Annotated in this window: 36 protein-coding genes (1 of these 36 running past the window's edge); 17 read left to right on the top strand and 19 right to left on the bottom strand. The window is 57.2% G+C overall.

The window, feature by feature from the left end; all coding sequences use genetic code 11:
- Positions 1-2,084 carry the 5' portion of a glycoside hydrolase 43 family protein gene (locus tag M3090_RS06355; RefSeq protein WP_249054639.1) on the bottom strand. The gene continues 16 nt to the left of window position 1, outside the view, so only the first 2,084 of its 2,100 coding nucleotides appear in the window; its start codon is at positions 2,082-2,084; its stop codon lies beyond the left edge, outside the window.
- A gap of 1,066 nt (positions 2,085-3,150) precedes the next feature.
- Entirely contained in the window at positions 3,151-3,318 is a 168-nt protein-coding gene (locus M3090_RS06350; protein ID WP_249054637.1) for a hypothetical protein, read from the bottom strand.
- Positions 3,319-3,718: 400 nt separating this feature from the next.
- Here M3090_RS06350 and M3090_RS06345 point away from each other — a divergent pair, with 400 nt between their 5' ends.
- The 4 genes from M3090_RS06345 (at position 3,719) to M3090_RS06330 (ending at position 7,339) form a co-directional block, all read left to right on the top strand.
- On the top strand, positions 3,719-4,474 hold the full coding sequence (locus M3090_RS06345; RefSeq protein ID WP_249054636.1) for an MBL fold metallo-hydrolase: 756 nt from the start codon (positions 3,719-3,721) through the stop codon (positions 4,472-4,474).
- A 96-nt stretch (positions 4,475-4,570) separates the two neighbouring features.
- Positions 4,571-5,482 (top strand): DMT family transporter, encoded by a 912-nt coding sequence (locus tag M3090_RS06340; protein WP_410553179.1) that lies wholly within the window; start codon positions 4,571-4,573, stop codon positions 5,480-5,482.
- A gap of 24 nt (positions 5,483-5,506) precedes the next feature.
- Positions 5,507-6,538: an alcohol dehydrogenase gene (locus M3090_RS06335; protein WP_249054633.1), complete on the top strand. Its 1,032-nt coding sequence runs from the start codon at positions 5,507-5,509 to the stop codon at positions 6,536-6,538.
- 45 nt (positions 6,539-6,583) lie between these two features.
- Positions 6,584-7,339: an exodeoxyribonuclease III gene (locus M3090_RS06330; RefSeq protein WP_249054632.1), complete on the top strand. Its 756-nt coding sequence runs from the start codon at positions 6,584-6,586 to the stop codon at positions 7,337-7,339.
- A gap of 365 nt (positions 7,340-7,704) precedes the next feature.
- On the opposite strand, the gene M3090_RS06325 is transcribed toward M3090_RS06330, so the two are convergent.
- Positions 7,705-8,367, bottom strand: a complete 663-nt coding sequence (locus M3090_RS06325; RefSeq protein WP_249054630.1) for a polysaccharide deacetylase family protein — start codon at positions 8,365-8,367, stop codon at positions 7,705-7,707.
- Between the two features lie 5 nt (positions 8,368-8,372).
- The gene (locus tag M3090_RS06320; protein ID WP_249054628.1) at positions 8,373-11,798 is read right to left on the bottom strand and encodes a protein O-mannosyl-transferase family; all 3,426 of its coding nucleotides are present in this window, start codon (positions 11,796-11,798) and stop codon (positions 8,373-8,375) included.
- A 414-nt stretch (positions 11,799-12,212) separates the two neighbouring features.
- Here M3090_RS06320 and M3090_RS06315 point away from each other — a divergent pair, with 414 nt between their 5' ends.
- On the top strand, positions 12,213-13,643 hold the full coding sequence (locus M3090_RS06315) for a sialate O-acetylesterase (protein WP_249054627.1): 1,431 nt from the start codon (positions 12,213-12,215) through the stop codon (positions 13,641-13,643).
- 158 nt (positions 13,644-13,801) lie between these two features.
- Entirely contained in the window at positions 13,802-15,559 is a 1,758-nt protein-coding gene (locus M3090_RS06310) for a glycoside hydrolase family 9 protein (protein WP_249054626.1), read from the top strand.
- A gap of 77 nt (positions 15,560-15,636) precedes the next feature.
- Here the strand turns inward: M3090_RS06310 and M3090_RS06305 are convergent, their stop codons facing one another.
- The 3 genes from M3090_RS06305 to M3090_RS06295 all read right to left on the bottom strand — a co-directional run bounded on the left by M3090_RS06305 (position 15,637) and on the right by M3090_RS06295 (position 18,482).
- Positions 15,637-16,791: an acyltransferase family protein gene (locus tag M3090_RS06305; protein ID WP_249054625.1), complete on the bottom strand. Its 1,155-nt coding sequence runs from the start codon at positions 16,789-16,791 to the stop codon at positions 15,637-15,639.
- A gap of 82 nt (positions 16,792-16,873) precedes the next feature.
- On the bottom strand, positions 16,874-17,437 hold the full coding sequence (locus M3090_RS06300; protein ID WP_249054623.1) for a Crp/Fnr family transcriptional regulator: 564 nt from the start codon (positions 17,435-17,437) through the stop codon (positions 16,874-16,876).
- A 19-nt stretch (positions 17,438-17,456) separates the two neighbouring features.
- Positions 17,457-18,482: a TlpA disulfide reductase family protein gene (locus M3090_RS06295; protein ID WP_249054622.1), complete on the bottom strand. Its 1,026-nt coding sequence runs from the start codon at positions 18,480-18,482 to the stop codon at positions 17,457-17,459.
- 466 nt (positions 18,483-18,948) lie between these two features.
- Here M3090_RS06295 and M3090_RS06290 point away from each other — a divergent pair, with 466 nt between their 5' ends.
- From M3090_RS06290 to M3090_RS06245, 10 genes are all read left to right on the top strand, one after another.
- Positions 18,949-19,425 carry a pyridoxamine 5'-phosphate oxidase family protein gene (locus M3090_RS06290; protein WP_249054621.1) on the top strand — a complete coding sequence of 159 codons (477 nt, stop codon included), beginning with the start codon at positions 18,949-18,951 and terminating at the stop codon, positions 19,423-19,425.
- Positions 19,426-19,499: 74 nt separating this feature from the next.
- Positions 19,500-20,393: a serine O-acetyltransferase gene (locus M3090_RS06285; protein ID WP_249054620.1), complete on the top strand. Its 894-nt coding sequence runs from the start codon at positions 19,500-19,502 to the stop codon at positions 20,391-20,393.
- Between the two features lie 99 nt (positions 20,394-20,492).
- Entirely contained in the window at positions 20,493-21,923 is a 1,431-nt protein-coding gene (locus M3090_RS06280; RefSeq protein WP_249054619.1) for a class I SAM-dependent RNA methyltransferase, read from the top strand.
- Positions 21,907-24,126, top strand: coding sequence for a DPP IV N-terminal domain-containing protein (locus tag M3090_RS06275; protein ID WP_410553177.1), 2,220 nt, complete (start codon positions 21,907-21,909; stop codon positions 24,124-24,126). The genes M3090_RS06280 and M3090_RS06275 overlap by 17 nt, the downstream gene beginning before the upstream one ends.
- Positions 24,127-24,445: 319 nt before the next feature.
- Entirely contained in the window at positions 24,446-25,720 is a 1,275-nt protein-coding gene (gene purD / locus M3090_RS06270) for a phosphoribosylamine--glycine ligase (RefSeq protein ID WP_249054618.1), read from the top strand.
- A gap of 30 nt (positions 25,721-25,750) precedes the next feature.
- A complete protein-coding gene (locus M3090_RS06265; RefSeq protein WP_249054617.1) occupies positions 25,751-26,749 on the top strand; it encodes a hypothetical protein in 999 nt (332 codons plus the stop codon).
- Positions 26,731-27,198: a YqaA family protein gene (locus M3090_RS06260; RefSeq protein WP_249054615.1), complete on the top strand. Its 468-nt coding sequence runs from the start codon at positions 26,731-26,733 to the stop codon at positions 27,196-27,198. Before M3090_RS06265 ends, M3090_RS06260 begins: the two co-directional genes overlap by 19 nt.
- Before the next feature lie 16 nt (positions 27,199-27,214).
- The gene (gene mnmD / locus M3090_RS06255; RefSeq protein ID WP_249054614.1) at positions 27,215-27,868 is read left to right on the top strand and encodes a tRNA (5-methylaminomethyl-2-thiouridine)(34)-methyltransferase MnmD; all 654 of its coding nucleotides are present in this window, start codon (positions 27,215-27,217) and stop codon (positions 27,866-27,868) included.
- Positions 27,869-28,061: 193 nt separating this feature from the next.
- Positions 28,062-28,955: a metal ABC transporter solute-binding protein, Zn/Mn family gene (locus tag M3090_RS06250; RefSeq protein WP_249054613.1), complete on the top strand. Its 894-nt coding sequence runs from the start codon at positions 28,062-28,064 to the stop codon at positions 28,953-28,955.
- Position 28,956: 1 nt separating this feature from the next.
- Complete coding sequence (locus tag M3090_RS06245; protein ID WP_249054612.1) at positions 28,957-29,727, top strand: metal ABC transporter ATP-binding protein; 771 nt, start codon at positions 28,957-28,959, stop codon at positions 29,725-29,727.
- Here the strand turns inward: M3090_RS06245 and M3090_RS06240 are convergent.
- From M3090_RS06240 to M3090_RS06205, 8 genes are all read right to left on the bottom strand, one after another.
- Positions 29,724-31,223, bottom strand: a complete 1,500-nt coding sequence (locus M3090_RS06240) for a glycoside hydrolase family 43 protein (RefSeq protein ID WP_249054611.1) — start codon at positions 31,221-31,223, stop codon at positions 29,724-29,726. The genes M3090_RS06245 and M3090_RS06240 overlap by 4 nt on opposite strands.
- 155 nt (positions 31,224-31,378) lie before the next feature.
- Positions 31,379-31,540: a hypothetical protein gene (locus tag M3090_RS06235; protein ID WP_249054610.1), complete on the bottom strand. Its 162-nt coding sequence runs from the start codon at positions 31,538-31,540 to the stop codon at positions 31,379-31,381.
- 104 nt (positions 31,541-31,644) lie between these two features.
- A complete protein-coding gene (locus M3090_RS06230; protein ID WP_249054609.1) occupies positions 31,645-33,543 on the bottom strand; it encodes a hypothetical protein in 1,899 nt (632 codons plus the stop codon).
- Complete coding sequence (locus M3090_RS06225; protein ID WP_249054607.1) at positions 33,536-36,064, bottom strand: glycoside hydrolase family 9 protein; 2,529 nt, start codon at positions 36,062-36,064, stop codon at positions 33,536-33,538. The genes M3090_RS06230 and M3090_RS06225 overlap by 8 nt, the downstream gene beginning before the upstream one ends.
- Positions 36,065-36,075: 11 nt before the next feature.
- Positions 36,076-37,338 (bottom strand): AGE family epimerase/isomerase, encoded by a 1,263-nt coding sequence (locus M3090_RS06220; RefSeq protein WP_249054606.1) that lies wholly within the window; start codon positions 37,336-37,338, stop codon positions 36,076-36,078.
- Between the two features lie 236 nt (positions 37,339-37,574).
- The gene (locus M3090_RS06215; RefSeq protein WP_249054605.1) at positions 37,575-39,269 is read right to left on the bottom strand and encodes a RagB/SusD family nutrient uptake outer membrane protein; all 1,695 of its coding nucleotides are present in this window, start codon (positions 39,267-39,269) and stop codon (positions 37,575-37,577) included.
- Between the two features lie 41 nt (positions 39,270-39,310).
- Positions 39,311-42,475, bottom strand: coding sequence for a SusC/RagA family TonB-linked outer membrane protein (locus M3090_RS06210; protein WP_249054604.1), 3,165 nt, complete (start codon positions 42,473-42,475; stop codon positions 39,311-39,313).
- A gap of 207 nt (positions 42,476-42,682) precedes the next feature.
- Positions 42,683-45,064, bottom strand: coding sequence for a TIM-barrel domain-containing protein (locus M3090_RS06205; protein ID WP_249054603.1), 2,382 nt, complete (start codon positions 45,062-45,064; stop codon positions 42,683-42,685).
- A gap of 338 nt (positions 45,065-45,402) precedes the next feature.
- Here M3090_RS06205 and M3090_RS06200 point away from each other — a divergent pair, with 338 nt between their 5' ends.
- Positions 45,403-49,371: a two-component regulator propeller domain-containing protein gene (locus M3090_RS06200; RefSeq protein WP_249054602.1), complete on the top strand. Its 3,969-nt coding sequence runs from the start codon at positions 45,403-45,405 to the stop codon at positions 49,369-49,371.
- Positions 49,372-49,434: 63 nt separating this feature from the next.
- On the opposite strand, the gene rnr is transcribed toward M3090_RS06200, so the two are convergent.
- From rnr to M3090_RS06180, 4 genes are all read right to left on the bottom strand, one after another.
- Complete coding sequence (rnr, locus tag M3090_RS06195) at positions 49,435-51,591, bottom strand: ribonuclease R (RefSeq protein ID WP_249054601.1); 2,157 nt, start codon at positions 51,589-51,591, stop codon at positions 49,435-49,437.
- 174 nt (positions 51,592-51,765) lie between these two features.
- Entirely contained in the window at positions 51,766-52,698 is a 933-nt protein-coding gene (locus M3090_RS06190) for a PorV/PorQ family protein (protein WP_249054600.1), read from the bottom strand.
- A 12-nt stretch (positions 52,699-52,710) separates the two neighbouring features.
- On the bottom strand, positions 52,711-55,422 hold the full coding sequence (locus M3090_RS06185) for a S8 family serine peptidase (protein ID WP_249054598.1): 2,712 nt from the start codon (positions 55,420-55,422) through the stop codon (positions 52,711-52,713).
- 118 nt (positions 55,423-55,540) lie between these two features.
- Entirely contained in the window at positions 55,541-57,223 is a 1,683-nt protein-coding gene (locus M3090_RS06180) for a BACON domain-containing protein (protein WP_249054596.1), read from the bottom strand.
- Between the last annotated feature and the right edge of the window lie 448 nt (positions 57,224-57,671).

The following is a 57,671-nucleotide window of genomic DNA, read 5'->3' as shown; positions in this document are numbered from 1 at the left end:
TCCCATTGGAAAACGGTCCCGTTCAGCCGGCTGGCCGAGGTGCCCGCCCAATCGGCCGCATACGCTTCTCCCGAAGCGGGGTCAAGGCCTAAGTACCGGTTTGTTTTCAACGACAGCAACATACATTGCCCGTGCAGCATGTCTTGCCACATGAACAGGCAATCTTCGGTCTCTTCGGCAGACAACCGCACGTCTCCGGACAGGCCCAAGCCGGCCACCGTCACATACCCCGTGCCGTTCATGGCTTGCAAGACCACTTTCCCATTTCCTCTGTCCAAGATTTTGAAGAAGCAGTCGGGCGTGTTGTATTCTTTCGCCCAATCAGGTACCGAATAAATCATTTTTCTGGGATTGGCCTGCATACGTTGTTGATTTCCTATGTTCGTAAGGCTGACCGTTTTTCCGAAGGGGATGTTCTTGCTGCGGTCGGCCAAAGGCTCTTCCACCGTGAAGTCGTCGAATTCCGCATAGCCCCCCTCCCGGTGTTGTTGGTTGAAGGCGAACAAGGCATACCGTGCGCCTTGGAAAATCTTGGTTTGGTAGGGCACGACCAATTTTTCCCCTATGTCCTGATAGTTTACCCCATCTTTGCTGAAGCTGAATTGCGCCCATTCGTGTTCAAAGTCACCCGTGACGCGCAGGTAGATGGGCGATTTGTCCCACGGCTGTTCAAGGGTCGTGTCTGTCCCCAAGTCATAATAACTCAGCAGGATCTGCTTGTTTCTGACGGTAATGCCTACCCATTCGTAAGGAATGTTCAGCAATCCCAATCCGGCAATGTCCCCTTCCTTCAGGTGCGAGGGGTCGAGCACCACCGTGGCTATCGACACCGGTCCTATTCCCCTTTGGGTCAACGTGTTTCTGGCCCAGTACAAATCTTTGGCAGGCAGGGTGTGCAGGCGGAGTTTACCGTTCTTCAATGCCCATTGGCGGTCGTCAGGTAGGTGGTTCCATTGCCAGACAGGCAACAGGCTTTTGTTGTCGAAATCATCGCTGCGCACGTAAGGAGCATGAGAAACGACCTTGGCGTCCACTTGCGGTTTCGTCCAGGTCCTTGGCGAACGCCCCAAGTTGTTTTCCAATCCGAAGTAAGGCCATCCGTCTTTCCAGGTGACGGGCGAGAGGCAGGTGGTGCGTCCCACGGCTAAGAAGTCCAGCATGGAGAATCCCCACCAGTCTCCGTTTTCCAACTGTACGATGCCTCCTTGGTGCAGGGTGGCACAACCCATATTGTCGGCCTGCGGTTTGTAGGTTTTCAGCCTCCATTGGCCTTTTTCCGGCATTTTCCCATCCATCGGGATGTCGCTTGCCCAAGTGGCATGTGCTGTGCCCAAGGTCTCCCGGCAACTGATGACCCGTGTCTCGTAAGGTCCCTCCAATTTATCGGCCCGGGCGCACATCATGCGTCCCATAGGCGCGTAGTCGGCGCTGATGAGGTAATATCTCCCGTCTATTTTGTAGATGTGGTGTCCTTCACCCATGGCGTTTCCCCGTGGGATGATGCACCGGTCGCTGCCCTCGACATATCCGCTGAAGTCTGGTTTGATTTCAATGCAATGCACCTCGTCGTAACCGTAGACGGCATAGATTTTCCCGTTGTCGAACAATACGGAGACGTCATGGATGGAGCCGCCCATGTTGTAGTGTTTCCACGGGCCTTTCGGGTTGTCCGACACATACACCTGCATCCCTATGCCGTTGATGTTGGAGAATATATGGAATTTTCCGTCGTGGTATCGGATGCAGGGCGCCCATATGCCTTGTCCGTAAGCCTCTTTCCCGTCTTCTAAGCGGAAGCGGGGATCATCGATGTCGATGCGGTCGAAGGCATAGCTACAGAAGTCCCAGTTGACCAAATCTTTAGAGGTCAGCACGGCCAGTCCCGGATTGCAGTGCATGGTCGTCCCCACCAAGTAGAAAGTGTCGTCTACCCGGATAATGTCCGGGTCGGAGAATTCGTCATAAAACAAGGGATTGGTATAAGTGCCGTTTCCATTGTCGGCTGTCCAGGAGGACGATTGTCCCCACACGCTGTTCAGGGCCATCAGGCAACATGCCATCCATGCGGCCAGACTTCGTTTCATACCGTGGCAATACATAAGATTTTGGTTTTAGAGGTTTGTTTAAATGATTTAGAAAAGACTCAGGAGCAAATGTACGCATTTTATTCGGCTTATTGCTTGCATAGACGTTGTTTTTTCAAGTCTTTTTAGTCGACTCTGCTTGGGCAAGCTACCAAAGACCTGTCTCGCTTTCGTCTATACACAAGAGCGAGGTAAGAGCGAGTAACGACTTTGGTAGGTAGTTGACTGGAATTTGTTTAGTACATACTGTTGAAAAATCCATACAAATGAAGCAGTTGGAAATAGCGCGATTGGGGAGCCTTCTTTTTGTCGTCATGCTTGTACAATTTCTGAATGGCAGAAGATTATTTGTTTGGGAAGGAATGCAAATGATTGAAAATTAGTATGTTTTCGGATTGATACTTAGCCTATTTCGGGTGTGGCTTCCTGACTTCTTCGGGATTGGTAAGCGGCTTGTCTGGTGGTTAGTTAATCACTCCCTGAATAAACAGTTATTGGTTGGTCTATGGATAAATAGACGGCTTAGGTAGTGATCTATAATTCACTTGACTTGTGTTTTTGCATGGTAAAAAATAACGAAAAAGAAGGGTTTTAATTGAAAATTATCGCTTAAAAATCGCTTTCTCTGTCCTCTAAGGGAGCGAACGGAGTCGAAGGCTTGTCTACGATGGTGTGTTGTCATCCTTGCAAACTGCTGCGTCATTATCGGGATTCGGGCTGAGTCGTTTACGAAAGTAAACATTTGTTTGTCAAGTAATTAACTTTCCAAAAAAAACCGGAAATACCCCAAAAATGTAACAATGGCCCTTGTCCGAACCATCCGGAAAACCATAAAACATCTCCTACAAACACGTATTTTGAACAGATTGTGCTAGTTTTTGACCAGATAGTGTTTAGTAACCAATAACGGACATTGCCTAATTTTGTGACAGGCAATTCTTTGCGGAAAAGCCGTCAATACAGAACATAACCCTAAACAATAAAAAGAATGAATAGAAACATGAAGACACTCCATAAGATTATCCAGCAATCGGAACCGCCAAGTCAAGAAACACTCTACCGGAGACTACTGACGAACGAGTGTGTTTGCCAATTGTCCCACGACCAACTCTTGTCGCTCATCGAGGAATGTCGGCAGCATCTCGACCCGGACTTTTTCCTTTGGCTGAAGCGAAATCAAATCAAATGCTTGTCTCCCCGTGGCATTATCTTTTGCATTCTTATTCGTCTCCATAAGGGTAGCGATGAAATTAAACATATTCTCGGTCTGGGCATGCCGCTTACCGCACATTCAAAAGCCGCATCGCCAACCTGCTGCAAATTCAAGAAATGCAGAAAGCCACTCTCGAGGAATTCTTGTGGGAGATCTCTGAAACGTAGCAAGAAGAAGGGATGATCTGGTCTCTTTATGGAAAGTAAAATATTTTCTCTACTTGGACAAATTTCTTGCAAAAATCGTCCACCATACCTTAAATCTCCGTAACTTTAGCCTCTGAGAATAGAGTGGTAATTGCTTAAATGGCATAATTGCTCACTATAAATTTAAGGCTTTTATCGTTATGTTGTTAATTTTCAGATAAATAATGTCGTCTCTTATATCACGTTAGTTAGTTGCCAAAGAAAAATAAACGCTTATGACCCTCACCTATATCTTCCACAGTTCCTTTGCCCTTGACACCGGCACATGTATCTTGCTTTTCGATTATTGGATGGACCCGGCGGCCGTCGTTTCCCGATTGTTGCCGTCGGACAAACCTATGTATGTCTTTGCCAGCCATTTTCATGAAGATCATTTCAATCGGGAAATTTTCTCGTGGAAAGAGGGACGGCAGGCCAACACTTTTTATATTCTCTCGAAAGATATCTGGAAGCACCGCCGTGCACGGCGTGAGGAGGCTGACGTCTGGTTGGCCAAAGGAGGCAGTTGGCAGGACGATAACTTGCGCGTGACGGCTACGGGGAGCACGGACAGTGGTGTCTCGTGGGTGATAGAAACGGGTGGAAGGCGTTTTTTCCATGCCGGTGATTTGAATAACTGGTATGCGCGTTTCCTGACCGACGATTATCGGGGCGGTACGATATACAGCCCGGAGTTTGGCATGGAAGTTGACCCGGGCAGGGAGGAGAAACGCTATCTGGGTGAGTTGAAGGATATCCGCAAGGTGGCGGACTCGTTCGACCTGGTGATGTTTCCCGTGGACAGTCGTGTGGGCAACGGCTATACACGCGGGGCCCGGCAGTTCATCGGGCAGTTCCGGGTGGGGATGTTTGTCCCCATGCACTTTGTGGTTGGCGGATTCGAATCGGCCTGGCGGATGAAGGAGTTTACCGATGCGCAGGGCATCGGCTTTTGGGACATCGCTTGCGAAGGGGATGTGTTAGAGTTATAGTGCGTCTCCGGCTTTTTTTTCCGGTGTAGGGTATTTTTTTCGGCCTTGTTTCGTCCGGTGCGATTAATATATGTTTATCTTTGCACGGTTATGGATATGCATCGGTTACATCTACATAGGACTCGGGGCGTGGCGGCTTTTCATGCGGTGGCGGTGGTCATCGTAGGGATATGGGGCCTGACGTTCATTTCCACCAAGTTGTTGATAGAGGCAGGCATGACGCCGCAAGAGATTTTTCTGCTTCGTTTCCTGATGGCATACATAGGCATTTGGTTTTTGTCCAAGGGCAAGTTGTGGGCCGACAGGTGGCAGGACGAGCTTTGGTTGCTGGCGGGTGGCGTGACCGGCGGGTCTTTTTATTTCCTGACGGAGAACATGGCTTTGGAGTATACGTTGGCCACGAACGTGTCGTTTCTGGTGTGTACCACGCCGTTGGTCACCACGTTGCTGTCTTTGCTGCTCTACAAGAAGGAGCGGGCCACGAAGGCGCTGATAGGCGGTTCGCTGACGGCATTGGCCGGGGTGGCGCTGGTGGTGTGCAACGGCCATTTCGTGTTGCGCCTTTCTCCTGCGGGTGATTTGCTTTCGCTGTTGGCTTCTTTTTCCTGGGCTGTTTACAGTTTGATTATGCGGCGCATGGCCGACCGCTATGAGGCGGTGTTCGTCACGCGCAAGATATTTTTCTACGGGGTGCTGACCATATTGCCGGTATTTGCCTTCCGGCCCTGGCAGTTCGAGGTGTCCCGTCTGTTGGAACCTTCCGTCCTTTTCCATTTGCTCTTTCTGGGCGTGCTGGCGTCGCTGGCCTGTTTCGCCGTGTGGAATGTCGTGCTGAAGCGGTTGGGCACGGTGCGTGCTTCCAATTACATCTACCTCAACCCTGTGTTCACGCTGACGGGTTCGGCCATTGTGCTGGGCGAGCGGTTGACGCCGATGGCGTGGGCGGGCATGGCGCTGATTCTGGGCGGGGTCTATTGGGCCGGAAGGAAAAAGAAAGAATCTGTATAACTTATTATAAAAGAGGAGAAGAGTATGCTTGCATATACGTATGTAGAACAGGGAAGGTTCGAGTTGCGCGAGAAGCCCCGGCCGCAGTTGCTGGATGCGCGCGATGCCATTGTACGGGTGACGCTGGGAAGTATCTGTACGAGTGACTTGCACATCAAGCATGGCAGTGTGCCGCGTGCGGTGCCGGGCATCACCGTAGGCCATGAGATGGTGGGCGTGGTGGAAGAAGTGGGCAGCGCTGTCACTGCGGTGTGCCCCGGCGACAGGGTGACGGTCAACGTGGAGACCTTCTGCGGCGAGTGTTTCTTCTGCCGGCATGGCTTTGTGAACAACTGCACGGATCCTGATGGGGGCTGGGCATTGGGATGCCGCATCGACGGGGGGCAGGCGGAATATGTGCGCGTGCCTTATGCCGACCAGGGATTGAACCGTATTCCCAGCGGGGTGAGCGACGAGCAGGCCTTGTTCGTGGGCGATGTGCTGGCCACAGGCTTTTGGGCGACACGTATTTCAGACATTACGCCGGACGATACGGTGCTTGTCATCGGGGCGGGGCCGACGGGCATCTGTACGCTGCTCTGTGCGATGCTGAAGCAGCCCCGGCGCATCATCGTGTGCGAGCAGTCGGCCGAGCGCATCCGGTTTGTGAGGGAGCATTATCCCGATGTGCTGGTCACCACGCCCGAGGAGTGCAAGGCCTTCGTGCTGTCGCACAGCGAGCATGGCGGGGCCGACGTGGTGTTGGAGGTGGCGGGCACGGACGATTCGTTCCGGCTGGCGTGGCAGTGTGCGCGGCCCAATGCTGTGGTTACCATCGTGGCCCTCTACGACCGTCCGCAGGTGCTCCCCTTGCCCCAGATGTATGGCAAGAACCTGACGTTCAAGACGGGGGGTGTGGACGGATGCGATTGTGCCGAGATTCTCCGCCTGATTGCCGGGGGGCAGATTGATACGACGCCGCTTATTACCCACCGTTTCCCCCTGGCCCGTATCGACGAGGCCTACCGCCTGTTCGAGCAGAAAGCCGACGGGGTGATGAAGATAGCGATTTTTTAATTCCCAATTCTTATTTCTTAATTTTCAATTCTCAATTCTCCATTTATGAAGTTTATCTCGTGGAATGTGAACGGCCTGCGTGCGTGCAAGGACAAGGGCTTTGTGGAGGCGTTCAAGCAGTTGGACGCTGATTTCTTCTGTCTGCAAGAGACCAAGATGCAGGCGGGACAGTTGGATTTGTCCTTCGAGGGCTATGAGTCGTATTGGAACTATGCCGAGAAGAAGGGTTATTCGGGCACGGCCATCTACACGCGGCACCAGCCCCTGAGTGTCACCTATGGCATCGACGTGGAGCACCACGACCGCGAGGGGCGCGTCATTACGCTGGAGATGCCTGCGTTCTTCCTGGTGACGGTCTACACGCCCAACTCGCAGGATGGGTTGCGACGTCTGGACTACCGCATGACGTGGGAGGATGACTTCCGCCGCTATCTCCTGGCACTGGACGCGCGCAAGCCGGTCATCGTCTGCGGCGACCTGAACGTGGCGCATCAGGAGATTGACTTGAAGAACCCGAAGACCAATCGCCGAAACGCGGGCTTCACGGACGAGGAGCGTGCCAAGTTCACCGAGCTGCTCGGCGCGGGCTTCACCGACACTTACCGTTATTTCTACCCTGACCGCACGGACATCTATTCCTGGTGGTCCTACCGTTTCCGGGCGCGGGAGAAGAATGCGGGCTGGCGCATTGACTACTTCCTCACCTCCAAGCGCCTGGACGACCGCCTGGTCAGTGCCGACATCCACACGGACATCTATGGCTCCGACCATTGCCCCGTCGAGGTGGTGCTGGACCTTTGACCCTCCGCTGCCCCTCCCTTTCACCCTCCGCCATCACTCCTATTGACGCTGCCTGTATACCGCTATGCAGGCTGTGTCAATAGGCCTTTTCACCCTTATTATCTGTAGTGGGATAGGATTCTTATTCCACGTGAGATAGAAAACTTATTCCACATGAGATAAGAAGTTTATTCCACATGGGATATGAAACTTATCTCACGTGGGATATGCAGTTTATTCCACGTGGAATATGCAGCCACCATAGGCCTATTCGCAAAGGGTCACTACTGCCTGTCCCTGTGGCTGAATAGGGCGTGTGGCGAAGGGTCACTGCGGCAGTAGCCTTGGAACAGGTGTGTCCAGAGGCGGCGGGGGAGGAGAGGGGGTCAGAGCAGGCAGAAGGTGTAGCCCTCTTCGCGGAGGAAATCCAGGGCGCGGGGCAGGGCATAGGGCAGGTTGCCGTTGGTCCACGACTTCAGCGAGTCGTGGAAGGTGATGATGGAGCCGTTGCGGGCGTAGCGCATGACGTTGGCCAGCACCTGCGGCGGGCGCAGCTTCTTCGAGTAGTCGCGCGTGACGAGGTCCCACATGACGATGCGGCAATGGTGGCGCAACACCATGTACTGCCCCCAGGTCATGTGCCCGTGGGGCGGGCGGAAGAGGATGGGGTGCAGGGCAGCTTCGACCTGCTCGGGAGGCAGGTCGTGGCAGGCTTCGAGCATGAAGTCGTGCGCCCGGCGGACGTCTTCGAGGTATTGGTTGGAGCTGTTCTCGAAGCCTCGCAGGTGGTGGAACGTGTGGTTGCCGATGCGGTGCCCCTGCTCGACGACCTGGCGGAAGACGTCTGGGTGCTTGCGGATGTTGTCGCCCACCATGAAGAACGTGGCCTTGACGCCGTGCCGTGCCAGCACGTCGAGCACCCACGGCGTCACCTCGGGGATGGGCCCGTCGTCGAAGGTCAGGCAGACAGTCTTCGCCGTCGGGTCCGTCCGCCACAGTGCGCTGGGGTAGAGCTTGCGGACTATTTCAGGAGGTTGTTCGATAAACATGGGTTTTATTCTGCTTTATATCCCATGGCCGTGACATACTGGTGGTACAGTTCGCCGAATTTCTCCTCATACTGTTCCGTCATCGTCGAGCCGTATTTCTTCATCAGGCTGATTTCCGAGTTGAGCAGCGAGAGGTGGTATTCGCACTCCTGCACGGAGATGGCCAGGCGTGTTTCGTCCAGGCTGAGGTACCACGTCAGATATTCCATCGACTTGTCGGCCAGTGCCCCAGCTATGCGGTCGCCCGCCTCCGTTTCACCCAGTTGGTAATAGGCCTCGGCCATTTGCAGGGCGCCGTTCTGGTAGTCGTAGGGCACGTTGACGGCAGGAATCATCTTCTCCGCATAGTCCAGTGCCGCTTTCGCCTTGTCGCGCTTACCCTCCTTCATCAGTTGCTGCACCAGTTGCGCGAAGATGCGGCGGTGCGAGTAGCACATGCGCAGGGCATTTTCGTCGATGTAGATGCCCGGCTTGTCGATGCCCCCGTAGCGGAACTTGTGCATCAGGTTGTCGTACATCTTCTCCGAGTCAAGGCTGACGCCCGTCTTCGTGTTGTCAAACGGCGTGAACCGATAGGCCAGTCCCTCCTGTATGAAGTGGTTGGCCATGCCCAGTTGGTTGTCCGTGCCCACGCTGATGGCAATGTAGATGGGTCGTTCCCAGTTGGCCTCGGCCAGCATCTCGAGCATCATCAGTTCGCTCTTGTAGAGGGCGCGTTTTCCTTTCAGTGAGATGTGCATGTAGTCCGGTATGCTGTCGCCCGGAATCATCATGCCGCTGCGGCGCACGGCCTCTTTGTCTACCTTGATGACGATGCTGTCGGTCGGTATGATGTTGAGGTCCTTGTTGCTGGGATTCCTTACCCAGTATTTCAGGATGTTTTTCAGCTCGTAGGGGTTGTCGCCAAACTCCTTCTGGATGTTCACCAGCACCTCGGGGTTTCCGGCCAGGGCCTCTTTCTTGGCCTGTGCATAGAGTTGGTCGAGGCTCTTGGCCACTTCGGGTTGCACGGGGATGTATTCGTTGGTGCCTTCCACATACTCCATGCGGTCCCACGTGATGGGCAGCGACGGACTGTCGTAGGCCGGGCGCTTCATCTGGTCGATGTACCAGTCGGTTTGCAGGTAAGACAGGTTGCAGGTGCGTGCGTCGGGCCGGTAGCCTTCCGTCTCTTGTCCGTACCACAGCGGGAAGGTGTCATTATCGCCGTTGGTGTAGATGATGGGGTTGCCGCTTTCCTGGAGCGACATCAGGTAGTTGTAGCCGAAGTCGCGGGCCATGTAGCGGTCGCTGCGGTCGTGGTCGTCCCATGTCTGGCTCGCCATCTGTATGGGTACCAGCAGACAAGCCAGTGACACCAGCAGGGCGACAGGCAGCGAGGGGCGGATGTCGGGCATCCATGTGCCTTCGTTCCAGGCGGCCATCTGTTCGGTTGTCCACTCTTCCTTACGCTTGTGCGTCAGGTTGGCGATGAGCTGGGTGATTCCCATCACGCCCAAGCCTATCCAGATGGCAAAGGCGTAGAACGAGCCGGCGTAGGCATAGTCGCGTTCGCGGGGCTGCATGGGGGTCTGGTTCAGGTAAAGTACGATGGCGATGCCCGTCATGAAGAACAGGAAGAATACTACCCAGAACTGTTGGATGCCCCGGCGTCCGCGGTAGGCCTGCCAGATGAGGCCGATGATGCCCAGCAGCAGCGGCAGGCAGTAGAACACGTTGTGCCCCTTGTTTTCCTTGAGTTCGGTGGGCAGGTATTCCTGGTCTCCTATCAGCCAGTTGTCTATGAAAGAGATACCCGTAATCCAGTTGCCGTGTTCAATCTCTCCGTTGCCCTGGATGTCGTTTTGCCGTCCGGCGAAGTTCCACATGAAGTATCGCCAGTACATCCAGTTGAGCTGGTAGGAGAAGAAGAACTTGATGTTCTCCCATTGGGTGGGGACGTTGACCATTATCATTTCGCCACAACGGTCGAACGGGACGTCGCGGCCCTTGATGTTCATCCACGCTTTGTAGTACTGCGCGTGTGCCGAGCTGTACATGCGTGGGAAGAGCATGTTCTGCGCATACTCATATTCGATGCGTCCGGGGATTTCGATGTAGCTGTCTTTCTCGTCGGGCGTGGCCTTCTCCTTGCGGATGAACTTGGTGTCTTCGCTATTGACGCGTGGCTCGCAGTAACCGTCTTTCACGTCGAGGGCTACTTGTGAGGAGAACGTCTGCCCGTAGAACAGGGGGCGTGTGCCGTACTGTTCACGGCCCAGGTATTCGCCCAGCGTGAAGATGTCTTCCGGCGAGTTCTGGTCCATCGGCGTGTTGGCCGTCGAGCGTATCACGATAAGGGCGTATGAAGAGTATCCCACCACGATGAGCAGCGTGCACAGCAAGGCCGTGTTGAGGGCACGGGCACTGACGCGCCACTTCTCCTTAAGGGCGGCTTGCGTCTGCGGGCGGAGGTAGAACCACATCAGGGCAATGACGATGAGGCCGATGACCACCGAGCCGGCTCCGTGTCCGTAGAAGGGGATGCCCAGCATAGCGATGGTCAGGATGAAGGACAGGGCCATGCGCAACGGGCTGTGTTGCATATATGTCTCGTACACGCCCCAGATAAGTGCAGCGGCCAGCAGGACGACGTACACCAAGACGCCCGTGTTGAAGGGCATGCCCAGCGTGTTGACGAACAGCAGCTCAAACCATCCGCCCACCTTCACGATGCCCGGCACGATGCCGTAGAGCACCACGGCCACCAGTACGGCCGAACCCAGCAGTGCCAGCAGAGAGCCCTTGGCGTTGGCATGGGGCACTTTCTTATAATAATAGATAAGGACGATGGCAGGCAGGCAGAGCAGGTTGAGCAGGTGCACGCCGATGGAGAGCCCCGTCAGGTAGGCGATGAGCACCAGCCAGCGGTCGCTGTGCGGCTGGTCGGCCACGTCTTCCCACTTCAGGATGAGCCAGAAGACAACTGCCGTGAAGAGCGATGAAAAAGCGTAGACTTCGCCTTCGACGGCCGAGAACCAGAACGTGTCGCTGAACGTATAGGCCAAGGCGCCCACCAGTCCGCTGCCCATGATGGCCACGGTCTGTCCGGCGGTGATGTGCGTTTCGTCCGACACTATCAGCTTGCGTACCAAGTGTGTGATGGTCCAGAAGAGGAACAGGATGCACGCGGCGCTCATCAGCGCACTCATGTAGTTGACCATCTTGGCCACTTCCGAGGCATCGGCAGCAAACTGTGAAAACAGGTTGGCCACGAGCATGAAGAAAGGTGCTCCAGGCGGGTGGCCCACTTCCAGCTTATAGCCGGTGGTGATGAACTCAGGGCAATCCCAAAAGCTTGCGGTCGGTTCGATGGTCATGCAATAGACCGTGGCCGCAATGAGGAAAGTAATCCAACCCATCAGGTTGTTTACGGTACTGTACTTTTTCATTCGGATTCGTCGATTGTTGCTTTTTTTCTGGTCCCTGTTCCCGTGTTTTTCGGGCACGGCGGGGCATATGCGCGGCAAAGATAGCGATTTACTGCGAAAAGCGTGGCAAATCGTCTGATAATTAGTATTGCTTAAGGAAGTTTCCGCTTTCGATGCCTTGTGGGGATGGTTGCCGTGCGTTGCGGCCGTGGCTCTTGTCCGGACGGAGGACGGCTGTTGTTCGGGGCGGGCGTGCCTCTTGTCCGGACGAAGTATGCTTGTTGCGTGGCGGTGCGGGGGACGGGTATCATTTGTGTTTTTCTTCTGGTTCGGATGTTGTCTTTTCCGAAAAAAGAACTTCCGCGCATTGCTTTTTCGAGGGCGGAGCTTTACTTTTGTGGGAAACATATGTCTGTTTAATCAATCGATACCGTTATGAAAAAGAAAATCCTTGCTATCCTTCTTCTGTGCGGTGCCCTGACGGCGGGCGCCAAGGTGAAACTGCCCGCACTGATGGGCGACAATATGGTGCTCCAGCAACAGACCGACGCGCGCCTGTGGGGCTGGGCCGACGCCGGAGCTACCGTCCGGGTGAGCACGTCGTGGGACGGACAGACGCACACGTGTCGCGCCGGCAGCGACGGGCGTTGGTTGCTGACGGTCAAGACTCCCGCCGGCAGTTATACCCCTTATGAAATCACCTTCGACGACGGCGAGCTTGTCACCCTGCGGGGCGTCCTCGTGGGCGAAGTCTGGCTGGCTTCCGGACAGAGCAACATGGAGATGCCCCTGCGCGGCTTCGGCGGCTGCTGCGTGCAGGACGGGGTGGACGAAGTCATTGCCGCCGCCGACCATCCCTATGTCCGCTTCTTTACCGTGCCGCTCAACATGTCTCATGAGTTGGAATACGACTGCGCCGCTGCCTGGCAGGTGCCTTCCGTCCACACGGCCGCCGGGTTCAGCGCCACCGCCTGGTTTTTCGCCACTTCCTTGGAGAAAGCCTTGCGCGTCCCCGTGGGCATGGTCGTGTCGGCCTTCGGGGGCACCCGTGTCGAGAGCTGGCTCAGCCGTGAGGTGCTGCAAGGCTATCCCGACGTCAACCTGCAGAGGGAAGCAATCGATGCGTACGAGCCGGCCTACATGCGCCCCATGCTGATGTACAATGCGATGCAGGTGCCCGTCCGCAACTATACCTTCAAAGGCATCATCTGGTATCAGGGCGAGGGCAACGTGGGCGCCCACCAGACCTATGCCCAACGCCTGGCCGACATGGTACGCCTGTGGCGCAGCGACTTCCGCCTGGGCGACATTCCTTTTTACTATGTCGAAATAGCTCCCTATGCCTACGGCGACAACGGCCAAGGCCTGCAGGGAGCTTATCTGCGCGAAGCCCAGTTCCGCGCCCAGAGCCTTATACCCAACAGCGCCATGGTCTCCACCAACGACCTGGTCGAACCCTACGAACTCTTCAACATCCATCCGCGCAACAAGCGCACGGTGGGCCGCCGTCTCTCGTACCTGGCGCTCAACCTCACCTATGGCATGAAACAAATCAACTGCTGGGGGCCGCAGTACAAGTCGTGGACGGCGAAAGGAAACGAAGCCTGGGTTAGCTTCGACAACCTCCAGATGGGCATCTGCCGTAACTACGACATCCGGGGCTTCGAAGTGGCCGGCGAAGACCATGTCTTCCACCCCGCCGACAACGTCTGGCTCCATTGGCAGACCAACGAACTGGTCGTCTCGTCGAAAGCCGTCGCCCACCCCGTGGCCGTGCGCTACGCCTTCCGCGACTTCCTGCCCGGCACGTTGATAGGTGGCAACGAGCTGCCTGCCGTCCCTTTCCGCACGGACAATTGGCAGTGATTATCAATATTTAAGACATTCGGTGCGGAGAATCCGGAAAAAAATCGTTACTTTGCCGACCATTGTTGCAGCACACCGGCCTTTTGCTTCCGGCGCACCGGAAGCGGCCCGTGGCAACCGGCACACAGACTATTATTTTATTTATACATCATTCATCTATGAACAACAAACTGATTTGTTTCGGAATCATTGCAGGCGGACTGGCAGCATGCGGCCAGTCTAACCCTGACATCATCCGCTTGAACCAGGTGGGCTACTTCCCGCAACAGGAAAAAGTGGCCGTGGCGGACACCGTGGGAGTGACAGAATTTACCGTGCTCAATGCAGCCACCGGGGCAGAAGTGCTGAAAGGCAGCACGCAGGCCACCGTGCCCAATCCCTGGAGCAGCAAGACCCGCACGACGATGGACTTCAGCTCCGTCAGCGAGCCCGGGCAGTACTGGCTCCTGGCAGGTGGCGACACAGCCGTCTTCGAAGTGAAGGAGCGCCCCTTGCAAGTCGTGGCCGACGCCGCCTTGAAATCTTTTTACTACCAGCGCACAGGCATGCCCATCGAAGAGCAGTATGCCGGGCAGTGGAACCGTCCCGCCGGACATCCGGACACGCAGGTGCAGATTCATCCCAGTGCAGCAGGCCCTTCGCGCAAGGCGGGTGACGTCATCTCCTCGCCCAAAGGCTGGTATGACGCAGGCGACTATAACAAATACATCGTCAACTCGGCTTACAGCATAGGACTGATGCAAGCCGTTTACCGGCTCTTCCCCGACTACTTTGCCCAGCAAAAGGTGAACATACCGGAAAGCAACAATGCAACTCCCGACCTGCTGGATGAGCTGTATTACAACTTGAGCTGGATGCTGACGATGCAAGACCCGGCCGACGGTGGCGTGTATCACAAGCTGACAACCCCGTCGTTCGAAGCCTTCATTAAGCCGGCCGACTGCCAGCAACCGCGCTACGTGGTGCAGAAAAGCGTGACAGCCACGCTCGACTTTGCTGCGGTCATGGCGCAAGCTTCCCAGATATACAAGGCTTTCCAGAAGGATTACCCGGGCTTCTCCGCTAAAGCGCTGCGGGCCGCAGAGCGTGCGTATGCGTGGGCAGAGAAACATCCCGAGGCCTACTACGACCAGGATGCTTTGAACCAGCAGTATGATCCGGACGTGACGACGGGTGCGTATGGCGACAAGGATGCGAGCGATGAGTTCTTCTGGGCCGCTTCCGAGTTGTATTACACCACGGGCAAGCAATCCTATCTTATTAAAGCCGTCAAGTCGTCGCCCCGTTCCTACACGTTGCCGTCGTGGGCCAACACGTCAGCTTTAGGCATGTTTGCCTGGCTGGTTCCCGAACGCGAGAAGCAGTTGAAGGACGTGGTGGCTTCCGGGCTCGTAGGCTCGCTGAAGAGCTATCTCCTGGCATACGCCACCGATGCGGTGAAAGACGCCAACGAGGCAGCGTTCCACGCTCCGTACGGCGACAGCGAGAGCGACTTCGGCTGGGGCTGCCTGGGCGAACAGGGTGCCAATCAGGCTACGACGCTGGTCTATGCTTACTTGCTGAGCGGTAAGAACAACTACCTGACGAACGCTTACCGCGACATGGACTACCTCTTGGGACGCAACCCGCTGGGCTACTGTTTCGTCACCGGACTTGGTACGAAGAGCCCGCTGCATCCCCACCACCGCTTGTCGGCCACGGACGGCGTAGACGCTCCCATACCGGGCTTGCTGGTGGGCGGTCCCAATCCGGGGCAGCAAGACGGGGTGGCCTACCCGTCGTCTTTGCCTGACGAGTCGTATGTGGATGCCGAAGAGTCGTACGCTTCCAACGAGATTGCCATCAACTGGAGCGCGGCGCTGGTAGCTGCCTCTTCGGCACTGGATGCGCTGAGCCAGCCGTCGGCCGAAAAGTAACTTTCGAACGGACAGCATAAAAAAAGCGGAACCGCCGGGTTCCGCTTTTTTTGTGTCTCTGCCTGTCGGGCGGGGAGCTATTTCTTTTTCAGAAAGCGTTTTGTCAGCCACTTGCGCACGGGCTCGTCGTAGAGTTTCAGGGCGGCGTAGGCCAGCAGCACACTGCCCACGTAGACCACGAGGGCCATCGGCCAGATTTCACCGAAGGTATAATACTTGTTCTCTATCAGCCACGAATAGAAGAGGTACATCACCGGATAGTGCACCGCGTAGAGCGGGAAGGAGATGTCCCCCGAAAACTTGCATATCTGCGTAGAGCGCCGGTCGGTCGTCTTGCCCGAAGCACCCAGCCACACCAGGGCGGGGAAGATGAGGAAGATGCACACCGATTCGTACAGTCCGTTGAGGCTGACCACGGCCTGCCCTTCGATGTAGGGCACGCAGAACAGCACGAGCAGCACTGCCGAGCAAATCCAGAACGCTCCCCGAACCCTGACGGGTTGGAATTTGCGCGCCAGCAACATGCCCAGCGAGAAGGGGAAGAGCATCCGCAGCAGTCCGCCGAAGAAGTTCAGCCCGTCCAGCGTCCAGCCCACGCCTATCATGCCGTAGCCCACTACGTCGAACAGCATGAACCAGGCCAAGCCCGCGCCTGTCAGGACTACGAGGGCGGCCAGCGTCTTGTTGCCGAGGCGGTGGATGAACAGGGCATAGAGCAAGTTCCCGATATACTCGAAGAAGAGCGACCAGCTCGGGCCGTTGAGGGGAAACATCTCTGCGTTGCCCCGTATGTCATAACACGAGCCGGGGGCGGCGGGGATGAAGAACAGGGCGCAGAGCAGGGCCAGCATCACCATCGACGTGGCCACGCGCGTGCCGTCCCACATGACGGAACCTTGCAGCACGTAGAACACCACGCCCAGCACCGCACCCATCACAATCATGGGGTGCAGGCGGATGAGGCGCCGCTTGAAGAAGTTGCCCAGCGTCAGCGAGCGGCCCCAGCGGTCGTCGTAGGCATAGCCGATGACGAAACCGGAGAGGATGAAGAAGAAGTCTACGGCCAGGTAGCCGTGGTTAATCGTTGTGATGACGGTGCCGCCAGCTGCGAACGACAGTCCTTCGAAGATGTGGTAAAACACTACCAACAGGGCGGCCACCCCGCGCAGGCCGTCCAGGATTTCGTAATGGGGTTTGGAGTCCACGTATGCGGCTGATGAAGGTCTCGACATGATGTGTGTGAATGTTGTGGTTAAAACGACACAAAGATAGGCATCTTTCGGACAACAAACATTTGTCCTGCGACAAAAAAACTCATCTCCTGCCGCGCAGGCGGCTCAGCGTAGGCAGTGTAATGCCCAGGTAAGAGGCGATGTAGCCCAGTTGCACGCGCTGCACCACCTGGGGGAACTGATGGCAGAAAGCCTCGTAGCGCTCGGCGGCGGAGAGTGTCAGCCGTTCCTTGTGCGAGCGGTGCAGGCGGCGGTACTCGTTCTGGTGGATGATGCGTCCCCAGTTGGCCAGTTCCAGGTTCGTCTCGAACAGGCGGCGCAGGTCATTCAGGTCGATGCGGCAGGCGGTGGTCTCTTCCAGCGTCTCCACATACTCCTCGCTGGGGCGGTCGTAGTACAGCTCGTCCATGCTGAACACCATGCCTCCTTCGGCCATGAACGACGTAGTGATTTCCTCGCCGTTCACCAACCAATAGGAGCGCGTGATGCCCCGCTCGATGAAGTAGGCCGCGCCCGCCCGTCGCCCTTCCTCCACCAAGAGATGCCTCTTGGCGAAGCGGCACGGCGCGAGGCAGTCGCGCAGGGCGCGCTCCGTGGCGGCCGACAGGGGGACGAGGGAGCGGATGGTCTGCAAAGTATGTTCCATGGCGCGATGTCCGGTCAGGTTAATCCAGCAGTTCAGCCAGTTTCTCGGCCAAGGCTTCGCCCCGCAAATTCCGTGCGATGATTTTACCGTCGGAGGTGTTTATCAGAAGGTTGTCCGGTATTCCTCGCAGGCCGTAGGCTCTCCAGAAAGGATGTTGGGCAAAGGGGCGGTCAAAAGGGGCAATGACGTTGTGCCACTCCATGCCTTCTTGCGCCAAAGTCTTTTTCCAGTTTTCCCGGTTGTTGTCGAAGGCCACGCCATAGATGTCGAATCCTTTGTCTTTATACTTGCCGTAGGCGGCTTTCACGTAGGGCAGTTCTTTTCGGCAAGGGGCGCACCATGTTGACCAGAAATCCAGCAGGACGTACTTCGTCCCGTCCTGGTCTACCACCCGGTGCAAGGCAAGCGTGTCTCCGTCCGCGCCTTCGCTCGCCAAGTCATAGTAAGTCGTTCCGACGTCGGCCCGGATGGCGTCGATCTTGTCTTTCACGTATAAGAACAAGGGATGGTTGCCCATTTCGGGTGCGAAGCGAGCCGTCAGTTCTTTCAGTTCGTCCCAGGCCAGCACGCCCCTCAATTCATCTAAGTAATGGCAACCCAGTACGTTCAGGTTTGTCTTTACCAGTTCCGTTGTTTGCGCTTTCCAGGCTTCCGGGTCTTTCCGGTGAAGTTTCAGAAGGCGGTTGTAGGTCTCGTTCCAGGGGCTTCCTTCTACGAATAAGCCGTCGCAGACCAAGGCATATCCCGTTTCCGGGAAGAAATAATTGCTTATTTGCTGAAGAGACCTCGAAGCGGAGTTTTCGCCCATGTAAAGCATAGCGATGCCTGTTCCGGTATTTCTGCTTTCCAGATAGAAAGCGTGGCCTTCAATCTTGGCGGAGTCCAAGTAGCTCCAGTTCGTAGCGTCTGCCACGAACATGTACTGTCCGTCTACAAATGCCGAGGATTCACCTTGGATGACATACGTGTCTTTGCCTGAATAGTTCGCTTTGTGGCCACAGCTTGCCAGAAGTGCGGCAGCAGCCCATATTAGCCATTTCTTCATAACTGTAAAACTGAATGTTGGGTTTGTGTTAAAAATAGGCGCATTCCCTGTGAAGGGGGATGTCGTGGCTTGTTAACCGGGGGCAAATTTAAGAAAAATATGCACGTCTGTGTTTTTTCTTTTCATAAAAACTTGGTTGCCTGCCTGTTTTTGTCTGTTTGGAATGTAGCATCCGGTCCTGTTTCTGCTGGCAGGTGTTCTCCGGCGGAACGGGCAAGGCCGTTTGCGGGCAAACGCCGAGAGGGTTTCTCTGTGTGGCGACACTTCTCTTAAGGTGTTTCGCAAGTCCCTGTCAATGAGTCCTCCGCTTCCTCTTCGGAAGAGCCTGGCCTCTTGTTCGGACGGGCCGCCGCTCTTGTTCGGACGGGGCGCGGCTCTTGTCCGGACGAAGCAAAGACCCGGCGCGCCGCTGGTTTTCCGGGGATATTGTGTATCTTTGTCGGTGATTAACATAGGAGGATTACCGATGAAGACAAAAATCCTGACCGACCGTGCCGAGATGGAGGCCGTCATAGCCAAGTGCCCTTACTGTCTGGTAGGGCTGACGGACGACCGGGGCGAGCCTTACGTCGTGCCCATGAACTTTGCCTATGCCGACGGTGTGGTCTATCTACATTCCGGTCCCGGAGGCAGCAAGGTGCGCTTTGCGACGGAGCGTCCCCGTGTCTGCCTGACCTTCTGCGAAGGGCACGACCTGGTGTGGATGCACGCGCAGATGGCGTGCAGTTACAGCATGAAGGCGCGAAGCGTGATGTGCCGCGGCAGCGTTGCCTTTGTCGAAGACCTGGCGGAGAAGCGCCGGGCGCTGGACTTGATGATGAAGCACTACACCGACACGCCCTGCGGATACTCCGACCCGGCCGTGCGCCACGTGCTCATCTGGCAGGTGAAGGTGGAGGAAATGACGGGCAAATCCTTCGGATTGCTGCCTTCCGAATTGTAAATGGCCCGTTTGTTAGGTTATTTGCCGAATACTTCGTACTTTTGTCGCTGTTTATCAAGATTAAGACACGCCCGATGAGCCCACTTAACTTCACACACATTTTGACGCAGGCCGTCGACCAACTGTCTGCACCCGAGAGCTACGAAGGCCTCTTCTTGCGGCACACGGAAGGGAACCCGCTCCCTTCGGGCCGCGACCTGCGCCGCATCGTAGACCTGGCGCGTGCCGTCATCTTCCCGGGTTATTTCGGAAACTCTACCGTCAACAGCCGTACGCTGCCCTACCACATCGGCGTCAACATCGAACAGTTGTTCGAACTGCTGACCGGGCAAATCCTGGCCGCCCTCTGCCTGGACGGCAAAGAGGGAGATTGCGCGGCCTGCACTGACGAGCAACGCGGTCGTGCCGCCGACCTGGCCGCCCGCTTTGTCAGCACGCTGCCGCGCCTGCGCCGCCTGCTGGCCACCGATGTCGAAGCGGCCTACAACGGCGACCCTGCCGCGCGTTCCTTTGGCGAGGTCATCAGTTGCTATCCCGCCATACGCGCCCTGAGCAACTACCGCATCGCCCACGAGCTGCATGTGCTGGGCGTGCCTCTCCTGCCCAGGTTCATCACCGAGATGGCACACAGCGAGACGGGCATCGACATCCATCCCGGCGCCCAAATTGGCGAACACTTCACCATCGACCACGGCACGGGCGTGGTCATCGGCGAGACGTGCATCATCGGCTCTCGTGTGAAGCTCTACCAGGGCGTCACCCTCGGGGCCAGAAGCTTCCCCTTGGACGCCGACGGCAACCCCATTAAGGGCATCCCCCGCCACCCCATCCTGGAGGACGACGTGATAGTCTATTCCAACGCCACTATCCTGGGGCGCATCACCGTGGGACGCGGGGCAACGGTGGGCGGAAACATCTGGGTGACCGAAGACGTGCCGGCAGGGGCGCGCATCGTACAGAGAAAATGAAGCGAACGAGTGAACAGGCACACCGGTGGACAAGGAAGGAAAAGACTCGTTTCCCTCGTGTCCGCAGCCTTGTTTCCTCGTCTCCTAATAACAACATATATGGAACAGACCTTTGAAATGATAGCCAAGACCTTCCAAGGCTTGGAAGAAGTGCTGGCCTCTGAACTGATTGCGATGGGGGCCGATGACGTGCAATTGGGGCGGCGGATGGTGTCGTTCCGGGGTGACAAAGAACTGCTCTACCGGGCCAACTTCGGCCTGCGTACTGCTCTGCGCATCCTGAAGCCCATCAAGCATTTCAGTGCAGTCGACCCGGATGCCGTCTACGAAGAGGTGAAAGCACTTCCGTGGGAAAACTATCTTTCGCCCGACAAGACTTTCGCCGTGGATGCCACGGTGTTCAGCGAAGAGTTTCGCCACAGCAAGTTCGTAGCCTATCGGGTGAAAGATGCCGTGGCCGACTATTTCCGCGAGAAGACGGGCAAGCGTCCCGGTGTCAGTGTCACCAAGCCTGATGTGCAGCTCAACATCCACATTGCCGGCACCGACTGCACCTTGTCGTTGGACAGCAGCGGCGAGTCGCTGCACCGTCGCGGATACCGCCAGGAGACTCTCGAAGCCCCGCTCAACGAGGTGCTGGCCGCCGGTATGATTCTGCTGGCCGGATGGAAGGGCGAGTGCGACCTCATCGACCCCATGTGCGGCTCGGGCACCATTCCCATCGAAGCGGCTCTCATTGCACGCAACATCGCCCCCGGTGTCTTCCGGCAGAGTTATGCTTTCGAACAGTGGCCCGACTTCGACCCCGACCTGTTCGAACGTATCTACAACGACGACAGCCAGGAACGCCCCTTCGAGCACAAGATATACGGCTACGACAACTCCATCAAGGCCAATGCCGTGGCCCAGCGCAACGTGAAGGCCGCCGGCGTCAGCCGCGACGTGGTGCTGAAGCTACAGCCTTTCCAGCAGTTCGAGCAGCCGAAAGAGAAATCCATCATCATCACCAACCCGCCCTACGGCGAGCGCATCTCCAGCAGCGACCTCCTGGGACTTTACCAGATGATAGGCGAGCGGCTGAAACACGCCTTTACGGGAAACACGGCCTGGGTCTTGTCCTACCGCGACGAGTGTTTCGACCAGATTGGGCTGAAGGCGAGCCAGCGTATTCCTTTGATGAACGGCGGGTTGGAGTGCGAGTTCCGCAAGTATGAGATTTTCGACGGGAAGTACCGCGACTTCCGCGAAGGGGGCGAGGCGCTGGACAAGCCTTTCGAGGCTGCTGAACGCCGGGAACGCCCGGCCTCTTCTTCGCGTCGGCCGTTCCGCACGGAAGGAGGGGCCGACCGCCGACGCTCCGACCGTCCGGCACGTTTCGAACACCGTGACAACCGCCCCGGCCGTCGCGACGACCGTCCGGCGGAGCGCAAACCCCGCTCGGGCAGCTCGTACACCGAGCGCAAACGCCTTGAAAGAGAACTGCAAAAGAAACCGAAGACTGACAATACCTCTTATGAAACTACTGACTAAAACCTTGTGCGCCCTGCTTCTGGGGGCGCCCGCTTTGCTTATGGCACAATCAAACACTGCTTCCCCGGCATCCGCCCTGAAGATGCCTACCTTGGAAGACCTCATTCCCGGGGGGGAAACCTATCGCTATACGGAAAACCTCTACGGCCTGCAATGGTGGGGAGACACTGCCGTGAAGCCCGGGATAGACTCGCTGGTGGCCATCCGGCCGACAGACGGCAGAGAGTCGCTGCTCTTTACCCGCGACGATGTCAACCGGGTGCTCGAAGCCAAGGGGCTGGGCAAGCTCGCGCAGTTGTACGTCCTCAGCTTTCCGTGGGCGGACAAGACGCAGGCTTTGTTCCCCCTGCACGGTAAGTTTATCACCTACGACTGGACGGCACAGACCATCGTCTCGGTGCGCGACACCGACCCGAAGGCAGCCAATGTCGACTACAACAGCACGAGCGGCCACGTAGCCTATACGTTGGAGAACAATCTCTACGTAGACGGGCAGGCCGTGACCCGCGAGCCGGCAGGCGTGGTGTGCGGGCAGACAGTTCACCGCAACGAGTTCGGCATCTCGAAGGGCACCTTCTGGAGCCCGACGGGCAACCTGTTGGCTTTCTACCGCATGGACGAGCGCATGGTGACGGAGTACCCGCTGGTGGACATCACCGCCCGTGTGGGACAGGTCGACCCCGTGCGCTATCCGATGGCGGGCATGACCAGCCACCGGGTGCAGGTGGGCATCTACAATCCCTCTACTGGGCAGACCCTCTATCTGGAGACCGGAGACCCTACGGACCGTTACTTCACCAACATCAGTTGGAGTCCGGACGAACGCAGCCTCTTCCTCATCGAGCTGAACCGCGACCAGAACCATGCCAAGCTGTGCCGTTACGATGCAGGCACCGGCCGTATGCTGGAGGTGCTTTATGAGGAAGAACATCCGAAGTATGTGGAACCCCAGACGCCCATCGTCTTTCTGCCGTGGGACGACACGAAGTTCTTGCTTCAGAGCCAGCAGGATGGGTGGAACCACCTCTACCTCTTTGACTTGAAGAAGAAGAAAGCACTGGAAAGCTTTGCTACGGTGTTAGGAGGCAAGTTCGTCGCTTCGTATGAGTGCGTGCAGCTCACCCGGGGAGAGTGGTTGGTTCAGTCGCTTCTTGGATTCAATGAGAAGAAGAAGGATATATACTTCACGGCCACGAAGGAGTCACCTATGCAGAGCAATATATATAAGGTACGCGCGCGAGGAGGAGACCCCGTCTTGCTGGACAAGGGGGAGGGTGTGCACAACGCCCGGCTCTCGGCTTCGGGCACGTATGTGATAGACAACTACTCCACGCCGGACGTTCCCCGTGCCATCGACCTGCTGTCTACCAAGACGGGTGTGGCCGGTGCGCACCGCCTCTTCACTGCTCCCGACCCCTTCCGTGGGCTGGTCATGCCGACGGTGGAGGTGGGCACGATGAAGGCGGCCGATGATACGACGACACTCTACTGGCGCATGTTGAAACCGGCAGACTTCGACCCGGAGAAGAAGTACCCTGTCATCGTTTACGTCTACGGCGGGCCGCACGCACAGATGCTGGCTGCCAACTGGATGTACGCCGCCCGCGGCTGGGATCTCTACATGGCGAACCGGGGTTACATTCTCTTCACCATTGACAACCGGGGCAGTGCTAACAGGGGCTTGGCTTTCGAGAACTGCACGTTCCGTCGCCTCGGCATGGAGGAGGGCAAAGACCAGGCCAAGGCGGCCGAGTGGCTCAAGACCTTGCCTTACGTGGACGGCGACCGTATCGGCGTGCACGGGTGGAGCTTCGGGGGACACATGACTACGGCCTTGATGCTGCGCTATCCGGAGCTGTACAAGGTCGGCGTGGCAGGCGGGCCGGTCATCGACTGGAGATACTACGAGGTGATGTACGGCGAGCGCTACATGGACATGCCGCAGACCAATCCCGACGGATACGAAGCGTGCGACCTCAAGACCCTGGCCGGGCAGTTGCGGGGCAAACTGTTGCTGATTCACGATGACCACGACGACACCTGTGTGCCGCAGCACACGCTCTCGTTCCTCAAGGCCTGCATCGACGCCCGCACCTATCCGGACCTCTTCATCTACCCGTGCCACAAGCACAACGTCATGGGGCGCGACCGCGTACACCTCCACGAGAAGATAACCCGCTACTTCGACGACTACCTGCGCTGAGCCCCACGACGGGCCGTCCCTGAAGGGGTAGCCGGAAGACAGTAGCGGACACGTCCCGGAGACAGTAGTGAACAGGCTCGGAAGACAGGAGTGAACACGGCCTGTTCACAGTAGTGAACGAGCTGTGCTGACAGTAGTGAACCGGAAGGGGAGACCGGTGTGACCCCCGAAACGCCGCACCTGTGACGACTCTGTCAAGGCTGTATGGACGACAGCATCAAGACAGCATCGATGGCAGCGCCGAGACAGTATCGGCGGAAACGTCAAGACAGTATCGGCGTTTCAACCTTGATTACGAACAGAACTAAACTGATTGGATATGAACATCTTACTACTCGGCTCGGGCGGCCGCGAACACGCACTGGCGTGGAAGATAGCCCAAAGCAACAAAGTGGAGAAACTCTACATCGCCCCGGGCAATGCCGGAACAGGCCGCGTGGGCGAGAATGTCGACATCCGGGCGACCGACTTCCCTCGCCTGAAAGCCTTCGCCCTGGAGCGCGGCATCGATATGGTGGTCGTCGGTCCGGAAGACCCGCTGGTGCAGGGCATTTACGACGCTTTCCAGGAAGACGAAGCCACGCGCCACATTGCCGTCATCGGCCCCACCCGTTCGGGCGCACGGCTGGAAGGCAGCAAGGACTTCGCCAAGGCGTTCATGCTGCGCCACGGCATCCCCACAGCGCGCCATCTCAGCGTGACACGCGACACGCTGGCCGCCGGACTGGACTTTCTCGCCACTCTGCCGGCTCCTTACGTGCTGAAGGCCGATGGTCTCTGCGCCGGCAAAGGCGTCCTGATACTCCCCACGTTGGATGAGGCACGCCGCGAGCTGGAAGCCATGCTGGGCGGCATGTTCGGCGACGCCAGCGCTACGGTATTGATTGAAGAGTACTTGAGCGGCATCGAGTGCAGCGTCTTCGTCCTGACCGACGGCACTCATTACCAAGTCCTGCCTGTGGCCAAAGACTACAAGCGCGTGGGCGAAGGCGACACCGGATTGAACACCGGGGGCATGGGCAGCGTGACGCCCGTACCCTTTGCCGACGACGCGTTCATGCAAAAGGTGCGCACCCGCATCATCGAACCTACCGTCAACGGCTTGCACGACGAAGGCATCCTCTACAAAGGTTTCATCTTCCTGGGACTGATGAATGTGGGCGGCGAGCCTTACGTCATCGAGTACAACGTACGCATGGGCGACCCCGAGACGGAGAGCGTCATGCTCCGCCTGAAGTCTGACCTGGTAGACCTGCTCGAAGGCGTGCGCGACGGTAACCTGGACCAACATCCGGTGGAAGAAGACCCGCGCGCAGCCGCCTGCGTCATGCTGGTCAGCGGCGGATATCCCGAGGCTTACGAGAAGGGCAAGCCCATCGCCGGGCTGGACGAAGCCGAGGCCACGGGCAGTATCCTGTTCCATGCGGGTACGACGGAGAAAGACGGCCAAGTCCTGACCAACGGAGGCCGCGTGCTGGCTGTCTGCTCCTACGGCGCCACCAAGGAAGAGGCCCTGGAGCAGAGCTATCGCGCCGCCCGCCTGGTGCAGTTCGACCGCAAGTATTTCCGTCGCGACATCGGCTTCGACCTCTGACCCCTTCACCCGCAGCCCGCGTCAGCCGATATGCGAACGAAGCGTTTCCAAAGCAGGGTGGTCTCGTGGCGTTACACGCTGCCGGCCGCCCTGGTCATAGCTGTGGCCTGCCGGGCCGTGGCCTTGGCCGTGCTGCCTGTCCGGCCCGTCCTTGGGGGTGGCAGTGCGTTGTGGACACAGTTCGTGGGCGGACTGGCGGAACTCCCGTCCTGGTGGGGCGGCTTCCTGTGCCAGTTGCTGGTGGGCTGGCTGCTGATTATGCTGAACAATGCCTTCGTCCTCATCCGCGTGCGTGCCTCCTTTCAGTCGGCCGTCTTCCTGCTGCTGACGGCTGTCGTCGGGCCGGCCTTCTACCCGCTTCATCCCGGCGATGCGGCTGCGGCTGCGGTGGTGGCCTCGCTGTTCTTCCTGTTCCGCAGCTACCGTGCCCCTTCGGCTGCCGTCGACCACTACCTGGCGGCTTCTTGCCTGGGGCTGGGCAGCCTGGCGGTGCCCCAGTTGCTGTTCTTCCTGCCCCTGTACTGGGTGGGAGGCTACTGGTTCCAGTCGCTCTCGGTCAAGAGTTTCTGCGGTTCGTTGCTGGGCGTGATGCTTCCCTACTGGTTCTTGTTCGGCCACGCCTATTGGCACGGTGATTGGCCGTTGTTCGTGGCTCCGTTCCTCGACCTGTCCCGGTTCGCCCCGCTGTTTCAGGGGCTGGACGGTGGCCGGGCAGTGCTTTTGGCCTGTCTGTTCGTGCTCTTCGCCGTGTCGGCCGGCCACTTCCTCAGTTGGGGCCACGAAGACAAGATTCGCACACGGTGCCACCTGCGCTTTTTCGTCTTGCTTTCCTTCTGCCTGTTTCTTTATATTTTCCTCCAGCCACAGTGCGGCATTTGTCTGGTTCCCCTTCTGGTGGCCTGCGTCAGTGTCCTGGCCGGACACCTGTTCGTGCTTTCCCACGGGCGCGTTTCCAACGTGTTTTTCATCAGCACGCTGCTTGTGTCGGCGGGGCTTTATGTGTTTGAGCTATGGATGCAGCTTGGATAGAATCGCTGGTGCAGTTGCTTACGGACTGGGGCTATCTGGGCTTGTTCATTTCGGCCCTGCTGGCAGGCAGCATTGTCCCTTTCAGTTCGGAGCTGGTGATGGGTGCCTTGGTAGCGATGGGTCTGGAGCCTTGGCTGTGTGTGTTGGCCGCGACGTTGGGCAATACGTTAGGCGGACTGACCTGCTATTGGCTGGGGCGTTTGGGTCGGATTGACTGGATAGAGAAATACCTGGGTGTGAAGCGCGAGAAGGTGGAGCGCGTGCAGCGATTCCTGCAAGGGCGCGGCGCGCTGATGGCTTTCTTTGCTTTCCTGCCTTTTGTGGGCGAGGCCATTGCCGTGGCGCTGGGCTTCATGCGCAGTAACTTGTGGCTGACGACGGTGTCGATGTTTGCCGGGAAGCTGGCCCGTTATGTCGCGATGCTGTGGGCCATACAGAGTGTCATGTAGAATGGAGGAGGGAGGTATGGAGCATCTTATCGAACTGACAGCCGACGGCAGCCCCACGCTGTTTGTGCCGGCGCTGGACGAGCACTATCACTCGGTGAAAGGCGCGCGCACGGAATCAGTCCACATCTTCATCGACATGGGCCTGCGGGCCTGTCCGCTTCCGGCGCCCCGGGTGCTCGAGGTAGGCTTTGGCACGGGGCTGAATGCTTTGCTGACGTGGGACGAGGCCGAGCGGACGGGACGGCCTGTCCGTTATACCACTCTCGAACTGTACCCTTTGTCTGTCGACGAGGCTCTGGCGCTGGGCTATGAAGGAGCCGCCGGGCGTCTGCGCGCCTTGCACGAAGCCGAGTGGGAGATGCCTGTGGAGCTGTCCCCGCACTTCACCTTGCGGAAATGCCGTGCCGATTTCACCACTTGTTCCTTGCCTGCCGCGGCTTTCGACCTGGTCTATTTCGACGCCTTTGCTCCGGACAAGCAGCCGGCCATGTGGAGCGAGGAACGTTTCGCCACTCTCTTTGCCGCCCTGTCTCCGGGCGGTATCCTGACCACCTATTGCGCCAAAGGCGAGGTGCGCCGACGTTTGCAGCGCGCCGGCTTCACCGTAGAGCGCCTGCCGGGCCCTCCGGGGGGCAAGCGCGAGATATTGCGTGCCGCCAAGCCTCTCTGAGCCTCTTTCTGTCGGCAAGCCGCACAACGGCCGCGCCCGCTGCGGACAAGGAGCGTGCTTCCGCCGGGCAAGAGCCGTGCCCACTGTGCGTAACAGCCAAACCTATGTCCCGACACTTAAAAAAACGCTTCTCGTTTCCGGCTTTTTGGAAATAAAGCCGTATCTTCGCGACACAATAAGCGAAGCAATCTTTATGAAAAAATCTCTATTCATCCTTTCCCTGCTGGCATGCTTCCTGACGGCCTGTTCATCCCGTCCGGGAAAGACTGCGGACGCCGACGAACGCCCGCTGATTACTGTCACCATCGAGCCTTTGCGCTATTTCACCGAAGCCCTGGCGGGCGACCGCTTCCGTGTGGTGAGCATGGTGCCCAAAGGAGCCAGCCCCGAGACGTACGACCCGACGCCGAACCAATTGGTGGACTTGTCGGAGAGTGCTGCGTACTTGTGCATCGGCTACATCGGTTTCGAGCAGGCTTGGCTGGACCGCCTGGGCGAAAATGCACCGCACCTGCGTTTTTTCGACCTCTCGGAAGGTATCCGTCTGATTCGCGACGGTGAACATGCCCACGACGGACACGGGGTGGAACCACACATCTGGAACTCTGCCCGCAACGCCTTGCGCATCGCCGGAAACCTGACCAATGCGCTTATCTCCATCGACCCCGCTTGCGACTCGCTCTACCGCCAGCGTTGCGACAGCCTGTCGCGCGTCATCTTACACACCGACAGCCTGTGCCGCGTCCTGCTGGAACAACCCGGTGCCGACCGCACTTTCCTCATCTATCATCCGGCGCTTTCTTACTTCGCCCGCGACTACGGCCTGCGCCAGATTCCCATCGAGGCCGGGGGTAAGGAACCTTCGCCGGCTTACCTGAAGGAGCTGGTGGACGTCTGCCGGAAAGAGACGGTGCATGTGATTTTCGTGCAGCCCGAGTTCGACCGGCGCAATGCCGAGCTTATTGCGGAGCAGACCGGCGCCCGCGTGGAACCCATCAATCCCCTGTCTTACGACTGGCCGCAGGAGATGCTGCACGTGGCCAGGGCTTTGAGCTTGCCTGCCGATACGTTGAATCAAAAGAAATGAGATGAACGCCCCCCTGATAGAAATCAAGAGCCTGCGCGCGGCATACGACGGGAAGACGGTGTTGCACGATGTCGACCTCACTGTCTACGACCGCGACTTTCTGGGCATCATCGGCCCGAACGGAGGCGGCAAGACCACGCTCATCAAGTGCATACTGGGTCTGCTGAAACCCGCCGGAGGCACCATTGCCTACCATTCGTGCCGGCCGGGCGGTGCAGACGGCAAGCTGGCGATGGGCTACCTGCCCCAATACACGGCCATCGACCGTAAGTTTCCCATCACCGTCGAAGAAGTGGTGCTGTCCGGCCTGGCAGGGCGCAAGTCGCCCGTGGCACGCTTCACCGCCGCCGAGCGCGAGAAAGCCCGGCAGGTCATGGCCCGCATGGGGCTGGAAGGACTGGACCGTCGGCCCATCGGTGCCCTGAGCGGGGGACAACTGCAACGCGCGCTTCTGGGGCGGGCAGTCGTCTCTGACCCCGAAGTCGTCATCCTTGACGAGCCGAGCACGTACATCGACCGGCGTTTCGAAGCCCGTCTTTATGAGCTACTGTCCGACCTGAACCGCGAGTGCGCCATCATCCTGGTGAGCCACGACATCGGCACCGTGCTCCAGCAGGTTAAGTCCATCGCCTGCGTCAACGAAACGCTGGACTATCACCCCGATACCGGCATTACGTCCGAATGGCTGGAGCGCAACTTCCAGTGTCCCATCGAACTGCTGGGACACGGCATGTTGCCTCACCGCGTGCTGGGCTTGCACAAGCACGATTAGCGGCCGAAGCACCACTCGTCGAACTTCAGTGCACTGCCTTCGAAGACGAAGCACAGGTCGTGCACGCCTTTTGTTTCGGATGAGACTTGCACGGTGTTCGCCGTCATCGTCTCGCTGTCGAAGCTGATGCGGGCTACCAGCGTGCCTTCCGGTTTGTCCAGATGCACTTCCAATGTGCCTTCCCCTTTTGCCCGCGCGGTAAACGTCTTGGCCCGGCGGCCGAAGTCCACCCCGCGCACCAGGATGGCCGAAGCCTCGTCTGTCCGTCCCGTCGCAACCATATTGCCCGGTTGGTCTGTAGCCTCGAAATCCACGCCCAGCGTGGCGGCTGTCGTTTCGGCCTGTTGGGTAATGTAGGGATTCAGCGGTTTGATTTGCTCCACCCCCTCCAGCGTGGCCTGTCCCATGAACAGTTCGGGTTTCTGCTCGTCCACCTTCAGTTTGTTGATGCACACGCTGCGGAAGCCGCCTTCGGTGCCTTTATATTTCTGCAGGGGCATGCCGTGGTAGAGCAGGTAGTATTCCCCTTGGAATTTTTGCAGGTGGGTATGGTTGTTGCAGAAGTCCCAACCGTAGTTGCCGGGGTTCTTGAAATATTCCTTCTGGTATTTCCAGCTGTCCGTCACCAGCGGCGTGCGGCTGGTCATGTATGACATGCAGCATTGCGACGGTTTTTCGATTTCTTTGTAAGGCCATTCGGTGCGGTCCACCCAACTGGTGTTGTAGGTGTAAATCCAGGTTCCGTTGATGTAGTTCAGTTCGTTGGCCTCGAAGTGGTAAGGAGCTTTTATCTCTACCATTTCACTGTCCAGGCTGATGAGATCCTTGCCCAGGCGCACGATGCGGGCCACGCCCGGCATGTATTCGCTGCCATGCTCTCCCTTGCCGCCTCCGCCGAAGGCCAGCCAGCCCGTGCCGTGTTCGTCGATGACGGCACCCGGATCAAACGGGGCGGGGCAGTGGCCCAGACCCGGCATCTGCTGCCACACAATGGCGTGTCCCAGCGGGTCGCTCCACGGGCCTACGGGCGAGGTGGCTGTCAGTACGCCCACGCCCGTTCCGCTGTTGGAATAATAGATGTAGAAATGAGTCTTTCCGTCTTCCTCCTTCCGTGAGATAACGGTGGGTGCCCACGATGCCATGCCCCAAGGCGAGATGCGTGCCACGTCGATGAGGCCGTGATATGTCCAGTTCACCATATCGTCCGTCGACAACATTGCGAGCGAATGGATGTACTGATACCCGTTTTTCCCCTTTGGGCCGACACTGTCCAATTGTTGCGTGTCGTTGGTACCATATACGTACAATCTGCCTTCATGTTCTACCGAGGTGGGGTCGGCCACAAACATAAAATCCAGCAGCGGGTTGTGGTACCCCCTGGTAAACTTGGGAGACTCTTGGTAGTTAAGTTTCGCTGAATGGTTTTCCTGGCCGGACAGGGTTCCGCCCGACAATGCGGCGACGAATGCGCCTAACAATAATACAGTTCTTTTCATGGTGTTGTTGTTTTAGAGTGAATGTCTGTTGCTGCAAAGATAGCAGCTTATGGCGGACGCGAGGGTATGGAAAACGTGCAAAAAAGGGGATGATTTGTTGCTCATCCCCCTTGAAGGTTCATATTTCCTGCCCGTTTGGCTGAGAAAACCCCGGGTCAGTCCACGAGTGCGAAGTCCAGCAGCGGGTTGGCATTTCCCGTGGTGAATTTCGGGGACTCGTCCGTCAGCAGGGCCGGACGGGAATCACTTTGGGCGGAGAGTCGGCTGCTGCCACAGAGGGTCAGCAGCAGCGCCAGGGTAAGGGTTGTTTTCTTCATGATGTTTGTTTTTTTTTAGAGAATTGTATAAAACGATGTGTTGAGAGTCAGCGTGTTGAGCTTTCGCCCGCCGGCTTGTTTCGCCGGCAACGGGCGATAGGGGCTTATTTGACGTGTGTGCGGAAGCCCTTGTAGGAGTGCGGCGGCAGCTTCACGCGGAAGCGGGGGCCGGTGGGAGCGTCGCGTCGGCGTCCGGCCGGTGTGTCCGTTTCGGGCAAAGTCAGGATGCCGTCTTCCAGGTTTTCCAGGCGGGCGGTGCGTGTGTCGCTGAAGACGAGGTCTATCTCGACAGGCTCGTCATTGAAGTTTTCCACCACCAGCGTGCCGTTGTCATAGACAAACAGCGATACCTTGGACGGGCCTTCGAAGTAGACGCCCAGGTCGCGGCTGCAGATGCGGCGGACGACGTTCAGCGCCTCGGCCGGATAGTCGTAGAGGTTGCCCGGGTCGTCGGGGATGGTCAGCACGTAGAGGTTGCCGCCGGCGTAGAGGGCGCGCAGCAGGATGGGGTAGCCCGACACGCCGCCCGTCAGCGGGCGTCCGGCACTTACCATCTCCCAGGCGTCGTTGGTGTAGTAGAGCACCTGCGGGATGAGCAGCAGCGTGCGGCCCGGCTTGCCGTGGCGGCCGAAGTCGTCTACAAGCGCCTTCAGGTCCGTGCAGCGCAGTTCGGCCACTTCGGCGATGCGTTCGGGGATGGCTTTCAGCAGGCCGCTGGTGATGACCACGTCGCGGCCCGCGAGCAGCTGGTGCTTGATGTGCTCCATGATTTGCGGGTCCTTGGCGGCCTGTGCCGTGAGCAAGACCACCTGCTGGTCGTCGGGGAAGGAGGGATGCATGTCCATCGGCAGTCCGGCCATGCCCAGGTAGTTCTGCAGGAAGTCCTCACCCTCGGCGTGGAAAGGCTTGTAGGACTTGATGCCGAGGGGGTTGCCCAGCTTGCCCACCAGGCGGTCGGTCTGCTTCAGCACCACGTCGGCGATGCGGGCCATGGTGGTGGGCTGTACGGTGGAGCCGTCCTTCAGCCGGATGGGTGCCGTCACCTTGTCGTAGCGGAAACTGGTGGTGCCGTCCTGCCACGGGGTGCGTTGGGCGGGCGTCAGTTTGACGCCCAGCAGCTGGTGGTAGGCGAAGAGGATAATCTCGGGGGCCTTGGCCAGCATCGTGAGGTGGAGCTGCTCGGCATAGCGGTCCATGCCCATCTCCAGGCCACCTGCGTCCACCCAGCCTCCGCCGTTGTAGCCCGGTCGCAGGTTGTGGAAGTAGCGTATGATGTTATAGCTCAGGTAGTTCTGCAAGTGCTGGTTGCCGGCCGGGTTGCGTGTCTCGGTGCCCGTCCAGATACCGTCGAAAAGCATCGGGCCTTCCTCCAGGTTGAATCCCAGGCCTTGGAAGTGGTCGTACCAGTTGGGGTATTTGATGATGACTTTCACCTTCGGGTTGACCCGCTTGGCCGGCCCCAGTACCAGGTCGCGCCCGGCTTCGGTCATCAGTTGCAGGCGATACTCCGTCCAGCTGCGGTCGCCCTTGGCGGCGATTTCCTCGGGCGACTTGCAGCTGGTGAAGAAGAAGTCATCCAGGATGAACTCGTCGAAGTGGCGGGCGGTGAACTCGGCAATCCCCTGCACCTTCTTGCGGTGTTCGGGGTTGGAGTAGCAGAATGTCTCGAAGTTGTTGGACTCGTCGATGGTGTACGTGATGCCGCCGGCGGTCTCGATACCCCGCTCGTGGAAGAAGCGCTTGGCGTTCTCGATGGTGGCGTCATCCACCAGCAGCAGGTCGCGGTGCGTCTCTAGGTAGACCTTGTCTACGTCCAGCTGCTGCGAGATGACCGTCCAGGTGGAGTCCAGCCATTGCGGGTCTTTCATCTTGTCCACTTCGTAGGCGCGCACGTAGACAGACACTTTGAAGTTCTTGTAGGCCGGCTTGGCCGGCAGGGCTGCCGCCCCGCAAGTGCAGAGGGTGGCGGCAGCCAGCAGTCGGGTGAAGAATCGTTTATTCATGGCCGTTCAGTATTTTTCGGGATGTCAGTACCATGTAAGTGAACCACGTGGCGTGTCCGCCCAGGCAGTATTCGCCTTCCTGCCACAGGAAGGGGAAGCGGAGCAGCTCGGGCAGGTCGGGCCGGATGAGGTTGGTGCCCGGCGATACGCCGCCGGGAATGTACGACCAGTCGGCGCGGTTGGCACCGTAAGCCTGCTTCATGGTCTCAGCCCCCACGCCCGTCACGAACGACGACTGGTTGCGGCCCGGGTGCATGCCCAGCAGGTATTGCATGGAGTCGAAGATATAGTCCGGGCCGAACAGGTCGGGATATGCCGCGTGCAGATAGCAGTAGTTGTAGCCCAGGTGTTGCGGTTCCCAGGAGCCGGACGAGCGGTTGCCCCGGTCGTGAGGCACGCCATAAGGCGTCTTGGCGGCGTTCTCCCGGTACATGGCCTGCAGCTTGGGCAGGGCCTTGCGTATAGCCTGGCTGAATTTCTTGTTGCCCACTGCCTGGTCGAAGCGGCCGATGAACCAGCCGGTCTGGAGGATATGGTCGCAGAGGTAGTCGCGGTTGTCCAGCACAAAGTCACGGTAGCCGTCCTCGCGGGTGGTCAGGTACAGCTCGACGGCCGCGTGCAGCTTGATGCCGAGCAGGTAGTCCTTGTCGCAGCGGGTGCGGTCATACAGCTGGCGGGCGATGTCCAGGCAATCGTCGGCCAGGCTGTCGTTGTAGCCCTTCAGCACACGTGCCACGCCTGCCATCCAGGCCGCTACTTGCAGCTCACGTCCCGGGTTGTCCTCGGTGAACACCCAACGGTCGTCTGCGTTACCGATGACGTTGTCCGTGTGGGTGCAGGCATCGCCCAGATGCACGTATTGGCGCACGGTGGGGCAAAGGATGCCGCGGTACAGGCGTCCCAGGGCCTTCCAGCCGGCCACGACGGTCAGGGCGCCGTTCTCCACCTGCTGCAGGAAGTCGTTCTTCCCGTCGGGCTGGTGTATCTCTACAATCTTGTTGGCGAAGTCAATGGTGGTTTCGTCCCAATAAGCGTCCAGGTTCTCGCAGGCCATAGCCAGGATGTAGGCTTCGCCGGCCTGCGACTCCACGCGCAGGTCGTAGTCGCCTGCATCGTGCCATCCGCCGACATTCAGTCCGGGTACGACATCGCCCGGCTGGTACTTGCAGAGGGTAGAGGGGCCTTGCGAGTAACCGTCGATGTGGTTGATATCGGTCTTGGCCATGCGGGCGTCGTCGTGGTGGCAGTAACCGTGCCAGACGTGGTACTTGTCGTTGATGCGCATGTGGCACATCTGTACGGGCAGGAAGTATTCTATCTCGGCTTGCCATACACCCTTATCCCAGATGTCGCGTGCGATGCGAAAGACGGGTGAGAGGGCATCGCCGTATTGCACCTGGTAGAGGCCTTCGTCTTTTACCTCGGAGAAGTCGAACTGCAGGTAGTGGTAGCGCAGGAAGTTGCCCCAGTCGTTGGCGGCAGCCTGTTTGACTGCCGTGCGTCCGTTGCCTGTGATGCGATAGAGCGTCGGCTGCAGGAACTTCGTGTCGCGCTTGTCCAGCTCTATGACGGCTACCTTTTTCTGGTCGGGGTGGTACCCCACCTGAGAAGTCTGCACAACCGGAGCGTAGTGCCAGTCTTTGACCACGTTGGGACGGATGATCCACTCGGCCGCGTGTTTCGAGGTGCCGGCCGGGAACTCCGTGCGCAGCACGAACCAGCCGTTGTTGTGGTTGATGCGGCCGTCGTAGAGCTTGAGCTCGCCTTGACGGCTTTCGATGGTGATTTTGCCCAGCGGGTCGTGTGGGTTGAGCACGAAGGTGTGTCCGACAGCCAGGGGGGCGGAGACGATGTCGTCGGCAATCATCGGGTTGTACGTCTTGCGGTCCAGCAGGAGTTGATCCAGGTCGGCCTTTCCCTTGGGGTTGAAGTTGCCGATGTGCTCGGTGTTCGACACCTGGTGTTGCGTGGGGCCGAGCGGTTGGTGCGGGAAGATGCCTGTGGTGCCGTCCATCATCCAGGGCTGTCCCAGGAGGGTGGGGGGCACGAGTTCGAGGTTGAAGCCCAGTTTGCCTGCGAAGCGTTCGGGGACGGGACGGTCCAGGTCGACGGTGACCACGAGGTGGTCGCCTTCGCCTTTGACGCGGATGGTGTAGTTGAAGGCGAAGTCAGGGTACAGCATGGGGTTGAAGCCCGCCATGTGTTTGGCACTGTCGGGATAGCTCAGGGTGACGCGTATCTCGTTGGCGTCTTTGTCTACGACACGGCTGCGCATCTTGGGCAGGCCCTGCCATTGTCCTTGCGAGATTTCGAAGCGTACGTCGCCTACGGCGGCGCGGCGGTTGCCATGGGTGGCGATGGTGATGCCGCCCTGGTGTCCTTCCGGGTAAACGTCGTCGAAGACCATGATGCCTGCGCCTTGGTTTTCGAAGTAGTCGGCTTCGTTCAGTTTGAAGTCTTGGGCGGTGGTGCCCAGGCTGCACAGCAGTGAGGCTGCGGCACAAAAGAGGAATCTTCTCATGGTGTTTGTTGTTAGTTTTTTTTGTGTGTCAGTAAGCGGTTTTGCATTTCGGTGGCGAGCCGTGTGGTGTGGTAGGGGCAGCGCCACATGTCGGCTTTGTGGGCATTGACGATGGGTTTGCCATTCTGGCAGTCGCTGAACCATTCGCCGAATTCGCGGTCTTTCATGTTTTGCATGACAAAGTTCCAGATGCGCCGTGCGTCCTGCAGGAAGCGTTTGTCGCCGCTGATTTGCCAGGCGTTGATGCAGGCGATGAGCATCTCGTCCTGTCCCCACCAGGAGCAGCGCGAGGCCATCTTGTCGCCGTTGCGTTCGTAGCGGAGGTAGCCGGCGGGCGCCAGTCCCTGGTCGAGGCAGGCGCGTGTCACGTCGAGTGCGATGCGTCCGGCGCGTTGTTTCAGTTCCGGGTCGCCCAACACATCGGCGGCGCGGCACAGCAGCCAGCCCGCTTCGACGTCGTGTCCGTAGGAGTCGATGTCCATCAGGCTGTGCCATTGGTTGTCAAAGTATTGGTTGAAGTGCTTGCGTTTTGCATCGTAGATGGTGTCCATGAAGAGCCGGGTGCAGCGTTCGAGCCTTTCTTTCAGTGTCTGGTCCGGCCGGCACTGGTAGAGCAGGGTGTAGGCTTCGAGCACATGGAGGTGTGCGTTCATGGTTTTGGGTGCGTTCTTGTCGTATTGTTCCAGGGGTTTCCAGTCTTCGGTGAAGGTTTCGGTGTAGCCGTCGTAGACGGGTTCGCGTCCTTTCTCTTCCAAGGTGCGGAAGAGGCTGAAAGCCGTGTCCAGGCTTTCGGTGTTGCCGGTGGCCAGGTAGTGTTCGGCCAGTCCGTAGATGCCGTAGGTGAGGGCGTAGGCGTATTTGGAGCCGTTCATGACGGTGCCATCTGGCGCCACGAGCCAATAGACGCCTCCGTGCACGGGGTCGATGAAGGTGTCGATGAAGTAGCGTTGGGCGCGGTTGGCGAGCCGCAGGCAGAGGGTGTCGTTCCACGTGCGTGCCGCTGCGGCGAAGCTCCAGAGTATGCGGGCGTTGAGGACGCCGCTCCGCAGTGCGTCGGTTTCGGGTGTGCCGTCGCGTTGCAGGGTGCCGTAGAATCCGCCGTCGGGTGCCGGGGCGTAGTCGGTCCAGAAGGGGAGTACGGAGCCGCGCACCTCGTCCACGATGGCGCGTGCGAGGTCGGCCGGGTCTTCTGTCCGGGCATCCTTGCGATGTTGGCAGCTGCTGAGTGTGAGCAGCAGGCAGCAGGCGGCGATAAGGTAACGTAATCGGTTCATGTTTCGTTGTATTTGGGTGAGTGTTGGCAAGCGCGGTGAGCGCGCTTCAGAAAAAAGAGGGCGTGCCGGAACGTACTCTCCGGCGGTGCGAGCCTGCGCCCGCCGGCTCGTATGCGGGGGTATCCGGGCTCGCAAGCGGCGGTGCGCCGGCTTGCGAGCGTAGGCATACCCCCGCACATGTTCTCCCGTAAGGGGGATGGATGGCCGTTCTGACACGCCCTCCGAGGGCTATGGGATTAATATCCCGGGTTCTGGTTCTCCTGTCCGATGGCGGGGTTCGTCAGAATCTCGTTGGTCGGGATGGGGAACAGTTCCTGGTATTCCTGGTGTTCGAAGTAGCGCAGCGACCAGCCGTTCTCCAGGCACTCTTCGACGCTGGAGTTGGAGGTGGTGTGCGGGTATTCGCAGCGGAACCATTCGTCGCACATGTCCATGCGGCAGAGGTCGTGGTAGAGGGAGAACTCGGCGTTGAACTCGTGGCGGCGTTCGATGATGAGGGCCACTTTCCATACGTCCGACGTATATCCTTTCTCGGCCTTGTACTGCGTGTAGTAAGTCTGTGCATCGGGCACTTCCACCGTGGTGGTGTTGAGCGTGCCTTCCGGCCAGTAGGCTACGCTTTGCCCCGGCTCCAGGTTACCCCAGGCGCGGTTGCGGATCTGGCGTATCATCTCCCAGCCCGTAGTGGGGTCGCCCGTCTCGAAGCAGCATTCGGCATAGTCCAGCAGGACGCTGGCATAGCGCTTGAGGGTCAGCGAGATGGGGTTGTACACGAAGTTGTCCTGTCCCGGTACGTAGCGCCAGTATTTCAGCGAATAGACTTGCGGCATGTTCTCCGTGCCTTGGAACAGGCCTGAGTAGGTTTGGTTTGCGCCAATCTTTTGGTTTGTGAACGGGTTCGTGTCGCCCAGGCCCACCATGGAGTATTGCTTGCGCTTGTCGCCCGGCTCGAAGCTGTTGTACAGCTCCCACGAGAGGCACATGGAGCCCCAGCCGCCGTATTCGGGTGATGCGCACATGAATCCAGTCCACATCATGGCATCGGATGAAGCGTTGGCGCCCCAGCCCATAAAGTCTTGCAGATGGTACATGATTTCAAACACCGACTCTTTCGTCCAGTGCGTGTCCCAGTTTTGCAGGTTGCCGTAGCAGGGTTCCAAGGCATAGGTGCCGCTGTCGATGATGTCTTGCAGCTCTTGCTTGGCGGCCGTGAAGTCCTTTTCCCACATGTAGAGTTCGGCCAGGTAGGCCTTGCAGAAACCCTTGGTGATGCGGCCGTACTGTCCGTTCAGGGGTAGCCAGTCCAGGCGGTCGCGGGCATAGGTCAGGTCTTCCTCGATGGCGGCATACATCTCCTCGATGGTTTCGGCACGCGGTTTCGAGGGCGTGGTGCTGTATGTCTCACCGGTCATCAGCAAGGGTACCCGTCCGAACAGCTTGGCCAGGTAGAGGTAGTTGTAGCCGCGGATGGCGCGGGCTTCGGCCTCGTAGATTTCCTTTCTGGAAACATCCTCGAAGATGTTGTCGTTCACGTTGGCCAGCGTGGCCAGGAAGCGGTTGGTGCGGTCGATGGCGCGGTAGCTCATGCGCCAGGCCGTCTCCAGCGAGCCTTTGTCGGCTCTCCACGCATGGCGCTGCCATTCGGCGTCCCAGCCGGAAGCCTGGCAGTCCATCGTGGTGTGGCAGGCGGCGAAAAGCTGCGGCTTGAATCCCCATACTTGATCATCGCCCAAGGTACTGGACTGGTCGGTGTAGAACGTGTCGTACAGTCCGTTCAGGCCGGCCAGCAGGTTGTCTTCACTCTGGATGATGTAGTCTTCCTCCAGGATGTCGTAGTGGTCCACTTCCAGGAAGTCGCTGCACGCGGTGGTGGCTGCGCCCAGAGTCAGTGCGGCCGCCAGCAGCAAACAGTTGTTTGTATATCGTTTCATAAGGATATGTTCTTTATTGGATTAAACGGAAATTAAGTGCATCAGAACTGTACGTTCAGGCCGAACGTCACGGTCATCGGGAACGGATAGCGTCCGGCGTCGAAGCCCGAGAACAGCACGTTGGAGTCGCCGATTTCCGGGTCGCCCCACTTCTTGTAGGACGAGATGGTGGCGACGTTGTCCAGGCTGACGAATACGCGGGCGTGCTCCATCTTCACCGGCTTCAGCAGTTCCTTCGGGAAGGTGTAGCCCAGCTGGATGTTGGAAATCTTCAGGTAATCGCCTTTCTTGATGTACGCGTCGGACACGCGGTGGTTCTTGTTGTAGTTCTGCTTCGTGATGCGCGGATAGGTGCCGCCGGGGTTCGTTTCCGACCAGGCGTTGTTGATGTAGTCCGTCAGCACGTTGGTGTAACCGCCCGTTACGCTGTTGATGGTGGTCAGGCGGGCAGCCGAGTACGACAGGACGTCCATGCCGGCCACGCCGTAGAGGTTCATCGAGAAGTCGAAGTTCTTCCACGAGGCATTCAGGTTGAGGCCGTAGGTGAACTTGGGATAGCCGTTGCCGATGATGGTGCGGTCGGAGTCGTTAATCTGTCCGTCGCCGTTCAGGTCTACGAACTTGTAGTCACCTGGCTTGGTGTTGGCATCCTGATAGACTCCCGTGGAGGAAGCCGCGTTGAGGGCATCGATTTCTTCCTGGGTCTGGAAGATGCCGGCCACTTTGTAGCCGTAGTACGAGCCTACGGGGTAGCCGTTGCGGGTGATGGAGTGGTTGTCCCATTCGTCACCGGCCGTGGCGTTGCCCGACTTGGAGAAGATGTCGTCGCCCACCTCGATGGCCTCGTTCTTCAGCGTGGAGCCGTTGAAGCTGACGCCCACGTACCAGTCGCCGAAGGTCTTGTTCCAGTTGATCATGAATTCGAAGCCTCTGTTACGGATGTGTCCGGCGTTGGTGTAAACGCTGGAGAAGCCTGTGGAAGGACGTACCTGGCGGTAGAGCAGCAGGTCTTTGGCATCGCGGATGAAGTAGTCCATCGAGATGTTCAGCTCGTTGTTGAAGAAGCCCAGGTCCAAGCCGATGTTGGTCTGCTCGTTGGTTTCCCATTTCAGGTTGGTGTCTACCTCGCGCTGCTGGGCTACGCCGGGAGCGTTCTGCACGGCGCCGTTCACCAGGAACCAGTACATGGTGTTGGCAGAGGAGAGCTGGTTGACGTACAGGTTGGTGCCGGGACCTGCGTTACCGGTCTGTCCCCAACCCACGCGGAGCTTCAGGTTGCTGAAGATGTCGAGGTTCTTGATGAAGTCTTCCTCGGAAAGGCGGTAGGCCAGTGAAGCCGAGGGGAACGTACCCCAGCGGTTGCCGGGACCGAAGTTGGACGAGCCGTCGCGTCTTACCGTGGCCGTGATGATGTAGCGGTCGTTCAGTGAGTAGTTCAGTCGGGCGAAGTAGGAGAGGTATTTTGTTTCCAAGCCCAGGCCGCCGTCCGTCTCACGGGTGGAGGGGTCGTTGGTCAGGGAGATGACGCGGATATTGGGCGCGGGGAAGTCGCTGGCACTGGAGTTCACCCACGAGCGTTTGTAGTGGCTGGCGGAGAAACCGGCCATGGCGCTCACGCGGTGGTGTTCGTTGCTCCAGTCGTAGTTGAGGAACGACTCGATGCCCAGTTCGTTGGACTGCGACTGGTTGATGTAGAACGAGTCCGGATTGTTTATGGAGGCAAACTTACGGCCGTTGTAGGGGATGTATCCGTTGGAATCGGAAGCATAGAAGTTGTAGCTGCCGATGGTTCTGAAGGTCAAGCCCTTGTAGAGGTCCAGCTGCAGGGTTCCGCTGGCCAGCAGGCGGTTCCACTTGTTGACGCCCGTGTCTTCGTAGGCGGCGGCCACCCAGTTGTCCTGGCTGGCGTCGATGTCGCCGTTGGCGCCGGCGTTATAGAAATGTCCCCAGCTGCCGTCGGGCAGGACGATGGGCATGGAGTAGAATACGCCGTCCTGCACGTAGTCCATGGTGGGCGCGGTCTGCGCGTAGGTGCGCAGGTTGCCGCCGCCGCGCTTCTCGGCGTGGGTGTAGGTGAGGTTGGCTCCCACGTGGATGAAGTCTTTGACGGTGTGCATGATGTTGGCGCGGGCATTGATGCGGTCGAACTCAGACTTGATGACGATACCCTCGTTGTTCAGGTAGCCGAGGGAGAGCGTAGCCTGGGTGTTCTCGCTGCCGCCGGAGACGGAGAGGTTGTAGTTCTGGCGGAAGGCGGTCTGCGACATGGCATCCTGCCAGTCGATGTTGTTCAGCCGGCCGATGTACTGCTCGCTGTATGCCAGGTTCTGCAGGGAAATGTCGTCAGCAGCGACGGCGCGGCGTACGGCCGAGGCAAAGAGGTCGGCGTCGGCCACTTCCAGGTTGTTGGCACGGAAGGAGAGTCCGAAGTTGGCCGAGAAGTCCAGTTTGGCCTTGCCTTTGTTGCCGTTCTTCGTGGTGATCATGATGACGCCGTTGGCGCCGCGGGTTCCGTAGATGGCTGTGGCCGAGGCGTCCTTCAGAATCTCGATGGACTCCACGTCAGCCGGGTTCAGAAAGTCGATGGAGGTGCCCACCTGCACGCCGTCCACAACGTAGAGCGGGTCGGCCGAGCCGTTCACCGTGGCGACGCCGCGGATGCGGATGGAGAATCCGCCTTCGGGGTCACCGGAGGAGCGGATGACGTTCACGCCGGCTGCGGCTCCCTGTAAGCCTTGGCCCAGCGTGATGGGGTTGCGTTTCATCATGTCTTCGGTGTCGATGGAGGAAACGGAACCGGTGAGGTCGGACTTCTTCATCGTACCGTAACCTACTACTACGACTTCGTCCAGCGTCTCGGTATCTTCACGCAGCACGATGTTCAGCTTTTTCGTGTCGGTGACGCGGACGGTGCGTGACAGATAGCCGATGTAACTTACTTTCAGTGTTTGTCCCACGGAGGCTTTCAGGGAGAAGTTGCCGTCCATGTCGGTGATGGCACCCTGGTTGGTGGTGCCTTCGATGAGGACGTTTGCGCCGATGATGGGTTCACCGGCTTCGTCGGTGACCTGTCCGGTCACCGTGACCGTGTTTTGTTGCACAGCGGCAATGCCTTCCGACGGGGTCGGCCTGGCATCCGCGAACAAGGGTGTGGCGAGCGTCAGTGAGAGCGAGGCCACGCCCAAAAGTTTCACTACATGTTTCATAAATAGATACTTTTAAGTTTAACAATAGTCTTTTCAAAGACATTATTTCACAAGGGTTGTTTCAAGGGGATGCCAGCGGCCGGGCGCAGGCTTGGCAGCGCGCGGGCAGCGGCTGGCGAGTGTCGGTATGCCCATTCGGGAGCGGGGGTATACCCCCTCCCGGACGGGCCTGTGTGGGGGCCGGAAGGTTGGCCGGCCGTTCATGGCTTAGAAAGAGACTTTCGTGCCTTGTACCTCCGTGGTCAGCCGGGGCTTGCCTTGCGAGCAGTCGGCCTGGAGAGTCTGCAGGCGGTTGTCCGACGGCAGGCAGAGGAGGCCTTCGGCTTCGGTCTTGTCGGCGCAGTAGGCTTTCAGCGTGAGGCGGCTCCAATCCATGTCGGCCGTGCACTGGGCCAGCTTGATGTGGGGCAGCAGGCTGCCGTCGCGCACCAGCATGACGATGGGCAGTTCGCCGGCTTCGATGGTGTGCCAGCCGGCGGCATAGACCTTGCCTGTCTGGTAGTCAATCCATTTGCCTTCGGGCAGGTAGACCTGGCGGGCGTTGATACCCGGTTCCATCAGGGGTGCCACGAGGATTTGCGAGCCGAACATGTATTCGGTCTCCACACGCCACGAACCTGGGTCGTCGGGGAATTCCACGAAGAGGGCGCGTACCATGGGCAGGCCTTTTTCGACGCACTGCTTGGCTTGTGCATAGACGTAGGGCATCAGGCGGTACTTCATCTCGGCGCTCTTGCGGAAGATGTCCTGCACGCGCTTGCTGTCATACAGCCACGGCTCGGTGGGAGGTGCTCCGTGGGCACGGGTGTGGGAGGTCAGGAAGCCGAAGGGCAGCCAGCGGCAATAGAGGTCTTCGGGCGTGGACGTCACGAAGCCGCCCATGTCGTGGCTCCAGAACGAGAAGCCGGAGAGGCCGAAGGACAGGCCTGCACGCAGGGTGCCCAGCATGCCGGTGTTGGTGGTGGCGGCGTCGCCTCCCCAGTGCAGCGGGTAGCGTTGCGAGCCGGCCCAGGCAGCACGTGCCCAAATGACTCCGTCGCCGTTGGTGACTTGCTTGACGATGTCGTTCACGGCCTTATCATAGCGCACGGGGTAGAGGTTGTGCTCATACCAGCCGCTCTTGCCCGATGCATACTGGCCGTTCAGCGGGGCAGCCTCGCCGAAGTCTACCTTGATGGCGCTCACACCCAGCTTCAGCAAGCCGGCCAGCTTGTCCTGGTACCACTTCTCGGTGGCGGGGTTGGAGAGGTCGAGCACGACGTCTTCGTAGGGCAACTGGCCGTTGCCGTTGCGCACGTACATGTTTTTCTCAATCAGTTCGGGGAAGTAGCGGTTCTTCGGCGTGAAGTAGGGCAGCTGCCACAGGCAGACGTGGAAGCCCTGGTCGCGGAAGTCCTTCAGCATCTGGGCGGGGTTCTCGAAACGGCTCTTGGCGAACTCGTAGTCGCATTGCCAGTCCACCTCGAACCAGTTGGTGTCGAAATGGATGACGTCGCACGGGTATTTGCCCTTGCGGATGTTGGCGGCTACGTCATAGCCTTCCTGTTGCGAAGCGTAGCTGATGCGGCTCATCCATGTGCCGAACGACCACAGGGGCGGCATCGAGGGTTTGCCCACCAGGTCGGTGTATTCGTCCAGAATCTCCTTGGGCTCGCCGAAGAAGATGAAGAGGTCGAGGTTCTCATCGCCCATGTACAGCTTGTTCAGTCCCACGTAGGTGGCGCCAAAGTCGCAGGTCACGGGTGCCGACGTGTGCATGAACATGCCGTAGCCGCGATTGCTCATAAAGAAAGGTACAGGCTTGTACATCTGGTCCGTTTCGGGGCCTTGCGGGTCGGTGACGAAGAGGTTCACCTTCTGTCCGACCTTGTCCAGACCGGTGGCCGATTCGCCGCAACCGAATATCATTTCGTCGGCCTTCAGCGTGAAGACGGGGTTGATGCGGCGGGCATTGTCGCTGCCGCGCTTGATGAAGCAGAAGGGAGTGTATTTCACCTGCGTGGAGTCGGTGTCCACCATCGAGGCTGTCTGGCTCAGGATGCGGCCCGATTTGTCTTTCAGGACGATGCGCCACGGGTTTTTGTCAATCTGGAGCGTGCCGTAGGCGCTCGTATAGATGATGCTTTGCTCGGTCTCGCGGGCCTGCCAGCTGTTGTCCGTACCGGGTTCGCTGGCCAGCATGAGGGAGGCTTCGGGGCGGGGCTCAACGGGCGTGGTCAGCATACGGATGCGCACGGTGCGCGGCGTGATGAAGTCCACGCTGAACTTCAGGTCGGGGTCGTTCTCATAAGCTGTAAAAGGGAAATCCAGCATCCGCAGCTTGCCGGGTTGGGCGCAGTTGGTGTTGAACGCCTGGCGCGGGCGCAGGTGGCCGCGCTTCCAATTCACCTGCCCCTCACCCGACTGGACGTCGAACGACGCCAGATGGTCGGCATAAAAGAAGGTGTTGCTCAAGTCTCGGAAATCGGTGCTCACATCCACGGATTGGTTCAGCAGATAGGGTGTGCCGTCTACCACCCGGGCCTGAGCCGAAGCGCCGCCGCACATTGTGCACAGCAACGCTGCAATAGCAAGGGTCTTTTTTCTCATGATATTCGATTGAAATTTTTTTCGCAAATGTAGGTGCTCTTAGGTTAATTGGTGTGCATCGCTTTGTTCTTATGGATGTATCGTTTGTTGCCTTTTCAGGGAAATGCCTATATAGACCCTTATAGGAAACAAACGAGGCGTTGTTTGGAATCAAAAACGACACTGCTCTCCGGTGCATTCGTGGAGGTTGCATTTGCAGTTTCTGCCGATTCTTTTTAAGTTTGCATCCCGAATCCGGTTACCTCTCAATAGGAGGCCTTTCCCCGCTGTTAAAAGACGGAAAAAATGCGTAAATGAGGATGCCTCCCGGGATTGCCCGGAAGAGAACACAAACAGTCATGAAGAATTGCCTGCTCCTTTTAGCCCTCTGGCTTTCCCTCCCGCTTTTCGCTGTCGACGCCGAGGGGGAGAAGATGTCGTCTGCCATCATGTTCAAGCAGTTGAACACGACCGACGGCCTGTCCAACAACAGCGTGCGCTGTCTGTTCCGTGACAGCCGTGGTTTCCTGTGGATCGGTACCGAGTCGGGACTGAACAAATACGACGGCTATGCTTTCCGCCCATATTATCGCAGCAATTCCAACCTGCCGGGTGATGCCGTGCAGGAGGTGTTCGAAGACCCGGAGAAGGACGTGTGGGTGCGCCTGTCCGAGGGCTATGCCATCTATGATTACGTCACCGGGCGTTTCGACAACAATTACAGGCAACGGCTGGAACGCTTGCAGATTCCCGGGCGGAACATTCTGCGGGTAGGCAGCGCGGAGGACGGCGAGTTTTGGGCCTGCGACCAGGATAAACTCTATCTCCGCGCGACAGACCTCAGCGGGGTGAAGACTTTTCCCCTGCGGAACGTAGGGGTCTTCAATGTACAGATAGGGACGCAGAAAATCTATGTGATGTACAACGACGCCCGTCTCTTTGCGATTGACAAACAGACCTCGCAGGCGGATGAGGTGATGATCCCCGCTGTATACAGAAGACTGTTGGCACGCGGGGAGACCGACCTATATATAGGAAGCAAGGACGATCTCTGGGTATATACCTACCGCAACAGTCTGCTGCTGCACAAGGAGGCCGATTCTGACCAATGGGAAAACATCCACCTGGCGTCCGTGGAAGATAACCGCTATAACCGGGTCCAACGGATTCTGGATGTGGGTGACGGCCGCGTGTGGATTCTGACCAGCCACATGGGACTCTTCATCTATAACAGTTCCGACAAGTCCTTGACCAACCTGCGATACAGCGCCACCAACCCGAACACCATCGCCAGCAACAATCTCAGCGCCATATACAAGGATAAGTACAGCACGGTGTGGATTGGTAATTTCAAGCATGGCGTCTCCTATTACAGTCCTTTCTCGCAAATCATATATTCCTATCGCTCGCCTGACAACGAAGACATCCTGACCTTCTGCGAAGACCCCGAAAGTGGCTGCATCTACTATGGCACGGACGGAAACGGTTTGTTGTGTTTTCAGGATGGCAGCCTGCCCGTGAGTGTGCCGACCCCGGCAAACATCGTGGTGGACCTGACGTTGGACAAGCATCATCGGCTTTGGATGGGTACCTATCAGAAGGGCTTGCTCTGCTGGTCGAAGACCGGAGGCCTCCGGCAGTACACCACGGACAACAGCAACCTGCTGGACGATAATGTCTATGCCGTGGAGGCTGACCGCAACGGATACATCTGGATTGGCACCATGAATGGGCTTATCCAACGGTTGGACCCCGCTACGGGCGAGTTCCAGACCATCCTGAACCGACCGGGGGAATACTCGGTGCAGGACATGTATTACGACGGAGGGAAACAGCTCTACGTCGCCACCTTGGGCGGCCTGGTGCTCATCGATACAGACAGCCAGAGCTATGACTTGTCGTCCATGAGCAAGCGGTTTCACGAGACAGATGTGCAGACCGTGTACGAGAGCAGCCGTGGGACGGTCTGGCTGGGACACTCGCACGGCCTGAGTGTATGGAATCCGGAGAATGATTCCATCTGGTTCATCGACCAGAACCAAGGGTTGGCCGCCAACCTGGTGCGGGCCATAGTGGAAGACAACCACCATCGGATATGGATAGGTACGGGAAACGGAGTCTCCTGCCTGCAAGTGGTAAACGGTGCCTTGTCTGTCGTCAATTATTCGGTGACGGACGGGCTTATCAGCAACGATACCAATGTACACGCCATCTTGCGCCGTTTCAACGGTAATATCCTGATAGGTACGCCGAAGGGGTGGCAGTGCATTATTCCGCAAGAGACTCTTCCCGCCGCTTACGAGGCCGACGTGGTACTGACGGATATATCGCTGGCATCGGGCAAGTCGTCTTCAACGGTGCTGGGCGACCGGTCGCCGGAAAGCATCAGCCGGCTGGTGCTGAAGGAGAAGGACAACAGTTTCGTGCTGTCGTTCTCGGCATTGGATCTGGCGGAGGCCGACAAAGTGAAATATGCCTATCGGATCGGAGGGCGTTCGTCGCAATGGATGAATGCCGAGGGAAACAAGGTGAGCCTTTCCATGCTGCCTGTCGGGAACTATACGCTGGAGGTGCGTGCTGGGACGCCGCAGGGGGTGTGGAGCCCTCATATCACGCAGTTGGACATCCGGATCCTGCCGCCTTGGTGGCGCTCTTGGTGGGCCTATACGGGCTATGCCGTGGTGGTGGTACTCATCTTGTTGCAGGTGATACGCTACATCAAGGCACGTGAGCGGATGGAGGCTATCCAGCAGGCCGTGGAGGAGGAAAACGAGAAACAACGGAAGCTCTCCGACCTGAAGTTGCAGTTTTTTGCCAATATCAGCCACGAGCTGCGTACGCCGCTGTCCCTTATCATCAATCCGTTGGACGAGTTCCTGGAGAATCATCCTGAGTATAGGAAAGGGCTGCTGGAACTGGCCAAGAAGAATGCCGGCTACCTGCTGGAGCTCATCAACCAGTTGCTGGACTTCCGTCGCCTGGATGCGAAGGCTGAAAGCCTGCATTGCCGGCACGACAATATCCTGATTATCTTGAGCGAAATCTTTCACTCCTTTGACCTCATTGCGCAGAAGCGGAACATCCACTATACGATGGACTGTCCGCATGCGTCTGTCTTCATGGATTTTGACTATGACAAGGTGCGCAAGATAACGACCAATATCCTTTCCAACGCCTTTAAGTTCACTCCTGCAAAAGGAAGCATCACTTTGCATGTCGAGGTGAAGGACGGGAACCTTGAACTGTCTTTCTCCGACACGGGTTGTGGCGTGGACGATGAATCGAAAGAGAAGGTGTTCAACCGTTTCTATCAGTCGGAGAAGAATGCATCTCATGCGGGGGGCAGCGGCATCGGGCTGCACATCGTGTCGGAATACGTGAAGATGCATCACGGCACCATCTGTGTGAAGGACAATCATCCCACGGGTGCCATCTTTGTGGTGACGCTCCCGCTGCATCAGAATGGAGCCGAGGCCGGGGCGGCCGAGTCGGCCCAGGCTGTCACCCCAGGAGCTGCCGCTGAGCAGCCGTTGCAGGACGAGGGCTTCTGCCTCCTGTTGGTAGACGATAATCATGATTTCCTGGACTTCCTGGCCGACAGCCTTTCCAAGGAATACAGGGTCGTGAAGGCGCAGAACGGCAAGCAGGCTTTGACACGTCTGGAGCAGGAAGACGTGGACTTGGTGGTGAGCGATGTGATGATGCCCGAGATGGATGGTCTGGAATTGTGCCGCCGCATCAAGAGCGACATCCGTTACTCGCACATACCGGTCATCCTGCTGACGGCCAAGGTGGGTGAGGAGCATCAGCTGGAGGGACTCAGCATGGGAGCGGACGACTATGTCACCAAGCCTTTCAACATGCCGGTGCTGAAAGCCCGCATACGCAATATCATCGAAGCCAGTGCCAAGCGCCGCGAGACGTTCAACCGGGACATCCGCATCGAACCCAGCCGTATCACCATCACTCCTTTGGACCAGCGCCTGGTGGAGAAAGCCATCCGCATAGTGGAAGAGAACATCGCCGACTCGGAATTCTCCGTTGAAGAACTGGCATCCAGGCTGAACCTCTCGCGCAGTTATTTCTATAAGAAACTGATGAAGATTACAGGTAAGAAACCCATCGAGTTCATCCGCACCATCCGCATGAAGCGTGCCTGCCAGCTGTTGACAGAGAGCCAGTTGCAGGTGTCGGAGATTGCTTATATGCTGGGTTACAACTCGCCTCGTATCTTCTCCCGCCACTTCAAGGAGGAGTTCGGCGTCAGTCCGTCGGAATATTTGCGGCGCCAACAGACAGCCGGGGCTACGCCGAATGCATCGGCGTAACCCCGGCCGTCTTCCCGTTGTTCCCGGTTGTTTCCCGTTCTGTCATGCCGTTTTCCGCCAGCCTCAGTCGGGCAATGCGAAGTCCAGCTGCTTCTTTTCGAGGTTGGCGCGTGCGACTTGTACGGTAATGGCATCTCCCAGGCTGTATGTGTGTTTCTTACGCCGTCCGCGCAGGCAATAGTTCTTCTCGTCGTATTCGTAGTAGTCGTCGTCCAGGTCGCGGATGGGAATCATGCCCTCGCACTTGTTCTCGTTGAGTTCCACGTAGAGGCCCCACTCGGTGACCCCTGAGATGACGCCGTCGTAGATTTGCCCCACGTGTTCTTGCATGAACTCTACCTGTTTGTATTTGATGCTGGCCCGTTCGGCGCTGGCTGCCAGCTGCTCCATGGCGCTGCAATGCTCGCACAACGCCTCGTATTTCTTTTCGCTCACCGTACGCCCGTGTTCGTCCAGGTATTTGGTCAGCAGGCGGTGCACCATCGTGTCCGGGTAGCGGCGTATGGGCGAGGTGAAGTGTGTGTAATAGTCGAAGCCCAGGCCGTAATGGCCGATGTTGTGTGTGGAGTAGCAGGCTTTCTGCATGGCGCGGATGGAGACGGTCTCGATGAGGTTTTCTTCTTTCTTTCCCTTGACGTCCTTGAGCAGGCGGTTGATGGACTTCGAAAGGTCGTTGCGGTTGCCTGCCGTACGCAGCTTGTATCCGAAGCGGCCGATGAACTGTGCCAGGTTGTCCAGCTTGGCGGGGTCGGGCAGGTCGTGTATGCGGTAAGGGAAAACCTTGGCTTTTTTGCCTTTGGGAACTTTTCCGATGGCTTCGGCGACGGTGCGGTTGGCCAGCAGCATGAACTCCTCCACCAGCTTGTTGGCGTCTTTCGACTCCTTGAAGTATACGCGCAGCGGCTTTCCCTTGTCGTCTATCTCGAACTTCACTTCCACCCGGTCGAACTCCAGTGCGCCGTTGGCGAAGCGTTTCTCGCGCAGTATCTTGGCCAGGCGGTCCAGTTCCAGCAGTTCGAACTTGTAGTCGCCCTCGCCCGTCTCGATGACTTGCTGCGCCTCTTCGTAGGTGAAGCGCCGGTCGCTCTTGATGACGGTGTGCACGATGCGGTGGTTCAGCACTTCGGCCTTGTCGTTGAGGGTGAAGATGACGCTGTATGCCAGCTTCTCTTCGTTGGGGCGGAGGGAGCACAGAAGGTTGCAGAGGCGTTCGGGGAGCATGGGGATGGTGCGGTCTACGAGGTAGACAGACGTGGCGCGCTTCTCGGCTTCCTTGTCGATGATGCTGCCTTCCTTGACGTAATGCGATACGTCGGCGATGTGCACGCCCACTTCCCACAGCCCGCCTCCCAGGCTGCGGATGGACAGGGCGTCGTCGAAGTCCTTGGCGTCCTTGGGGTCGATGGTGAAGGTGGTGACGTCGCGGAAGTCCTCGCGACGGGCTATTTCCTCGGCGGGGATTTCGTCGGGAATCTTGTCGGCCGCTGCCTCCACGTTCTTGGGGTAGGAGTAGGGCAGTCCGAACTCGGCCAGGATGGCGTGCATCTCGGTGTTGTTCTCGCCCGAACGGCCCAGTATGTCGATGACCTGTCCGATGGGGTTTTTGGCCTTGTCGGGCCACTCGATGATTTTCACCACCGCCTTGTCGCCTGTTTTTCCGCCTTTCAGCTTGTCCTTGGGGATGAAGATGTCGTTGGCCAGCGTGCGGTTTTCCGTCAGCAGGAAGGCGTAGCCGCGCGTCACTTCCAGCGTGCCCACGAAGCTGTCGTTGGCACGTTCCAGCACTTCGAGTACTTCGCCTTCGGCTGTTTTGCCTTTGCGGCGGGCGTAGTAGGCTATGCGGACGCGGTCGTTGTTCATGGCGTGGGCCGAGTTGCGTTCTGCTATGAAAATGGGGTCGCCTCCATCATCGGGGATAAAGGAATTCTTTCCGTTGCTTTTACGTACGAAGCGGCCTGTCATTTCCACGCCTCGCTGGTGCAGGCGATAGGTGTGATGCTCAGGCTCGTTGATATAATCGTCTTCTTTCAGGTCGGCCAAGATATCCATGCAAAGCATTTTCAGTGGATGTGTGGTAAGCCGTAACTGCTCGAACAACTGTTTCAGTGAGACGCTTTCACTGCCTTTCTCTTGAAAGAAATCCATCAACAGAGCTGTCAATTGCTTTTTAGTCATCCGTTTGCCGGCTTTTTTTTCTCTTTTCTCTTTCTTCTTACCCATAGCTGTGTGGTGTTATATGTTTGCAAAGTAAACAAATTATCGGCTTCATCCGTTCACTCGAAGGGTAAAAAATGTGTATTGTTCTGAAAAGAAAAACGCCGGCTTGCGTTTCACACGTTCGTATCCGTGTGTCGTACACAAGCCGGCGTTTTGTATGTTGCCTTTATGCTGGAGTCAGAGCAAGAGTCCCAGCGAGAGCATGGTTTGCGTCACCTCGTTGTCGCCCAATCCGCGTTGGTGTGCGACGTTGAATCGAATGTTTCCGAACGAGATGCCGGCACCGAAGCTATAACGGCTGTAATCGTGTTCGGCATAAGTATAGCCGCCGCGTACGGATACCAACCCGAGGAATGTATATTCTGCGCCCACGTTTCCGGTAAACATGTCAGCATTCTTCGGATAACAGTAATGTTGTGCGGCCAACGATACGCTCAACCGGTGCTGTTCGTTGAAGTCGAGTCCCAGTTCTCCGCCCCCTCCATAGTGTGCAGGCAGTTTGGCTTTGCGGTAGCGTGCTCCATAATCCAGCTTGGGTCCTAATCCTGCCACATTGATGCCTACGATGTAGCTTCCGATGACACCTGTTTCAAACCCATTACGGTAATAAGCCGCTGCGTTGAAAGCAACGGTAGTGGCTTCTTCCACCACTTTGCTGTGGACAAGTGAAACTCCGGCTGTAGCCGAAAAATGGTCAAGGAATCGGATGGAATAGTTTGCGTCCACAGTCCAATCCGCAGGTTTCAAGTTCTTTCCTTCATCGGCAGGGATGTCATAGCCGCCCAAGTAGCGGAATCCTACGTGTACACCGTGATTCCCGAAACGTTTTCCTGCAGATACGCCGTAGAACATCAACCGTCCGATATCTTCGTCTGCTTTAGGATAGATTTGTGTGGCAGCCGATACTTCCCAATTCATGTTTTCGTAGAGCAAAGTGGTTGGATTGGCGTAAATCAGCATGCTGGATGCCTCGCCATATTGATTGCCGCCCATAGCCGTGGCACGTGCGTCAGGATTGATTTCCAGGATAGGAAGTGAACGGCTCTGTCCGATGGCCAACAACGGCAGGCCAATCAACACACTGGCCAGTATGTTTCTTAGTTTCATCATTTACGAATGTATTTATTGTTTAACGAATGTCTTCTTTACAGTACCTTTGCTGGTTTCTACCATCAGCGTATAGACGCCGGCGGCGAGTCGACGTACATCTACTCTTACCGCTTGCAACAAGGCTACAGCATACGGCCGGTTCAAAACCTCTTCACCCGTAACTGTGCGGATAGAGACGTTTATCCGTGTGATGTCAGGATTCATTAAGATATTCAGGTAACTGGTGACGGGTATCGGATAAATCTGATAGACCAAGTCTGTACTGTTTTCCACAACACGCACCAAGAAACTGAGCTGTACGCTTTCTCTGCCATCCGAAGCTTCCACCCGGATATTGGCTTCGCCATTTCCACGGGCTGTCACTGTCAGTTGCGAACCTTCAATAGAAACTGTGGCAATATTTTCATCAGACGATTGCGCTGTATATGTCAAACCATTGCCACTGAAGTGAGGTGTCAAATCTATTTGGTTCGTTCCTTCGTTTTGGCCGATTACCATGTTTTGTATGCTGTTGGTGACAGAGGGCAATTGATATTCATAGACCTCAAAAGGTATGCTGACCGATGTAGAAGCACCGAGTTCATCAGTAACTGTCAGCTCGATATTATGCGTACCCAGCGAGGCGATGGCACGAATGGTGAAGTGCAGATTGTCGCCATCGGCACTGACAGACACACCACGGGTCTCTCCGCCCACTTGGTAAGATATCTTGTGCCCGTTGGGATCGGACAGCGCGAGAGAAAACTCCTGTTTCTCCGTGCCGCTGACGCGCACCGTGCTTTCAGGAACTCCGCTGATGACAGGCGGGTCGTTCTTCAAGGTCTGTACCTCTTTAGTGACGAGGTCGGATTTCCATCCCCAGCGGTCAATGGCAACTACGCCCACGTAGTAAGTCGTGCCGTCTTTCAGGCCGTCCACTGCATATGTAATCAGCTCTCCAGGCTGGTAGCCGTAAGCATTGATGGAGTAGGGAGTGAAGTCTTGATAATTGCTTTCTGTCAGGGGCTGGTCGGCGAGGTAAACCTCATACTTGACAGCCATGCCGTCATCTTCATCTTCCACGGCTTCCCATTGCAGGGTCAGGCTGGTGTACTGTGCTTCTACCTCGATGTCAGCCACATTGTCCGGACGTTTCCCCTGGTCCTCGGCGAGAGCCTGCCCGGCGTCGATGTAGCCCACGCCCAAACGACCTGCGTATTCAGGATTGTGCAAGTCGATGTTCTCCGGACGCAGCGAGCCCAACAGACGTTCTTTCAGCATTTCGTTGGTGTAGCCTTGACCGCCGAAATGTGAGACAATGAGCGCGGCGATGCCCGACACATGGGGACATGCTTGAGAGGTTCCGGCCATTTCGCCATAAGTGTTTCCCGGCAGGGTGCTGAACACGTATCCGCCGCTGAAGTAATGGTCGCCACCGGGCGCCATGATGTCTACCCAGGTGCTATAGTTGGAATACCACGAACGTTCCCAGTTGGGAGCCATGGCAGATACGGCAATGGTAGGTTCGTAGGCTCCGGGATAATAGAGAGCGTCGGCATCGTCGTTCCCAGCTGCCACGATGACTACGCCGCCTTTCATGGGCGAATCGGGCAGTTGATCGCCGTTGTCGTCGCATCCGGCGTATTCGATGAAGTAGTCCACGGCTGCTTGCATGGAAGCGGGCCATACGTCGGCGTAGGTGTATCCCCAAGAGTTCTGGCTGATGACTGCGCCGTTGTCGGCACTGTAACGGTAGGCATCCTCGGCGCCCACGCTGCGGTCGTCGGTGTTGTCGCCGTCATAGTCGCCTTCAAATTTCTGGCAGCTCATCAGGCGCACGCCACTGTCGGGCGTTCCGTCACCTCCGGCCACGCCTCCTACACCGATGCCGTTGTTGTTACGGGCTGCCACGGTGCCGGCCACGTGTGTGCCGTGTCCCACTCCGTCGAGCGTGATGTTTCCGTTGCCGGATACAAAGTTCCAGCCATGTATGTCGTCTATGTAGCCGTTGCCGTCGTCATCGATGCCGTTGCCGGGGATTTCGCCCGGATTGACCCAAAGGTTATCCACCAGGTCTTCGTGCTCCACGTCAATGCCGCCGTCCACTACGGCTACGATTACATTGTTTTTTCCGGTTTCAGTTTCCCAAGCTTCGAACACGTTGGCATCAGCACCAGGTACCGATCCGGGATATTTCCCGATGTTGTGGTAGTGCCATTGCCGAATCAGCTCGGGGTCATCGAAAGGCATTTCCTCGTCATTAGTCGATGAGGTTTCGTAAGGGGTGGTGTTGAAAGGTTTGATGGTAGGGATGGAGACGGCATATACCGGCTCCACAATAGCGAACTGCTTGCTTTGGGTCAGGGTGTGGATAGTTTGCTGTAGATCTTGAGTCTCATCAAAACGCACTTCGTACCAGCGGTCAAGTTCTGCCCGGCGGAAACGTTTCTCGAAGCGCGGGTCCATGTTGAACAGGGGGGAGAGTGCTGTGGCCCGAACGCTGTTCAAGGTGGCGGAGAGTTTCGAAGGCGCACTTTGCAGGGTGACACCGCCGGGATTGACAAGCTTGATGTCGCTAAGTACATCGTCTTGCACCTTTACGTGCAGTTTACCCGGCAGGCAGCGTGTATCCATTTGCGTTACTCCAGTGCTTTTGGATGTAGCGTCCGTGTTGCTGAATTCGTCTTGCGTGCATCCGCCAGCCAAAGCCGCAACTCCGAGTAAATACAGGATATATTTTTTCATATAAATGTTCGTTGTTGTTAATAGAAAAAATGTCACACTCTCCTTTGTTGGGCTTCTTGATACAAGAAACTGTTCAAAAGAGAGTGTGATGTTGGTTTACTGTTTATTTTAGCTATTGTTATTTAGCGATGGCATTGGATGACAGAGGAGTTGCATCTTTCTTCACGCGTGCATTCATTCTGTTGATGAGTTCAATAGTTTTATCCTTGTCGGAATAGATGGATGCCGTCTCGTAATAGATGCCCAAATCTTTGTATGCTTGGAAGTCAACACAAATTTCCCCAACGAACAGATCTGAGAATTGAACTAAACCAAACATAAGTATGTCAACCATTCCATCTCCAGCGTCCTTTTTATAGCCTTGGTAATTATCGGCTTGGCCTATATACTCATATCCTGCTTCTTCAAGCAATGCCTGGAACTCATTAGTCATGTAGAAGCTTGAACCATCAGACGTCCAATAAACCTTCTCGAAGTCTGGACAAACCAGACGTGCTTGACGTACTTCGCCTAAGAATGGATCGTCTGCTGCAACGGGATTCGAACTAATAGTGTTATAGAACCAATAAATACGCATGCCCATGCCTTCGGCTTGTTCTGCCGCAGACGGAGTGTACATGACTGCGTCGCCCGTAGCAGGATAAGTGCTGGAAACAGCGTCGAACGTAGAGCCGGCTTCAAGTTCCCAAGCATTTACCTCGTCAAAAGTATAACCGTGTAGGTCATTTTCGGCACAAGCCATCCAACTTAGTTGTTCGGTCAGCGGCATTATGTCGAATGTGGGGTGTTGTTCTTCCTGAATGGGCGAATAAGTCGCATAAATCGTCACACCGCCGTCAATGGCTACATTTACTATATAGGGGATAGAAGTATGTGTATAATCGCCTTCTCCGTCTTGCTGACCTTCAGCCGGTGCGGGAGCTGTAAAGCCTTTGGCTACCAAGGCTTCTTTAATGGCGGGAAGCAAAGACTCGTCTGTAGTAGCAGTCATTGCTTGTGAATAATCGCCACTTGCTTCACCCATGTATGCTATTTGCGGGAAGTTGGGGTTTTTGCTGGCGAAATAGAATGCATTGTTGAAAAGACCATCGGGGAATGTAATGGCAACATTACCACGAGCTTCCTCAAACTGGAATACATCTACTATGGAATTGGAACCTGCTTCGGCCAAGAGAGGTAAAACTATCAGTTCTTCTCCGTTTTGCACCACGGCCAATTCTTTGATGGTAGTACCTGCTGTGACAAATATTTTAGTGTTACGTGCTTCAGTTCCTTCATTGGGAGTGACCGAGAGGTTGAAGAAATCGGCTCCTTCCACGTAGCTGATGCTCAGCCAATCGGCTCCTTCGTCAGCTTCCACGGTGAAGCTTTCGTTGCAGATGACATCAATGCGCTGTTCACCGCCAGCTTTCTCAAAGGAGAGGCTTTCGGTCGAGAGGCTCAGCACAACATCTCCTGCGCTCTGCACCACATTAATCTTGGCAGCCGCACTGCCTGCGTTGACCAGGATATAACCTTTACGGTCTACGCCTTCTGTATTGGGAGCTGCTGTGATGTCCAGTTGCGCACCGTTTTGCGTCAGAGTCAGCCAGGAAGACTCCAGTGGAGAGGTTGCTACCCATGTCGTAGCACTGGTCGTAATGCTTACGGACTGCTGTCCGCCGTCTTTGGTAAAGGTCACGGAACTCAGTGATGTACTCAATGTAGTTTCATCTACAAACGTTTCGTCATCGTCACATGAAGTGAATGCTAAAGGCACTAAGGCAAATAGCCAGAACAAGAGATAAAGTTTTGTTTTCATGTTGATTAAACTTTAAAAAATGGTACTTAATTTGATTGTTAATATATGTTTGAGATCTCTTTCTCTGGACATGTTTTCTTCTGTCAAAAAATATCTGCGCTATCGGCTTTGAATCGGTCGTTTGAACCGTATCCGACGGTGGCGGACTCTTTCTTCAGAATGATAACAATTGCAAATATATGCTTATTAAAGTAGAAAGACAAGAAATGGGACAATAATTTTTTCAATTTCTTTTTTTATCCTGCTTTCCGATATTAAATATGTGTAAAACGTACTTTCTTTGCGATATATTGTAAGAGCCTGTTTAAAATTCATTTTCCTGTCATCCCGAGCGCAGTCGAGGGATCTCACTACGCGCCTGAAAAGTATTAGGGAGATGTTTCGACTACGCTTCAACCCCCTCTTTGCTCCCCCGTTTGGCGGGGGAGAACAATGCTCAACATGACAG

Origin of the sequence: Bacteroides sp. ET71, assembly GCF_023336905.1 — a bacterium.
Classification (GTDB): domain Bacteria; phylum Bacteroidota; class Bacteroidia; order Bacteroidales; family Bacteroidaceae; genus Bacteroides.
The sequence above is the reverse complement of the archived record's forward strand: the minus strand, read 5'-3'. Positions and strand labels throughout refer to the sequence as shown.

Coding starts and splice junctions, on each gene's coding strand:
- M3090_RS06350 (WP_249054637.1), bottom strand. CDS start 3,318: ATGGAGACGAATAAGAATGCAAAAGATAATGCCACGGGGAGACAAGCA.
- M3090_RS06345 (WP_249054636.1), top strand. CDS start 3,719: ATGACCCTCACCTATATCTTCCACAGTTCCTTTGCCCTTGACACCGGC.
- M3090_RS06340 (WP_410553179.1), top strand. CDS start 4,571: ATGCATCGGTTACATCTACATAGGACTCGGGGCGTGGCGGCTTTTCAT.
- M3090_RS06335 (WP_249054633.1), top strand. CDS start 5,507: ATGCTTGCATATACGTATGTAGAACAGGGAAGGTTCGAGTTGCGCGAG.
- M3090_RS06330 (WP_249054632.1), top strand. CDS start 6,584: ATGAAGTTTATCTCGTGGAATGTGAACGGCCTGCGTGCGTGCAAGGAC.
- M3090_RS06325 (WP_249054630.1), bottom strand. CDS start 8,367: ATGTTTATCGAACAACCTCCTGAAATAGTCCGCAAGCTCTACCCCAGC.
- M3090_RS06320 (WP_249054628.1), bottom strand. CDS start 11,798: ATGAAAAAGTACAGTACCGTAAACAACCTGATGGGTTGGATTACTTTC.
- M3090_RS06315 (WP_249054627.1), top strand. CDS start 12,213: ATGAAAAAGAAAATCCTTGCTATCCTTCTTCTGTGCGGTGCCCTGACG.
- M3090_RS06310 (WP_249054626.1), top strand. CDS start 13,802: ATGAACAACAAACTGATTTGTTTCGGAATCATTGCAGGCGGACTGGCA.
- M3090_RS06305 (WP_249054625.1), bottom strand. CDS start 16,791: ATGTCGAGACCTTCATCAGCCGCATACGTGGACTCCAAACCCCATTAC.
- M3090_RS06300 (WP_249054623.1), bottom strand. CDS start 17,437: ATGGAACATACTTTGCAGACCATCCGCTCCCTCGTCCCCCTGTCGGCC.
- M3090_RS06295 (WP_249054622.1), bottom strand. CDS start 18,482: ATGAAGAAATGGCTAATATGGGCTGCTGCCGCACTTCTGGCAAGCTGT.
- M3090_RS06290 (WP_249054621.1), top strand. CDS start 18,949: ATGAAGACAAAAATCCTGACCGACCGTGCCGAGATGGAGGCCGTCATA.
- M3090_RS06285 (WP_249054620.1), top strand. CDS start 19,500: ATGAGCCCACTTAACTTCACACACATTTTGACGCAGGCCGTCGACCAA.
- M3090_RS06280 (WP_249054619.1), top strand. CDS start 20,493: ATGGAACAGACCTTTGAAATGATAGCCAAGACCTTCCAAGGCTTGGAA.
- M3090_RS06275 (WP_410553177.1), top strand. CDS start 21,907: ATGAAACTACTGACTAAAACCTTGTGCGCCCTGCTTCTGGGGGCGCCC.
- purD (WP_249054618.1), top strand. CDS start 24,446: ATGAACATCTTACTACTCGGCTCGGGCGGCCGCGAACACGCACTGGCG.
- M3090_RS06265 (WP_249054617.1), top strand. CDS start 25,751: ATGCGAACGAAGCGTTTCCAAAGCAGGGTGGTCTCGTGGCGTTACACG.
- M3090_RS06260 (WP_249054615.1), top strand. CDS start 26,731: ATGGATGCAGCTTGGATAGAATCGCTGGTGCAGTTGCTTACGGACTGG.
- mnmD (WP_249054614.1), top strand. CDS start 27,215: ATGGAGCATCTTATCGAACTGACAGCCGACGGCAGCCCCACGCTGTTT.
- M3090_RS06250 (WP_249054613.1), top strand. CDS start 28,062: ATGAAAAAATCTCTATTCATCCTTTCCCTGCTGGCATGCTTCCTGACG.
- M3090_RS06245 (WP_249054612.1), top strand. CDS start 28,957: ATGAACGCCCCCCTGATAGAAATCAAGAGCCTGCGCGCGGCATACGAC.
- M3090_RS06240 (WP_249054611.1), bottom strand. CDS start 31,223: ATGAAAAGAACTGTATTATTGTTAGGCGCATTCGTCGCCGCATTGTCG.
- M3090_RS06235 (WP_249054610.1), bottom strand. CDS start 31,540: ATGAAGAAAACAACCCTTACCCTGGCGCTGCTGCTGACCCTCTGTGGC.
- M3090_RS06230 (WP_249054609.1), bottom strand. CDS start 33,543: ATGAATAAACGATTCTTCACCCGACTGCTGGCTGCCGCCACCCTCTGC.
- M3090_RS06225 (WP_249054607.1), bottom strand. CDS start 36,064: ATGAGAAGATTCCTCTTTTGTGCCGCAGCCTCACTGCTGTGCAGCCTG.
- M3090_RS06220 (WP_249054606.1), bottom strand. CDS start 37,338: ATGAACCGATTACGTTACCTTATCGCCGCCTGCTGCCTGCTGCTCACA.
- M3090_RS06215 (WP_249054605.1), bottom strand. CDS start 39,269: ATGAAACGATATACAAACAACTGTTTGCTGCTGGCGGCCGCACTGACT.
- M3090_RS06210 (WP_249054604.1), bottom strand. CDS start 42,475: ATGAAACATGTAGTGAAACTTTTGGGCGTGGCCTCGCTCTCACTGACG.
- M3090_RS06205 (WP_249054603.1), bottom strand. CDS start 45,064: ATGAGAAAAAAGACCCTTGCTATTGCAGCGTTGCTGTGCACAATGTGC.
- M3090_RS06200 (WP_249054602.1), top strand. CDS start 45,403: ATGAAGAATTGCCTGCTCCTTTTAGCCCTCTGGCTTTCCCTCCCGCTT.
- rnr (WP_249054601.1), bottom strand. CDS start 51,591: ATGGGTAAGAAGAAAGAGAAAAGAGAAAAAAAAGCCGGCAAACGGATG.
- M3090_RS06190 (WP_249054600.1), bottom strand. CDS start 52,698: ATGATGAAACTAAGAAACATACTGGCCAGTGTGTTGATTGGCCTGCCG.
- M3090_RS06185 (WP_249054598.1), bottom strand. CDS start 55,422: ATGAAAAAATATATCCTGTATTTACTCGGAGTTGCGGCTTTGGCTGGC.
- M3090_RS06180 (WP_249054596.1), bottom strand. CDS start 57,223: ATGAAAACAAAACTTTATCTCTTGTTCTGGCTATTTGCCTTAGTGCCT.